This window comes from Solidesulfovibrio magneticus RS-1 (assembly GCF_000010665.1).
Lineage (GTDB): Bacteria > Desulfobacterota > Desulfovibrionia > Desulfovibrionales > Desulfovibrionaceae > Solidesulfovibrio > Solidesulfovibrio magneticus.
In genome coordinates this window covers 3,487,997-3,544,381 of the sequence record NC_012796.1, presented here as the reverse complement: position 1 = coordinate 3,544,381, position 56,385 = coordinate 3,487,997, and the positions used below count along the sequence as shown (strand labels likewise).

The 56,385-nt window shown below is 64.7% G+C and carries 50 protein-coding genes and 5 tRNA genes (1 of these 55 running past the window's edge); 36 read left to right on the top strand and 19 right to left on the bottom strand.

Annotation, left to right across the window (positions count from 1 at the left end):
* Together prfA and prmC are read left to right on the top strand one after the other, a co-directional pair.
* Window positions 1–571, top strand: the 3' portion of a protein-coding gene (gene prfA, locus DMR_RS14965) for a peptide chain release factor 1 (protein ID WP_015861773.1). The gene continues 503 nt to the left of window position 1, outside the view; only the last 571 of its 1,074 coding nucleotides appear in the window; its start codon lies off the left edge, out of view; its stop codon occupies window positions 569–571.
* A gap of 161 nt (window positions 572–732) precedes the next feature.
* Complete coding sequence (gene prmC, locus DMR_RS14960; RefSeq protein ID WP_043600797.1) at window positions 733–1,593, top strand: peptide chain release factor N(5)-glutamine methyltransferase; 861 nt, start codon at window positions 733–735, stop codon at window positions 1,591–1,593.
* 107 nt (window positions 1,594–1,700) lie between these two features.
* On the opposite strand, the gene DMR_RS14955 is transcribed toward prmC, so the two are convergent.
* Both DMR_RS14955 and ftsH read right to left on the bottom strand, forming a co-directional pair.
* Entirely contained in the window at window positions 1,701–2,912 is a 1,212-nt protein-coding gene (locus tag DMR_RS14955) for a TolB family protein (protein WP_015861771.1), read from the bottom strand.
* A 10-nt stretch (window positions 2,913–2,922) separates the two neighbouring features.
* Window positions 2,923–4,752: an ATP-dependent zinc metalloprotease FtsH gene (ftsH, locus tag DMR_RS14950; protein ID WP_043600795.1), complete on the bottom strand. Its 1,830-nt coding sequence runs from the start codon at window positions 4,750–4,752 to the stop codon at window positions 2,923–2,925.
* Window positions 4,753–5,013: 261 nt separating this feature from the next.
* Here ftsH and DMR_RS14945 point away from each other — a divergent pair.
* The 15 genes from DMR_RS14945 to rpoC all read left to right on the top strand — a co-directional run bounded on the left by DMR_RS14945 (window position 5,014) and on the right by rpoC (window position 18,847).
* Window positions 5,014–5,089, top strand: a tRNA-Thr gene (locus DMR_RS14945).
* 6 nt (window positions 5,090–5,095) lie between these two features.
* Window positions 5,096–5,181: transfer RNA gene (locus tag DMR_RS14940), tRNA-Tyr, on the top strand.
* Between the two features lie 60 nt (window positions 5,182–5,241).
* Window positions 5,242–5,318 (top strand) — tRNA-Gly (locus DMR_RS14935).
* Between the two features lie 29 nt (window positions 5,319–5,347).
* A tRNA-Thr gene (locus tag DMR_RS14930) sits at window positions 5,348–5,423 on the top strand.
* A 50-nt stretch (window positions 5,424–5,473) separates the two neighbouring features.
* Window positions 5,474–6,667: an elongation factor Tu gene (tuf, locus tag DMR_RS14925; RefSeq protein WP_015859931.1), complete on the top strand. Its 1,194-nt coding sequence runs from the start codon at window positions 5,474–5,476 to the stop codon at window positions 6,665–6,667.
* Window positions 6,668–6,670: 3 nt separating this feature from the next.
* Entirely contained in the window at window positions 6,671–6,820 is a 150-nt protein-coding gene (gene rpmG, locus DMR_RS14920) for a 50S ribosomal protein L33 (protein ID WP_006919831.1), read from the top strand.
* An 18-nt stretch (window positions 6,821–6,838) separates the two neighbouring features.
* A tRNA-Trp gene (locus DMR_RS14915) sits at window positions 6,839–6,914 on the top strand.
* Between the two features lie 21 nt (window positions 6,915–6,935).
* Window positions 6,936–7,235: a preprotein translocase subunit SecE gene (secE, locus tag DMR_RS14910; protein WP_015861769.1), complete on the top strand. Its 300-nt coding sequence runs from the start codon at window positions 6,936–6,938 to the stop codon at window positions 7,233–7,235.
* A 14-nt stretch (window positions 7,236–7,249) separates the two neighbouring features.
* On the top strand, window positions 7,250–7,813 hold the full coding sequence (gene nusG, locus DMR_RS14905) for a transcription termination/antitermination protein NusG (RefSeq protein WP_015861768.1): 564 nt from the start codon (window positions 7,250–7,252) through the stop codon (window positions 7,811–7,813).
* 30 nt (window positions 7,814–7,843) lie between these two features.
* Window positions 7,844–8,266, top strand: a complete 423-nt coding sequence (gene rplK, locus DMR_RS14900) for a 50S ribosomal protein L11 (RefSeq protein ID WP_006919827.1) — start codon at window positions 7,844–7,846, stop codon at window positions 8,264–8,266.
* 29 nt (window positions 8,267–8,295) lie between these two features.
* The gene (rplA, locus tag DMR_RS14895; RefSeq protein WP_015861767.1) at window positions 8,296–9,003 is read left to right on the top strand and encodes a 50S ribosomal protein L1; all 708 of its coding nucleotides are present in this window, start codon (window positions 8,296–8,298) and stop codon (window positions 9,001–9,003) included.
* 195 nt (window positions 9,004–9,198) lie between these two features.
* A complete protein-coding gene (gene rplJ, locus DMR_RS14890; RefSeq protein WP_043600792.1) occupies window positions 9,199–9,720 on the top strand; it encodes a 50S ribosomal protein L10 in 522 nt (173 codons plus the stop codon).
* 42 nt (window positions 9,721–9,762) lie between these two features.
* Complete coding sequence (rplL, locus tag DMR_RS14885) at window positions 9,763–10,152, top strand: 50S ribosomal protein L7/L12 (protein ID WP_006919824.1); 390 nt, start codon at window positions 9,763–9,765, stop codon at window positions 10,150–10,152.
* 225 nt (window positions 10,153–10,377) lie between these two features.
* On the top strand, window positions 10,378–14,487 hold the full coding sequence (gene rpoB / locus DMR_RS14880) for a DNA-directed RNA polymerase subunit beta (protein ID WP_015861765.1): 4,110 nt from the start codon (window positions 10,378–10,380) through the stop codon (window positions 14,485–14,487).
* A 193-nt stretch (window positions 14,488–14,680) separates the two neighbouring features.
* On the top strand, window positions 14,681–18,847 hold the full coding sequence (gene rpoC / locus DMR_RS14875; RefSeq protein WP_015861764.1) for a DNA-directed RNA polymerase subunit beta': 4,167 nt from the start codon (window positions 14,681–14,683) through the stop codon (window positions 18,845–18,847).
* Between the two features lie 133 nt (window positions 18,848–18,980).
* Here the strand turns inward: rpoC and DMR_RS14870 are convergent, their stop codons facing one another.
* Entirely contained in the window at window positions 18,981–19,844 is an 864-nt protein-coding gene (locus DMR_RS14870) for a GGDEF domain-containing protein (protein WP_148208453.1), read from the bottom strand.
* A 403-nt stretch (window positions 19,845–20,247) separates the two neighbouring features.
* Between DMR_RS14870 and DMR_RS14865 the strand changes: the two genes are divergently transcribed.
* Both DMR_RS14865 and DMR_RS14860 read left to right on the top strand, forming a co-directional pair.
* The gene (locus tag DMR_RS14865; RefSeq protein ID WP_148208452.1) at window positions 20,248–22,137 is read left to right on the top strand and encodes a response regulator; all 1,890 of its coding nucleotides are present in this window, start codon (window positions 20,248–20,250) and stop codon (window positions 22,135–22,137) included.
* Between the two features lie 76 nt (window positions 22,138–22,213).
* A complete protein-coding gene (locus DMR_RS14860; protein WP_015861761.1) occupies window positions 22,214–22,480 on the top strand; it encodes a DksA/TraR family C4-type zinc finger protein in 267 nt (88 codons plus the stop codon).
* 136 nt (window positions 22,481–22,616) lie between these two features.
* Here the strand turns inward: DMR_RS14860 and DMR_RS14855 are convergent, their stop codons facing one another.
* The gene (locus tag DMR_RS14855) at window positions 22,617–23,432 is read right to left on the bottom strand and encodes a hypothetical protein (RefSeq protein ID WP_015861760.1); all 816 of its coding nucleotides are present in this window, start codon (window positions 23,430–23,432) and stop codon (window positions 22,617–22,619) included.
* 311 nt (window positions 23,433–23,743) lie between these two features.
* Entirely contained in the window at window positions 23,744–25,495 is a 1,752-nt protein-coding gene (locus tag DMR_RS14850) for an NAD+ synthase (RefSeq protein WP_015861759.1), read from the bottom strand.
* A gap of 334 nt (window positions 25,496–25,829) precedes the next feature.
* On the opposite strand from DMR_RS14850, the gene DMR_RS14845 reads away from it, so the two are divergent.
* From DMR_RS14845 to DMR_RS14835, 3 genes are all read left to right on the top strand, one after another.
* Window positions 25,830–27,206: a diguanylate cyclase gene (locus tag DMR_RS14845; protein ID WP_015861758.1), complete on the top strand. Its 1,377-nt coding sequence runs from the start codon at window positions 25,830–25,832 to the stop codon at window positions 27,204–27,206.
* 340 nt (window positions 27,207–27,546) lie between these two features.
* Window positions 27,547–29,868: a tetratricopeptide repeat protein gene (locus tag DMR_RS14840; RefSeq protein WP_232502808.1), complete on the top strand. Its 2,322-nt coding sequence runs from the start codon at window positions 27,547–27,549 to the stop codon at window positions 29,866–29,868.
* A gap of 4 nt (window positions 29,869–29,872) precedes the next feature.
* Entirely contained in the window at window positions 29,873–30,439 is a 567-nt protein-coding gene (locus tag DMR_RS14835; RefSeq protein ID WP_015861756.1) for a GNAT family N-acetyltransferase, read from the top strand.
* Window positions 30,440–30,493: 54 nt separating this feature from the next.
* Here DMR_RS14835 and DMR_RS14830 read toward each other — a convergent pair whose 3' ends face one another.
* The 7 genes from DMR_RS14830 to DMR_RS14800 all read right to left on the bottom strand — a co-directional run bounded on the left by DMR_RS14830 (window position 30,494) and on the right by DMR_RS14800 (window position 37,226).
* Window positions 30,494–31,855, bottom strand: coding sequence for an FAD-binding oxidoreductase (locus tag DMR_RS14830; RefSeq protein WP_043600789.1), 1,362 nt, complete (start codon window positions 31,853–31,855; stop codon window positions 30,494–30,496).
* 228 nt (window positions 31,856–32,083) lie between these two features.
* A complete protein-coding gene (locus DMR_RS14825) occupies window positions 32,084–32,776 on the bottom strand; it encodes an amino acid ABC transporter permease (protein WP_015861754.1) in 693 nt (230 codons plus the stop codon).
* A gap of 8 nt (window positions 32,777–32,784) precedes the next feature.
* Entirely contained in the window at window positions 32,785–33,573 is a 789-nt protein-coding gene (locus DMR_RS14820; RefSeq protein WP_015861753.1) for an amino acid ABC transporter ATP-binding protein, read from the bottom strand.
* 1 nt (window position 33,574) lies between these two features.
* Window positions 33,575–34,288, bottom strand: coding sequence for an amino acid ABC transporter permease (locus DMR_RS14815; RefSeq protein WP_015861752.1), 714 nt, complete (start codon window positions 34,286–34,288; stop codon window positions 33,575–33,577).
* 75 nt (window positions 34,289–34,363) lie between these two features.
* Window positions 34,364–35,116 (bottom strand): ABC transporter substrate-binding protein, encoded by a 753-nt coding sequence (locus tag DMR_RS14810; RefSeq protein ID WP_015861751.1) that lies wholly within the window; start codon window positions 35,114–35,116, stop codon window positions 34,364–34,366.
* 234 nt (window positions 35,117–35,350) lie between these two features.
* Complete coding sequence (locus DMR_RS14805) at window positions 35,351–36,268, bottom strand: diguanylate cyclase (protein WP_015861750.1); 918 nt, start codon at window positions 36,266–36,268, stop codon at window positions 35,351–35,353.
* A gap of 67 nt (window positions 36,269–36,335) precedes the next feature.
* Window positions 36,336–37,226, bottom strand: a complete 891-nt coding sequence (locus DMR_RS14800; RefSeq protein ID WP_015861749.1) for a DMT family transporter — start codon at window positions 37,224–37,226, stop codon at window positions 36,336–36,338.
* 119 nt (window positions 37,227–37,345) lie between these two features.
* Here DMR_RS14800 and DMR_RS14795 point away from each other — a divergent pair, with 119 nt between their 5' ends.
* From DMR_RS14795 to DMR_RS23555, 4 genes are all read left to right on the top strand, one after another.
* Entirely contained in the window at window positions 37,346–38,449 is a 1,104-nt protein-coding gene (locus DMR_RS14795; RefSeq protein WP_015861748.1) for an FAD-dependent oxidoreductase, read from the top strand.
* Between the two features lie 89 nt (window positions 38,450–38,538).
* A complete protein-coding gene (locus DMR_RS14790; protein WP_015861747.1) occupies window positions 38,539–39,048 on the top strand; it encodes a 4Fe-4S dicluster domain-containing protein in 510 nt (169 codons plus the stop codon).
* 120 nt (window positions 39,049–39,168) lie between these two features.
* Window positions 39,169–39,783, top strand: a complete 615-nt coding sequence (locus tag DMR_RS14785; RefSeq protein WP_043600787.1) for a tetratricopeptide repeat protein — start codon at window positions 39,169–39,171, stop codon at window positions 39,781–39,783.
* A gap of 58 nt (window positions 39,784–39,841) precedes the next feature.
* Window positions 39,842–40,489, top strand: coding sequence for a DUF4145 domain-containing protein (locus tag DMR_RS23555; RefSeq protein ID WP_081429624.1), 648 nt, complete (start codon window positions 39,842–39,844; stop codon window positions 40,487–40,489).
* Window positions 40,490–40,607: 118 nt separating this feature from the next.
* Here DMR_RS23555 and DMR_RS14775 read toward each other — a convergent pair whose 3' ends face one another.
* The 4 genes from DMR_RS14775 to DMR_RS14760 all read right to left on the bottom strand — a co-directional run bounded on the left by DMR_RS14775 (window position 40,608) and on the right by DMR_RS14760 (window position 44,233).
* Window positions 40,608–41,348 carry an amino acid ABC transporter ATP-binding protein gene (locus DMR_RS14775; RefSeq protein ID WP_015861745.1) on the bottom strand — a complete coding sequence of 247 codons (741 nt, stop codon included), beginning with the start codon at window positions 41,346–41,348 and terminating at the stop codon, window positions 40,608–40,610.
* Window positions 41,335–42,147, bottom strand: coding sequence for an amino acid ABC transporter permease (locus DMR_RS14770; protein ID WP_015861744.1), 813 nt, complete (start codon window positions 42,145–42,147; stop codon window positions 41,335–41,337). Before DMR_RS14770 ends, DMR_RS14775 begins: the two co-directional genes overlap by 14 nt.
* 74 nt (window positions 42,148–42,221) lie before the next feature.
* Window positions 42,222–42,962, bottom strand: coding sequence for a basic amino acid ABC transporter substrate-binding protein (locus tag DMR_RS14765; protein ID WP_006921859.1), 741 nt, complete (start codon window positions 42,960–42,962; stop codon window positions 42,222–42,224).
* A 137-nt stretch (window positions 42,963–43,099) separates the two neighbouring features.
* Complete coding sequence (locus DMR_RS14760) at window positions 43,100–44,233, bottom strand: pyridoxal phosphate-dependent aminotransferase (protein ID WP_015861743.1); 1,134 nt, start codon at window positions 44,231–44,233, stop codon at window positions 43,100–43,102.
* Window positions 44,234–44,414: 181 nt separating this feature from the next.
* Here DMR_RS14760 and DMR_RS14755 point away from each other — a divergent pair, with 181 nt between their 5' ends.
* From DMR_RS14755 to DMR_RS14745, 3 genes are all read left to right on the top strand, one after another.
* Window positions 44,415–45,524 (top strand): AI-2E family transporter, encoded by a 1,110-nt coding sequence (locus DMR_RS14755; RefSeq protein WP_043600785.1) that lies wholly within the window; start codon window positions 44,415–44,417, stop codon window positions 45,522–45,524.
* A complete protein-coding gene (locus tag DMR_RS14750; protein ID WP_015861741.1) occupies window positions 45,517–46,176 on the top strand; it encodes a tetratricopeptide repeat protein in 660 nt (219 codons plus the stop codon). The genes DMR_RS14755 and DMR_RS14750 overlap by 8 nt, the downstream gene beginning before the upstream one ends.
* Window positions 46,177–46,628: 452 nt before the next feature.
* Window positions 46,629–48,053 (top strand): DUF1254 domain-containing protein, encoded by a 1,425-nt coding sequence (locus tag DMR_RS14745; protein WP_043600783.1) that lies wholly within the window; start codon window positions 46,629–46,631, stop codon window positions 48,051–48,053.
* Window positions 48,054–48,222: 169 nt separating this feature from the next.
* Here the strand turns inward: DMR_RS14745 and DMR_RS23550 are convergent, their stop codons facing one another.
* The gene (locus DMR_RS23550) at window positions 48,223–48,387 is read right to left on the bottom strand and encodes a hypothetical protein (RefSeq protein ID WP_232502807.1); all 165 of its coding nucleotides are present in this window, start codon (window positions 48,385–48,387) and stop codon (window positions 48,223–48,225) included.
* Between the two features lie 109 nt (window positions 48,388–48,496).
* Window positions 48,497–48,931: a PilZ domain-containing protein gene (locus DMR_RS14735; RefSeq protein ID WP_015861739.1), complete on the bottom strand. Its 435-nt coding sequence runs from the start codon at window positions 48,929–48,931 to the stop codon at window positions 48,497–48,499.
* A gap of 169 nt (window positions 48,932–49,100) precedes the next feature.
* Here DMR_RS14735 and DMR_RS14730 point away from each other — a divergent pair, with 169 nt between their 5' ends.
* The gene (locus DMR_RS14730; protein ID WP_015861738.1) at window positions 49,101–49,502 is read left to right on the top strand and encodes a hypothetical protein; all 402 of its coding nucleotides are present in this window, start codon (window positions 49,101–49,103) and stop codon (window positions 49,500–49,502) included.
* 128 nt (window positions 49,503–49,630) lie between these two features.
* Here DMR_RS14730 and DMR_RS14725 read toward each other — a convergent pair whose 3' ends face one another.
* The gene (locus DMR_RS14725) at window positions 49,631–51,145 is read right to left on the bottom strand and encodes a glycosyltransferase family protein (protein ID WP_043600779.1); all 1,515 of its coding nucleotides are present in this window, start codon (window positions 51,143–51,145) and stop codon (window positions 49,631–49,633) included.
* 55 nt (window positions 51,146–51,200) lie between these two features.
* On the opposite strand from DMR_RS14725, the gene DMR_RS14720 reads away from it, so the two are divergent.
* The 6 genes from DMR_RS14720 to thyX all read left to right on the top strand — a co-directional run bounded on the left by DMR_RS14720 (window position 51,201) and on the right by thyX (window position 56,059).
* Entirely contained in the window at window positions 51,201–51,842 is a 642-nt protein-coding gene (locus DMR_RS14720) for an RlmE family RNA methyltransferase (protein WP_043600777.1), read from the top strand.
* Window positions 51,843–51,982: 140 nt separating this feature from the next.
* Window positions 51,983–52,717: a YebC/PmpR family DNA-binding transcriptional regulator gene (locus tag DMR_RS14715; protein WP_015861735.1), complete on the top strand. Its 735-nt coding sequence runs from the start codon at window positions 51,983–51,985 to the stop codon at window positions 52,715–52,717.
* 188 nt (window positions 52,718–52,905) lie between these two features.
* Window positions 52,906–53,415 (top strand): crossover junction endodeoxyribonuclease RuvC, encoded by a 510-nt coding sequence (gene ruvC / locus DMR_RS14710; RefSeq protein WP_015861734.1) that lies wholly within the window; start codon window positions 52,906–52,908, stop codon window positions 53,413–53,415.
* Entirely contained in the window at window positions 53,412–54,020 is a 609-nt protein-coding gene (gene ruvA, locus DMR_RS14705; protein WP_015861733.1) for a Holliday junction branch migration protein RuvA, read from the top strand. Before ruvC ends, ruvA begins: the two co-directional genes overlap by 4 nt.
* A gap of 2 nt (window positions 54,021–54,022) precedes the next feature.
* Window positions 54,023–55,024 (top strand): Holliday junction branch migration DNA helicase RuvB, encoded by a 1,002-nt coding sequence (gene ruvB / locus DMR_RS14700; protein WP_015861732.1) that lies wholly within the window; start codon window positions 54,023–54,025, stop codon window positions 55,022–55,024.
* A 288-nt stretch (window positions 55,025–55,312) separates the two neighbouring features.
* Entirely contained in the window at window positions 55,313–56,059 is a 747-nt protein-coding gene (gene thyX / locus DMR_RS14695) for an FAD-dependent thymidylate synthase (RefSeq protein ID WP_015861731.1), read from the top strand.
* The last annotated feature ends 326 nt before the right edge of the window (window positions 56,060–56,385 follow it).

The window sequence follows — 56,385 nt, the reverse complement described above, 5'->3', positions numbered from 1 at the left end:
GGTCTACAGCCGCCTCAAATACGAATCCGGCGCCCACCGTGTCCAGCGCGTGCCGGCCACCGAATCCCAGGGCCGTATCCACACCTCGGCCGTTACCGTGGCCATCATGCCCGAAGCCGAGGAAGTCGATGTCGCCATCGACCCCAACGAGCTGCGCATCGACGTCTACCGCTCCAGCGGTCCCGGCGGCCAGAGCGTCAACACCACCGACTCGGCCGTGCGCGTCACCCACATCCCCTCCGGGCTGGTGGTCATCTGCCAGGACGAAAAGTCCCAGCACAAAAACAAGGCCAAGGCCCTCAAGGTTCTGCGCTCTCGCCTGCTCCAGGTCGAACAGGACAAGCAACGGGCCGAACAGGAAGCCGCCCGCCGCTCCCAGGTCGGCACCGGCGACCGCTCGGAACGCATCCGCACCTACAACTTTCCCCAAGGCCGCGTCACCGACCACCGCATCAACCTGACGCTCTACCGCCTCGACGCCGTCCTGGAAGGCGACCTCGACGAACTGTGCGGCGCGCTCATCGGCCACTACCAGGCCGAGGCCCTGAAGGCGCAGGCGGATGCTGCGTAAAAGGGGAAGAGAGAAGAGTGCCTCCGGCGGCCAAAGGGGCTGAGCCCCTTTGGAAACCCCACCCGGGGAGCTGGGGGCGTAGCCGTGTTCTCAGGGGCGCGCGTACCTGGGCTGTTGTGAGCGGCCCGGGCACGCGCGCCCCGGCGCATTGGAGGGAGAAGATGGCGAAAGCGCCCACGGTTCGCGAGATCCTGGCCAAGAGCGAAGCCTTTTTCGAGGGCCGGGGCCTGGACAGTCCCAGGCTCTCGGCCCAGCTCCTGTTGTCCCAGGCCCTGGGCCTGGACCGCCTCGGCCTCATTCTGGCCATGGACCGGCCCCTGACCCCGGAAGAACTCGACCTCGTGCGTCCCCTGGTCGCCCGCCGGGGCAAGGGCGAACCCGTCGCCTACATCCTGGGCGAGCGCGAATTCTACGGCCTGGATTTCGCCGTCACCCCGGCCACGCTCATCCCGCGCCCGGAGACGGAGCTCATCATCGACCGGTCGCTGGAACTGTTCCCGGCCGGCGAGCTGACGTCGTTTGCCGACCTCGGAACCGGCTCGGGCTGTCTGGCCGTGACCCTGGCCGTGCGTTTTCCCGGCGCGACGGGCCTGGCCCTGGACCTGAGCCCCGAGGCCCTGGCCGTGGCCCGGCAAAACGCCGTCCGGCATCAGGTGGCCCAACGCCTGACCTTTTTTGAAGCCGACTTCGCCGATCTGCCGGCCCATGGCGAGGGCTACGGGCTGGTCGTGTCCAATCCGCCCTACGTCAGCGCCGCTGAATACCGGGAGTGCTCCCGCGAAGTGCGGGAGTTTGAGCCGTCCAGCGCCCTGACCCCGGGCGAGACAGGGCTTGAGGCCGTGCCCACGGTGGCCCGGGCCGCCTTGTCGCGACTGGCCCCGGGCGGGACGCTGCTGGTCGAGATCGGCTGGAAGCAGGGACCGGCCGCCGCCGCCTTCCTGGCCGAGGCAGGATTTACCGACGTCGTCGTGCGCCGCGATCTGGCCGGCCTGGAGCGGGTGGTGGAGGGGCGAAAGCCGTAATTCCGGCCCGTTTGCCTCGGCCTCACCCTGGACATTATTGACGCGCGGCCGCGTAGCGTCCTCGTCGCTCGGCGACGGTCAAGCCCGGCGCGGACAGGGCCGCGACGCTACGGCCGCGTCCCCACGCTCGGCGCGAATCCCTTCCCCAATTCCGTCAGCCCCGTGCCGTCCGCGTTCATGCGGTAGAGGTGGTGCGTCCCGTTGGCGGGCTTTTCCGGCAGGCCCGAAAAATAGATGCGCTGGCCGTCCGGCGTCCAGGTCGGGGTGACCGCGACAAGGTCCCGGGGCGTGAGGCGATAGCTCGTGGCGCTGCCCAGGTCGCACAGAAACAGTGCGCTGCCGGAGTCATTGAGCCAGCGCTCCATGGCCGGCGAGGGGTTGACGTCGCTTGCGGCCAGCACCAGCGTGTCGTTTGTCGGACTTGGCAGATACTTGTCGCCGCTGGAATCCAGGGTTGGGTCGAGAAAGGCCGAAATCGGCGTCTGGCGCAGCACACGGCCGCCCGCATCAACCAGGCGCAACTGGTTGGCCTCGCCCTCGTAGACGAAAAACGCCAACGTCTTGCCGTCTGCGCCGAATCCGTCGAACGCCGTGGTGACGGGCAACCAGGCAACGACCACGGCTGGTTTGGCCTCGGGCGCGGCGAGGTTCACGCTTTCGATGCGGTCGCGCGGGTTTCCAGGGACGCGGCGGTCATCGACACGCCAGGCCAGCATCAGGCCCTGGGGCGAAAAATGGATTTCGCGCACGGCCTGCGGCGTGGTCGGAAACCGACGGGGCTTGGCCTTGCCCGTCAGATCGACCACGGTCACGCCGCCTTCCGCCTCTGGGCAATACGCCAAAAGCGTCCCGTCGGCCGACACGGCCGGGCTGGCCCCCTTGGCCACGCGCCGGGGCTTGGCCGCGCTTGCCCGCACCATGATCCACGGCTCGTCCTCGTAGGCTACGATGTCCCGCTCGGCCAGGGCCGGGTCGCCCGGGGCCGGGGCCCAGGCCGGACGGTGCGCCTGGGTCTTGCCGGGCTGCGCGGCCAGGGCCGCCAGAGGCAGGCGGTACAGGCGGCCCGGGAAATTCGGTTGTCGGGGATCGGGCCGGGCCACCGTCGCCCAGCCGTCCTTGACCTCCAGCACAAAGACCGAATCGCCGACGGCCAGGGCCGGCGCGCGCTGTTTCCGCCCGTCCGCGAGACGCGCTTGGGCGGCGTCGGTCACGGTCATGTACGGATCGCCGTTGACGTGAAGCGACTGGGCCGGCCCCAGGGTCGGCACGAGGAGCAAAGCGGCCAGCAATGCCGCGCACATCGAAGGCGGGACCGTCATGACAGCACTCCTAAGCGGCGGCAGTGGGGGGCGCGTCGCCCAAAAGCGCCTTGAATTCGGTTTCGTCGAGCACTTCACGCTCCAACAATTCGCCGGCCACCCGGTCGAGCACCGCCATGTGGCCGGTGAGGAGCGCCGTCACCCGCTCGTAGGCGGTTTCCAGGATGGTTTTGACCTCGGCGTCCACCCGGGCTGCCGTGGCTTCGGAATATTCCCGCCCGGCCAGGCCGCTCTGGTCGGCCGAGAGAAACACCGGCCGGTTTTGGCGCGGGTAGGTGGCCTGGCCCAGGGTTTGCCCCATGCCGTATTCCGTGACCATGGCCATGGCGATGTCGGTTGCCCGTTGCAGGTCGTTGTGCGCGCCCGTGGACACGTCGCCGAAAACGAGCCGTTCGGCCGCCCGACCGCCGAGAAGTACGTCGATTTTGCCGAGCAGCTCGGTCTGGGTCATGAGGTAGCGGTCCTCGGTGGGCAATTGTTGGGTCCAGCCCAGGGCCCCGATGCCGCGCGGCACGATGGAGATTTTATGGACCGCATCGGCCCCGGGGGTGAAGGTGGCCACGATGGCGTGGCCGGCCTCGTGGTAGGCCACCACCTTTTTTTCCTGGGGATTGATCACCCGGTTCTTTTTTTCCAGCCCGCCCATGATGCGGTCCACGGCTTCTTCCAGGTCGTCCATGCCCACGGCGTCTTTGTCCTTGCGGGCGGCGAGCAGGGCGGCCTCGTTGATGGCGTTGGCCAGATCGGCCCCGGAAAAGCCCGGGGTCTTGCGGGCAATGATGGAAAGATCGACCTCCGGGGCCAGGGCCACCTTTTTGGCGTGGACGCGAAGGATCTGCTCACGGCCGATGACGTCCGGCCGATCCACAAGCACTTGCCGGTCGAAGCGTCCGGCCCGCAACAGGGCCGGATCCAGGGTCTCGGGCCGGTTGGTGGCTGCCATGATGATGACCCCGACCCGGGGATCGAAGCCGTCCATCTCGACAAGCAGCTGATTGAGGGTCTGTTCCCGCTCGTCGTGGCCGCCGACGATGGCCCCGGAGCGGGATTTGCCGATGGCGTCGAGCTCGTCGATGAAGATGATGCACGGGGCCTTCTCCTTGGCCTGGACAAAGAGTTCGCGCACCCGGGCCGCCCCCACGCCCACGAACATCTCCACGAATTCCGAGCCGGAGATGGAAAAAAACGGGACTTGCGCCTCGCCAGCCACGGCCCGGGCCAGCAACGTTTTGCCCGTGCCCGGCGGGCCGACCAAGAGCACTCCCTTGGGCATCTGGCCGCCCAGTCGCTGGAAGCGCTCCGGGGTTTTGAGATAATCGACGATCTCTTCCAGTTCGGTCTTGGCCTCGTCGCAGCCGGCTACGTCGGAAAACCGCGTCTCGATGTCCTTTTCGGCGTAGACCCGGGCCTTGTTCTTGCCAAAAGCCATGACGCCCTGGCCGGGGTTGAGGCGTTGCATCATGAAGTACCAGATGCCGAAAAAGAGCAGGATGGGAACGATCCAGGACAGGATGTCGCGCAGGAAGGTGGATTCGGGTTGGGCCCGGAAGACCACGTTGTGCTTGGCCAGTTCGTTGGAGAGGTCGGTGTCCACCCGGCGGGTGACGAATTCCTGGGTGGCGTCGTTTTCGCCGTCCTTGCCCGTGGCCTTCATGGCCCCGGCGATGACGTCGCCGGTGATGGAAACCTCGGTGATGTCGCCGGCTTGCAAACGAGTGAGGAATTCTGAGTAGGGCAGATTCTTGGGGCCGTAGCTGGTGACGATGAGGTTGTTAAGCAGCAGCACGCCCCAGATGGCGATGAGCACGTACCACAGGGAGAATCGATGGTGTTTTTCCATATTTTTCATGAAGCGCTCGAAGGTGAGAGGTGGGAATGGGCGGTATTTGGTCTGAATATAGGGGAGGAGGGTGCTTGTGACAATGTTGGCGTGGGGGAGGGAAAAGAAAAATGTGGGAAATGCAAAAAAAGCCTTGCCAAGGGTCCGGGTTGGGTCTAATAACTCTGCTTCGCGTCTGGGTGAAACCACACGCGGCGATCTGGTGACAAAAAAAGGCTTGACCGCAACGACGAGTTTCGCTAGTTACCCGCTTCTCGGTTGGCTGGCGTAGCTCAACTGGCAGAGCAGCTGATTTGTAATCAGCAGGTTGCGGGTTCGAGTCCCATCGCCAGCTCCAAGGTTCGGAGGGGTTCCCGAGTGGCCAAAGGGAACAGACTGTAAATCTGTCGGCGTATGCCTTCGGAGGTTCAAATCCTCCCCCCTCCACCATATAGCGCGAATGCAGTAGGAGACAGGTAGAGCCTGTCGCATGAACTACATGTGACATACGCGGGAATAGCTCAATTGGCTAGAGCATCAGCCTTCCAAGCTGAGGGTTGCGAGTTCGAGTCTCGTTTCCCGCTCCAAAGCCGCCCGTGTCCTACCGCTAGACGAAGCCCACGTAGCTCAGTCGGCAGAGCACTTCCTTGGTAAGGAAGAGGTCGCCGGTTCGAATCCGGCCGTGGGCTCCATATCTTCGACCACTAAAAATCCTGAAGAGCACCAGCTGCAGGGGGATGACATGGGCAAGGCGAAATTTGAACGCAACAAGCCGCACGTCAATATCGGCACCATCGGTCACATCGACCACGGCAAGACCACGCTGACCGCCGCCATCACGCGCCTGGCCAGCCTCAAGGGCAATGGCGAGTACATTCCCTTCGACCAGATCGACAAGGCCCCCGAAGAAAAAGAGCGCGGCATCACCATCGCCACGGCCCACGTCGAATACCAGACCGACAAGCGCCACTACGCCCACGTCGACTGCCCCGGTCACGCCGACTACATCAAGAACATGATCACCGGCGCGGCCCAGATGGACGGCGGCATTCTCGTCGTCGCCGCCACCGACGGCCCCATGCCCCAGACCCGTGAGCACATCCTGCTCGCCCGTCAGGTTGGCGTGCCCCAGCTGGTCGTGTTTATGAACAAGGTCGACCTCGTTGACGACCCCGAACTTCTTGAGCTGGTCGAACTGGAAGTGCGCGAACTCCTCTCCAAGTACGGCTTCCCCGGCGACGACATCCCGGTCATCAAGGGCTCGGCCCTCAAAGCCCTGGAAGCCGCCGATGTGAACAGCCCCGAGGCCGCGCCCATCTTCGAGCTGCTCGACGCCTGCGACTCGTTTATCCCCGAGCCCAAGCGCGACATCGACAAGCCGTTCCTCATGCCCATCGAAGACGTGTTCTCCATCTCCGGCCGCGGTACCGTCGTGACCGGTCGTGTCGAGCGCGGCATCGTCACCGTGGGCGACGAAGTGGCCATCATCGGCATCAAGGACACGGTCAAGACGACCTGCACCGGCGTCGAGATGTTCCGCAAGATTCTCGATCAGGGCCAGGCTGGCGACAACGTCGGCGTGCTCCTGCGCGGTATCAAGCGCGACGACGTCGAGCGCGGCCAGGTTCTGGCCAAGCCCGGCTCCATCACGCCGCACCGCAAGTTCAAGGCTGAAGTCTACGTCCTGAACAAGGAAGAAGGCGGCCGCCACACCCCGTTCTTCACCGGCTATCGTCCCCAGTTCTACTTCCGCACCACGGACATCACCGGTGTGGTTACCCTGAACGAGGGCGTTGAAATGGTCATGCCGGGCGACAACGCCACCTTTAACGTGGAACTGATCGCCCCCATCGCCATGGAAAAGGGTCTGCGCTTCGCCATTCGCGAAGGCGGCCGTACCGTTGGCGCGGGCGTCGTTTCCGAGATCGTGGAGTAAGCGATGCGGATCAACGTCCAGCTGCAGTGCACCGAGTGCAAGCGCAAGAACTACGCCACGGAAAAGAACAAGAAGAACACGACCGGCCGTATGGAACTGAAGAAGTATTGTCCTTTCGACCGTAAGCACACGGTCCACAAGGAAACGAAGTAGGTTCCGGTCGTTAAACGCAGGGCAGTAGCTCTAACGGTAGAGCATCGGACTCCAAATCCGAGGGCTGGGGGTTCGAATCCCTCCTGCCCTGCCATTTTCAAGCAAGGCGTAGGTCATGGCCAAAGACAAGACCCAGGCGGCCGACGGCGCGGAAAAGCCCGCCAAGGCCAAGGCCTCTTCCGGCAAGGTCCGGGAAGAGGCCGGCAAGGACGGGGTTTCCCTGACCGGCCGCGTTGATCAGGCCAAGGAATTCTTCGAACAGGCCAAGGGCGAGCTGCGCAAGGTCACTTGGCCCACCCGCGAAGAAACGGTGAAGACCGGGATCGCGGTCCTGGTTTTCAGCGTCGTCATGGCCATCTACCTGGGCGTCGTCGATATGGCCCTTTCCCGGCTCGTCGCGCTCATCCTTTCGTAACGGACACCACTATCATGGCTGAAAACGACGGCGTCGTCGACGAGCAATCCAACGCTCGCTGGTATATCGTCCACACCTACTCGGGCTTCGAGAACCGGGTGGAGCTGACGCTGCGGGAAATGATGCGCACCGGCCAGGATGGCGGCAGCATCAAGGAAGTGGTCGTCCCGACCGAGAAGATCATCGAACTGGTCAAGGGCGAGAAGAAAACGTCCACGCGCAAGTTCTATCCCGGCTACGTCATGGTCAAGATGGCCATGGACGACAATTCCTGGCACCTGGTCCAGTCCATTCCTCGGGTGACCGGCTTTATCGGGGGCAAAAACCAGCCGACCCCCATGCGCGACAGCGAGGCCCAGAAGATCCTCAGCCTGATGGTCAGCCGTCAGGAGCAGCCCCGGCCCAAGTACCACTTTGAGCGGGGAGATGATGTCCGGGTCATCGACGGCCCCTTCGGCGGGTTCAACGGCGTTGTCGAAGACGTCAACTACGACAAGGGCAAGCTTCGCGTTTCGGTCTCCATCTTCGGCCGTCAGACCCCGGTGGAACTCGATTTCGTGCAGGTAAGCAAAAATTAGGGCCTGGCCCTTTTTGTAAGGATAATCGCAATGGCCAAGAAGATCACCGCCAAAGTCAAGCTGCAGCTCCCCGCCGGTTCGGCCAACCCGTCTCCGCCGGTCGGTCCGGCCCTGGGCCAGCATGGCGTCAACATCATGGAGTTCTGCAAGGCGTTCAACGCCAAGACCATGGAGCAGAAGGGCACCATCATTCCGGCGCTGATCACCATCTACGCCGACCGCTCCTTCACCTTCATCACCAAGACTCCCCCGGCGTCCGTGCTTCTGGTCAAGGCCGCCAAGATCGACAAGGGTTCGGGAGAGCCGAACAAGAACAAGGTCGGAAAGGTCACCGCCGCGCAGATCGAAGAGATCGCCAAGCTCAAGATGGTGGACATGACGGCCAAGGATCTGGAAGCCGCTTGCCGCACCATCTCCGGCACCGCCCGCAGCATGGGCATTGAGATCGTCTAACCGGCACGACCGCAAAAGGAATTTCCGCAATGGCCAAGCACGGGAAGAATTATCGCGAGGCGATCAAGGACATCGACCTCACGGCGAAATATGAAGTGAGCGAAGCCATGGCCCTGACCGTTCAGACGGGCAAGGCCAAGTTCGACGAAACCGTCGACGTGGCGCTCAACCTCGGCGTCAACCCCAAGTACTCCGACCAGATGGTGCGCGGCGCGGTGTCGCTGCCCCATGGCCTGGGCAAGACCATCCGCGTGGCCGCTTTCTGCAAAGGCGACAAGGAAACCGAAGCCCGCGAGGCCGGAGCCGACTTCGTCGGCGGCGACGACCTCATTGAAAAGGTGAAAAACGGCTTCCTGGATTTCGACAGCGCCGTGGCCACCCCGGACATGATGGCTTCCGTGGGCAAGATCGGCAAGATCCTCGGCCCCCGCGGCCTCATGCCCAACGCCAAGACCGGCACCGTCTCCTTTGACATCGGCAAGGCCGTGTCCGAACTCAAGGCCGGCAAGGTCGAGTTCAAGGTCGACAAGGCCGGCGTGCTTCATGTGCCCCTGGGCAAGCGGTCCTTTGGCCCCGAGAAGCTGCTCGACAACTTCCGCGCCGTCATCGACGCCGTCATGCGCCTGAAGCCCTCGGCCGCCAAGGGCACCTATCTCCAGGCCATGGCCCTGGCCACCACCATGGGTCCCGGCATCAAGGTGGACACCCAGTCGGTGCGCAAGCTGCTTGAGGGCTAACCGCTTCCGATCCGATAAAGCATGATCCGTCCCGTGCCAGAGGTGCGTCCTCTGGCCGGGACGATTTTTCGATATACAACAGGGCATCGAAGGCGAGTCAAAGACAGCGGGTGGGGACGTTCCCCTTAATTTCCCGCCGAGACCCCGCTTTGGCTCACTTGAAGGCCCGCCAACCCGCATGTGGAGGTAGGTACCGTGCAACGTGCGCAAAAAAACGAGATTATCGAAAAACTGCGCGCAAGGGCGGACCGGGCCGGCATCGTGGTGGTCACCGACTTTCGTGGCATGACGGTGGAGGAGCTGACGGAACTGCGCAGCAAGCTCCGCGCCGCAGGGATCGACTATCAGGTCGTGAAAAACACCCTGGCCCGGCTGGCGGTGAAAAATGGCGTCCATGACGCCCTCAAGGACCATCTCATCGAGAACAACGGCATCGCCTTCGGGTACGAAGACCCCGTCGTCGCCGCCAAGGTCCTTGTGGATTACGCCAAGACCAGCAAGAAGTTCTCTGTCAAGCTCGCCTGTCTCTCCGGAAAGATCATCGACGCCGCCGGCGTCGCCGAGCTTTCCAAGCTGCCGAGCAAGCCGGAACTCCTTGCCATGACCCTTGGCACCATGAACGCCGTGCCCACGAACTTCGTCAGCCTGTTCGCGAACGTCATTCGCGGCGCGCTGTACGCCCTTACGGCCATCAAGGAAAAAAAGGAAGCGGCCTAAAGCCTGCTTCCGCCAAAGCGAACCTTTTAGGAGGAACATTCCATGTCCGAGATCACCAAAGAGCAAGTTGTCGATTTCATTGCCAATATGACCGTCCTTGAGCTCTCCCAGTTCATCAAGGAGCTCGAAGAGAAGTTCGGCGTTTCCGCCGCCGCCCCGGCCATGGGCATGATGATGGCCGCTCCGGCCGCTGGCGAAGCCGCTCCGGCCGAGGAAGAGAAGACCGAGTTCGACGTCATCCTGACCAATGCCGGCGGCAACAAGATCGCCGTCATCAAGGTCGTGCGCGCCCTGACCGGTCTGGGCCTCAAGGAAGCCAAGGCCAAGGTCGACGAGCTGCCTTCCTCCATCAAGGAAGCCGTCTCCAAGGCCGAAGCCGAGGACGCCAAGAAGCAGCTCGAAGAGTCCGGAGCCACCTGCGAAATCAAGTAGCTTGCCGTTTTCGGCCGCTTGTGACTACAAAGAGCGCCCCCTCCGCGAGGGGCGGGGCGCTCTTTTTCCCTTTTTGTGATTTTTCGCTTTCCGCTTCCCCCCTCGGTGGGGTAGACCCGAGGTTCAGGGACAAACCAGGCGCGACGCGCGCTCCGCAAGGCCAATGACAGGCGTCCCGCACGCCACGCATCTTTCCAACGTCGTAGCCCTGCAACAGAGGACACAATGGCCCAGCTGACCAAAAATTTCGGCAAGATCGTCAAAACGCTGACCATTCCCCATCTGCTCAATCTGCAGATCGACTCCTACGAGCTGTTTCTGCAAAAAGATATTCCTCCCACCAGCCGGGAGGACGCGGGACTTGAAGGCGTCTTCCGTTCGGTCTTTCCCATCGAGGACTTCAATCGCACCGCCTCGCTGGAATACGTCAGCTACGAAATCGGCGAACCGAAATACGACGTGCCCGAGTGTATCGCCAAAGGCCTGACCTTCGAGGCGCCCCTGCGCATCAAGGTCCGCCTGGTCGTGTACGACGTGGATGAAGAGACGGAAAACCGCACCATCCGGGACATCAAGGAACAGATCATCTATTTCGGTACCGTGCCGCTTATGACCGAGAAAGGCACGTTTATCATCAACGGCACCGAGCGCGTCATCGTCAACCAGCTCCAGCGCTCCCCGGGCATCATCTTCGAGCACGACTCCGGTAAAAGCCACACCAGCCGCAAGGTCCTCTATTCCTGCCGCATCATCCCCATGCGCGGCTCCTGGCTCGACTTCGACTACGACCACAAGGACATCCTGTACGTGCGCATCGACCGCCGCCGCAAGATGCCCGCCACCATCCTGTTCAAGGCCATGGGCATGTCGCGCGCCGACATCCTGCGCTATTTCTACGAGGTCGAACACTTCACCTTCGAGCCGCATCACGTCTTCCGCCAGGTCCTTCCCGATTTCTACCGCAAGGAGAAGGCCTATTCCGAGATTCGCGACAGCGAGGGCAAGGTCATTGTCGCTGTGGACAAGCCCATCACCAAACGGGCTTGGCGGCTCATGCTCGAAGCCGGCATCGAGAAGGTCGAGGTCGATCCGGCCACGCTGCTGGGGCTGTTCCTGGCCGAGGACCTGGCCGATCCGGCCACCGGCGAAGTGATGGCCGAGGCCGGAGACGAACTCAACGCCGACCTCATCGAGAAGCTCAAGGACGCCGGCATCGTCGAGCTCTCGCTGCTGCACACCCGGGGCGTGGACACCTCGTCGTCCATTCGCGACACGTTGGCCCTCGACAAGACCATCGACACCATCACGGCCCAGGTGGAAATCTACCGCCGCCTGCGTCCGTCCTCGCCGCCGACTCCGGAAATCGCGGCCAACTTCTTTGAGAACCTGTTCCGCAATCCGGACTACTACGACCTGTCCCCGGTGGGCCGCTACAAGATCAATGCGCGCCTCAAGGTGGATCAGCCGCTGGATTTCCGCACCCTGGCCAACGACGACATCCTCAAGGCCGTCAAGCACCTGACATTCCTCAAGGATTCCCACGGTCCGGCCGACGACATCGACCACCTGGGCAACCGCCGGGTGCGTCCCGTGGGCGAGCTGGTCGAGAACCAGTACCGCATCGGGCTTGTGCGCATGGAGCGTGCCATCAAGGAGCGCATGAGCCTTCAGGAAGTGGCCACCCTCATGCCCCACGACCTCATCAACCCCAAGCCCGTGGCCGCGGTCCTCAAGGAATTCTTCGGCACCTCCCAGCTGTCGCAGTTCATGGACCAGACCAACCCGCTCTCGGAAGTCACCCACAAGCGCCGCCTGTCGGCCCTTGGACCGGGCGGCCTCACCCGCGAGCGCGCCGGCTTCGAGGTCCGCGACGTCCACACCTCGCACTACGGCCGCATCTGCCCCATCGAAACGCCGGAAGGCCCGAACATCGGTCTTATCGTGTCCTTGACCACCCACTCCAAGGTCAACGACTTCGGCTTCATCGAGACGCCCTATAAGGTCGTCAAGGACGGCCAGCTCACCGGCGAGACCATCTACCTCGACGCCACCCGCGAAATCGACGAGGTCATCGCCGGCGCCAACGCGCCCCTGGACGAGAACAAGGCCTTCATCAACTCCATGGTCGGCGCGCGCATTCGCGGCGACCAGGTGGTGATCCCGCGCGAGCAGGTCACCTTGATGGATATTTCGCCGAGCCAAATCGTGTCCGTTTCGGCCGCGCTCATCCCGTTCCTTGAACACGACGACGCCAACCGCGCCCTCATGGGTTCGAACATGCAGCGCCAGGCCGTGCCGCTTTTGCGCTGCGAGCAGCCGCTGGTCGGCACCGGCATGGAAGGCGCGGTGGCCAAGGATTCCGGCTCCTGCATCCTGGCCGAGGGCGAGGGCTTCGTCCACTACGCCGACGCCGAGCGCATCATCGTGTGCTACGACGATCCGGCCGTGGGCACGGACACCGGTTCGGCCAAGACCTACGAACTGCTCAAACACCACAAGTCCAACCAGAACACTTGCTTCGGCCAGGTGCCGCGCGTGCTGGTCGGGCAGCGGGTGGTCAAGGGCGACGTCCTGGCCGACGGCCCGGGCATCCGCGACGGCGAACTGGCCCTGGGCAAGAACCTGCTGGTCGCGTTCATGCCCTGGTGCGGCTACAACTACGAAGACTCCATCCTCATTTCCGAAAATGCGGTCAAGGACGACACCTTCACCTCGGTGCACATCGAGGAGTTCGAGGTCGTGGCCCGCGACACCAAGCTCGGACCTGAGGAAATCACCCGCGATATTCCCAACGTCGGCGAGGAGATGCTCAAAGACCTCGACGACTGCGGCATCATCCGCATTGGCGCCCGTGTGGCCCCGGACGACATCCTGGTCGGCAAGATCACGCCCAAGGGCGAGACCCAGCTGACCCCCGAAGAAAAGCTCCTGCGGGCCATCTTCGGCGACAAGGCCCGGGACGTCAAAAACACCTCGCTGAAGGTTCCGCCCGGAATCGAGGGCACGGTCATCGACGTGCGCGTGTTCAACCGCCGCTCCGGCGAGAAGGACGACCGCACCCGCCAGATCGAGGACTTCGAGCTGGCCCGCCTGGACACCAAGGAAGGCCAGCACGCCGCCGCCATCGCCGCCAACGTGCGTCGCCGGCTGTGGCCGGTGGTCTCGGGCAAGACCGTGTTCCAGACCATAAAGGGCGTGAAGAAAGGCGAAGTGCTTCTCGAAGCCAACCACCCCATGACCCAGGAGGTCCTGGAGGCGCTGCCGGTCAAGAAATTGTCCGGGCTTTTTACCTCCAAGGAGACCAACGAGGCCGTGGCCGAGGTGCTGGACGAGTACGACCGCCACATCCAGTTCATCAAGGGCCTCTACGACCAGAAGCGCGAGAAGACCACCGAGGGCGACGATCTGCCGCCTGGCGTCATCAAGATGGTCAAGGTCTACGTGGCGGTGAAGCGCAAGCTCAACGTCGGCGATAAAATGGCCGGCCGCCACGGCAACAAGGGCGTCGTGTCCTGCATCCTGCCCATCGAGGACATGCCCTTTTTCTCCCACGGCCGTCCCGTGGACATCGTGCTCAACCCCCTGGGCGTGCCTTCGCGTATGAACATCGGCCAGATCCTCGAAACCCACCTGGGCTGGGCCGGCATGGAGCTTGGCCGCCAGTTGGCCGAGATGGTCGATTCCGGCAAGGCCATGGAAGGCGTGCGCGACCGGGCCAAGGCGGTCTTCGACACCGAAGAGACCACGGCCCTTATCGACGGCATGTCCGACGACGACCTGCGTGATGCCCTGCGCGCGCTCAAAAACGGCATCGTGGCCAAGACCCCGGTCTTTGACGGCGCCACCGAAGACGAGCTGTGGAGCTGGCTCAAGCTGGCCGGCCTGCCCGAGGACGGCAAGGTCACCCTCTACGACGGCCGCACCGGCGAGGCTTTCCACCGGCCGGTCACCGTGGGGTGCATGTACATCTTAAAGCTCCACCACTTGGTCGACGAGAAGATCCACGCCCGTTCCACTGGCCCGTACTCCCTGGTCACCCAGCAGCCGCTGGGCGGCAAGGCCCAGTTCGGCGGCCAGCGTCTGGGTGAAATGGAAGTCTGGGCCCTGGAAGCCTACGGCGCGTCGTACCTCCTGCAGGAGTTCTTGACCGTCAAGTCCGACGACGTCGGCGGCCGCGTCAAGATGTACGAGAAGATCGTCAAGGGCGACAATTTCCTGGAAGCCGGGTTGCCCGAGTCCTTCAACGTCTTGGTCAAGGAACTCATGTCCCTGGGCCTCGACGTGGACCTCATCCAGGACGAAAAAAAGATCGCTAAGGCTCCGCCGCGGCGCTAGCGGCGCACCCGGGACCCCTGCGCCGGCCGCCTTTGGGATGATCTCCCGAAAGCGGCCTGGCGCGGGGCCGCCCCCTGGTCCGCTCGCCCTCAAACGCCCCGGGCCTTCGACATAAGCTTCACGTCCCAACCAGCCCGCCGGCCATCCGGCGGCGCAGCCGCGGGGAAGTCCTCCCGCCATACGAGGTGACCGTATGTCCCTGGACGAATTGTTCAGCATGCGCGGCATCGGCCAGACCGCCGTGTCCAGCCGTACGCTCAAATCCATTCGCATTTCCATCGCCTCTCCCGAAAAGATCCGGGAATGGTCGTTTGGCGAAGTCAAAAAGCCCGAGACCATCAACTACCGGACCTTCAAACCCGAGCGCGACGGCCTGTTTTGCGCCAAGATCTTCGGACCGGTCAAAGACTACGAGTGCAACTGCGGCAAGTACAAGCGCATGAAGCACCGCGGCATCGTGTGCGAAAAGTGCGGCGTTGAAGTCATCGCCTCCAAGGTCCGCCGCGAGCGCATGGGCCACATCGAACTGGCCGCCCCGGTGGCCCATATCTGGTTTTTGAAGACCCTGCCGTCCAAGATCGGCACCCTGCTCGACATGACCATGGTGGACCTGGAAAAGGTTCTCTATTTCGACTCCTATCTGGTGCTCGACCCTAAGGACACCAACCTCACCAAGTTCCAGGTCATTTCCGAGGAGCAGTACATCCAGGTCATCGACCACTACGGCGGCGAGGACGCTCTGGTCGTGGGCATGGGCGCGGAAGCCGTGCGCGGCCTGCTTGAGGAGATCGATCTGCTGACCCTTCGCGCCGAGCTGCGCGAAGAGTCCATGACCACCAAGTCGCAGACGAAAAAGAAAAAGATCATCAAGCGCCTCAAGGTCGTCGAGGCCTTCATCGAATCGGCCAACAAGCCCGAGTGGATGATCATGGAAGTCATTCCGGTCATCCCGCCCGAGCTGCGCCCCCTGGTCCCCCTGGACGGCGGCCGCTTCGCCACCTCCGATCTCAACGACCTCTACCGCCGCGTGATCAACCGCAACAACCGCCTCAAGCGGCTCATTGAGCTTGGCGCGCCGGACATCATCATCCGCAACGAAAAGCGCATGCTCCAGGAAGCCGTGGACGCGCTTTTTGACAACGGCCGTCGCGGCCGGGCCATCACCGGCACCAACGGCCGGCCGCTCAAGTCCCTGTCCGACATGATCAAGGGCAAGCAGGGCCGTTTCCGTCAGAACCTGCTTGGCAAGCGCGTCGACTACTCCGGCCGTTCGGTCATCGTCGTCGGCCCCCGGCTCAAGCTCCATCAGTGCGGCCTGCCCAAGAAGATGGCCCTGGAGCTTTTCAAGCCCTTCATCTATTCCAAGCTGGAAGAGAAGGGCCTGGCCACCACGATCAAGACGGCCAAGAAGATGGTCGAGCGCGAAGAGCTGGTGGTCTGGGACATCCTCGAAGACGTGGTGCGCGAGTATCCGATTCTTTTAAACCGCGCCCCGACGCTGCACCGCCTGGGCATCCAGGCCTTTGAGCCGACGCTGGTTGAAGGCAAGGCCATCCAGCTGCATCCGCTCGTCTGCTCGGCCTACAACGCCGACTTCGACGGCGACCAGATGGCCGTCCACGTGCCCCTGTCCGTGGAAGCCCAGATCGAATGCCGCGTGCTCATGATGTCCACCAACAACATCCTGTCGCCGGCCAACGGCACGCCCATCATCGTGCCGTCCCAGGACATCGTCCTGGGGCTGTACTACCTCACCATCGAGCGCAGCTTCGCCAAGGGCGAGGGCAAGATCTTCGCCGACACCGGCGAGGTCATCTGCGCCGTGGACGCCGGGGTGGTGAGCCTGCACGCCCGCATCACCTGCCGCATAAACGGCGAGCGGGTCAAAACCACGCCGGGCCGCATCATCGTCGGCGAACTCATGCCCGAGGGCGTGCCCTTCGAGCTGGTCAACACCGTGCTCAACAAGCGCAGCATCGGCAAGCTCGTGGGCGACACCTACCGCATGGCCGGCACCAAGGCCACGGTCATCCTGTGCGACCGCTTAAAAGACCTCGGCTACGAGTACGCCACCCGAGCCGGCGTCTCCATCGGCGTCAAGGATCTGGCCATCCCGTCCACCAAGGCCAAGCTCCTGACCGCCGCCCAGAACGAAGTGGACGACATCGAAGTCCAGTACGGCGAGGGCATCATCACCCGTACCGAGAAATACAACAAGGTCGTCGACGTCTGGACCAAGGCCACCAACGACGTGGCCACGGAAATGATGAAGGAGATCTCCTGGGATACGCTCACCGATGAAGCCTCGGGACGGGTGGAGAAAAACACCTCCAGCAACCCGATCTTCATGATGATCCACTCCGGATCGCGAGGCAACCAGGACCAGATGCGCCAGCTGGCCGGCATGCGCGGCCTCATGGCCAAGCCGTCGGGCGAAATCATCGAGACGCCCATTACCTCGAACTTCCGCGAGGGCCTCTCGGTCGCCCAGTACTTCAACTCCACCCACGGCGCTCGTAAAGGTCTGGCCGACACGGCGCTCAAGACCGCCAACTCCGGTTACCTGACCCGCCGTCTGGTCGACGTCGTCCAGGACGTCATCATCACCGAGATCGATTGCGGCACCGTCGACGGCCTGGAGATCACCCACTACGTCAAGGCCGGCGACATCAAGCAGCGCGTTCACGAGCGCGCCCTGGGCCGGACCTGCATGTTCGACGTCTACGATCCGGTCACCGACGAGGTCATCATCCCGACCAACGCGCTCATTGACGAGCACTACGCCCAGGTCATCGAAGACAAGGGCTTCAGCTCGCTGATGATCCGCTCGACCCTGACCTGCCAGTCCAAACACGGCGTGTGCGCCATGTGCTACGGCCGCGACCTGGCCCGGGGACACCTGGTCAACGTCGGCGAGACCGTGGGCATCATCGCCGCCCAGTCCATCGGCGAGCCGGGCACCCAGCTCACCATGCGCACCTTCCACATCGGCGGCACGGCGGCGCGCGAAATCGCCCAGTCGTCGGTGACGGCCCAGCACAGCGGTCGCATCGTGCTCTCGCGTGTCAAGTCCATCGTCAACCAGCAGGGCCACACCATCATGATGGGCAAGTCCGGCCAGGTGTCGGTGGTCGACGACCAGGGCCGCGAGCGCGAGCGCTACAGCCTGCCGTCCGGCGCGAAACTCTACGCCGTGGCCGGTCAGGAAGTGAAAAAGGACCAGCTGCTGGCCGAATGGGACCCGTTCAACGAACCGTTTGTCACCGACGTCGCCGGCGTGATCAAGTTCACCGACATCGTGGAAGGCAAGACCTACCAGGAGAAGGTGGACGACGCCACCAAGCGCGCCACGCAGACCATCATCGAATACCGCACCACTTCGTACCGTCCGTCGGTCTCCATCGTGGACGAGCGCGGCAATCCCAAGTTCCGACCCGGCACCAACACCCCGGCCATCTTCTCCATGCCCGTGGGCGCGATTCTCATGCTGCGCGACGGCCAGGAGGTCTTCGAAGGCGACATCATCGCCCGTAAGCCCCGCGAATCGTCCAAGACCAAGGACATCGTCGGCGGTCTCCCGCGCGTCGCCGAGCTCTTCGAAGTCCGCAAGCCCAAGGAAATGGCGGTCGTCTCGGAAATTGACGGCCTGGTCTCCTTTGGCCCGGAAACCAAGGGCAAGCGCAAGATCATCGTCACCCCCGAGGCTGGCGATCCCAAGGAATACCTCATCCCGCGCGGCAAGCACGTCACGGTCCAGGAAGGCGACTTCGTGGAGGCCGGCGAACTGCTGACCGAAGGCTACCCGGAATTGCACGATATCCTGAAGATCAAGGGCGAGAAGTTCCTGGCCAAGTACCTTGTGGACGAAATCCAGGACGTGTACCGGTTCCAGGGCGTGGGCATCAACGACAAGCACATCGAAATCATCGTGCGCCAGATGCTGAAAAAGGTCTCCATCCTCGATTCTGGCGAGACCAACTTCCTCATCGGCGAGCAGGTCGACAAGATCCGCTTCATGGAAGAGAACCTCCGGGTCATGGAAGAGGGCCTCAAGCCCGCCATGGCCGAACCGCTGGTGCTCGGCATCACCCAGGCCTCGCTGTCCACGGATTCGTTCATCTCGGCGGCCTCCTTCCAGGAGACCACCAAGGTGCTCACCGAAGCCTCGCTCATGGGCAAGGACGACTCCCTGCGGGGACTTAAGGAAAACGTCATCGTGGGCCGGCTCATCCCGGCCGGCACCGGCTACCGTCGCTACATGGACAGCGAAATCGCCGTGCCGCGCCAGCCCGAGCGCCCCGACCGGTTCCTGGAAGAGCTGGAAGAAAGCCCCATCGTCGGCAGCATCGATCTCGACTAGCCGTTCAGGGCGTCAAACGACAAGCCAGGGGACTCCGAAAGGGGTCCCCTTTTTTACGTTGTCGGCGTCGGTTGTGCCAGGGCGAGAGGAGGAGTCCGCCAGCCAAGTCCGGCGGCCGGCTCGGGCGACGAGGTCAGGCGGCCGGAGCAGGCGGGTAGGTGTGCAGCACGAGGCGGTCCCGGCCGGCCGCCTTTGCCTCGTACATGACGGCGTCGGCGGCGCTCACCATGTCCTCGATGCCGCCTTCGACCACGACGAAAGAGACCGCGCCGATGCTCAGCGTGACCGGCCAACGCCGCTGGTCCATGGCTTCCCGGATCTTGTCGCGCAAGGATTCCAGACGAGTCTGGGCGTCCTGCGCCGTCATACCCGGCATGATGGCCGCGAACTCGTCGCCGCCAAGCCGCGCCAGCAGGTCCTCGTACCGGAAATGGGCCCGCATGGCGGCGGCCACGGTCCGCAGCAGGTCGTCGCCCACGGCGTGGCCCAAGGTGTCGTTGACCTCCTTGAAGCGGTCGAGGTCCATGAAGGCCATGGTGACGGGCAGGTCATGGCGTTTGGCAAAGGTCAGGATGGTCGCGCCCAATTCCAAAAAATAGCGTCGGTTCCACAGCCCGCTGAGCAGGTCCTGGCGCGAGTTGTCCCATTCCTGCTGCAAGGCCCGGCGCAGCCGTTTCATGAGTACGATGACGCAGCCGATGGTCACGGCCCGGGTCGTGGTGTTGCAGACAAGGGGCAAAAGCCCCGACTGGCCGCCGTCCAGGCGGATGTCCGTATACGCCCACTCGGCCAGGCAAAATACGGTGGTGCAAACGCAGGCGATGTTGCCCAGACACCAGGCCGAGACCAGCAAGGGCAATGTATAGAGGCTGTTGAACTCGTAGGCGAAGCCGGTGACGTAGTGGAGGCGGGCGATGAGGTCGATCAGCACGAAGCAGGCGGCGGTCAAAAAACACTTTTGCGTCGTGCTCGGCTGCCAAAGGATATTGGGTGACATACGCATCCAGGGTGTCGCCAGTTTGGGGATTTTTGTTTACGAAGAGCCGATGTCGCCCCAAAGATTGTCCTGTCCGGCATTATGCAATATCCCGATGTTCTCGACAATTGCCATGGAGCTTCACCGGACAAAAAAAATGTATTTTGACCGTCGGTCTGGTAAAGTGGCTTTCCGGTTGCGAAAGGGGCGAGATTGGCGCACAGTAGTGGTGGAAAAGATAGACAGTTGAATCATAAGTATGGTTACGTGATCTTTTCAGGATGCGGTCAGGCTGAGGCCAGACGGCAGCTTCCGGTCAACGTCAACCCGATGGCAACGGCCTTGGATTTTGGCCGGAAATTTTTCAGTTTTGCAACATGCATAGTCTGGTATGCTGCAGAGACAAGAAAACGGATTGACGGCCATGCTGCGAACCTGGACCGGAATACTCTTGACCGTGCTGACCGTCGTTGTGCTCAGCCTGTGCAAGGTCTATGGCCTCACGATTCCCAATCCGGTCCTCATTTTTGCCCTATCTATCGCCCTGTCGGCCTTTCTCGGCGGTTGTCTGGCCGGTTTTTGCAGCGTGGCCATTGCTTTGGGCTATGTGCTGGTGGACTGGTCCCAGCCAGAAGCGCTTTTTCGCTACAGCCCGGTCAATGTCCAGCGACTGATCGTTTTTCTGGCCACCATGCCGTTGCTGGCCCTTCTCGTGTGCCGGCTTCACCGAAGCAATCACGAGCGCCTGGCCGCCCTCTCAGCCCGGACCGAGGAGCTGGAAGCCAGTCGCAAGCGCCTCCAGCGGGCCGAACTCGTGGCCATGACCGGCAACTGGGAAGTGGATGTGGCCACCGGCGCGCTCTCCACCTCCGAAGGGGCGCGGCGCATCTATGGGCTTGGCGACAAAGAGATGACCCTGGACGAGGCCAAGGACCGGCCCTTGCCCCAGTATCGCCAGATGCTCAACGCCAGTTGGACGGCGTTGCTCGCACACGGCGAACCCTATGCTGTGGATTTCCAGATACGGCGGCCAACCGACGGGGCGCTCATCGACATCCACTCACGGGCCACCTACGACCCCGCCGCCGGCACGGTGTTCGGCATCATCCAGGACGTCACCGCCGCCAAGCAGGCGGAAGCGGCGCTCATTGCCGCCCGGCGTCGGGCCGATGAAGCCAATGCGGCCAAGAGCCTGTTTTTGGCCACCATGAGCCATGAGGTGCGCACGCCCTTAAATGGCCTGCTCGGCATGTTGCAGGTGCTGGAAGAAGCCGAGCTCACCCCTGCGGACCGGGATTGCCTGGGGGCTGCCCTGGCGTCGGCGCGCCATCTTGGCGCGCTGGTCTCGGACCTTTTGGACCTCTCCCGCATCGAATCCGGCCGTCTGGAAACCGTCCAGGAGGCGTTTTCGTTGCCGGCCGTCATCAAGGAAGCCTGCGCCCCCCTGGCCGCCCTGGCCCTGGCCAAGGGGCTGGCCTGGAGCCTCTTCCTGGACGAAGCCTTGCCGGAACAGGTGACCGGCGATTCCCAGAAATTGCGCCGGGTGCTCAACAACATCATCGGCAATGCCGTCAAGTTCACCACCAAGGGCGGGGTGCGGATCGAGTTCCGGCTTGTCCGTGCACGGGGTGATAAGGCCCTGGTGCGTTGTCTGGTTTCCGACGACGGCCCGGGCGTTTCCGAAGGCTTCCTGCCGCGTCTGTGCACGGTGTTTTCCCAGGAGCAAGGCCAGCAGGTCGCGGCGGGGCCGTCCGGTGTCGGCCTGGGATTGTCCATTGTCCGGGAATTGATGCGTCTTTTGGGCGGCGAGGTGACCATCGACAGCCGAGAGGGGGAGGGGGCCGACGTCTATCTGACCTTCGAATACCGGCTGGCCGCGTCCTGTCCGTTGCCGGACCGTGATGCCGCAGCACTCGCGCCGACTGGACTGCGGGTGCTGGTGGCCGAGGACGACGCCATCAGCCGTCTGGCCTGTCGCCAGTTGCTGCGGCGTCTGGGGCATGTCGTCACGGACGTGGCCAACGGCGCGCTGGCCCTGGCCGCCCTGGTCGAGGCGGATTTCGATCTGGTGGTCATGGACCTGCAAATGCCCGAGATGGACGGCCTGACGGCCATCCGGGCCATTCGCGGCGAACCTCGCTTCGCGGCCAAGGCCGGGGTTCCCATCGTCGTCATGACGGCCTGCGCCTTTACCGAGGACCGTGACCGTTGTCTGGCCGCCGGAGCCGACGTCTACCTGTCCAAGCCCGTGGAAAAGGCCGCGCTGGGTCGTGCCATCGAGGCCGCCCTGGCCGTGGGGCGGGGCAGGGGATAGACCGTTTCCCTCTGGTCTGGCCGGGCTTGTCAGGGGCTTTGTTTCGCGGCATGGATGGCGCGGGGGAGGAGTGAACATGGCCGGTGGTTGGACAGCGGACGGCGCGGTGCAGGACCAGATCGCCCATTCCGTGGAAGACGAGGCGGCCCGGGCGCGCAGCCGGTTGCCGCGCGGCGAAAGTTTGCTTGTCTGCGAGGCATGCGGCGAGGCCATCCCCGAGGCCCGGCGCAAGGCCCTGCCCGGGGTGCGGCTGTGCGTGGCCTGCCAGGAGGAACGCGACGCCGACGACGGCGCGGCCAGCCTCTACAACCGGCGCGGCAACAAGGACAGCCAGCTGCGCTGAGGCCCCGAGCCCTCTTGGACTTCTCGGCCGACAGAGAGCCATCCCACGCCGAAACCCCCTTAAACCTTTCTCCATATGGGGGGGGGCTGGGGGCCTCAGGCCCCCAGCCGCCGGAGGCATCCCTTCCGGTTTCTTCCTAACTCGACGTGTCGAGCAGCGAGCCGGTGTCGCGCAGCAGCAGGTTGAGCAGGATGTCTTCGGTGGAGGTGGTGGGCTGTTGGCGCCGGGCTTCCACGGCCTGTTCCAGCAGTTCGGACTGTCCCTTGAGGTTTTCGGCCTGGTATTCCAGCCCGCTTTGGCGGTTGGTGTAGATGTCGTTGATGATGGTGGTGCTGGTGAGCTTGTTGGTGACTCTTGACAGTTCCGTGGCCCGGTTGGCGGCGTTATTTAGATTGGCGCTGGTGAGCTGCGTGAAGTTCAGGGCGTTGAAGTCCTGGAAATTGACGTTGAAACCGCCGTTTTTGTAGGCCTGTATGTAGACGTTGCCGTTTGAATCGATCTGGTCCGTGTTCCACTTCGTGCCGTCAAGCAGCGATATGCCGTTATACTCCGTTTGCGGAATGAGGCTTAATATCTCACTGCGCAGGGAATTGTAGGTGCTGGTCTGGGCGGCTGTTGGCGTGGTGCTGATGGATTCGATGATGGCCTTCATCTCCTCCAGGTTGCTCTTGATGGTGGATACGCTCTCGTTGGCGATGCCGACCATGGCGGCTGCTTCCGAGACGTTGGCGGCATTTTGCAGCGTGGTGCGCACGTCGGCCCGCAGGGTGCCGGTGATGGCCTCGTCAAAGGGGTTGGTGCGCGGCACGACGTTGCGCGGGGCGAGCATCATATCGCGCAGGCTTTGCCCCACCGGTCCCGACTGGAACAGGAAGTTGCTCAACAGGCTTTGCTGCATCATCTGCATCGAGGTGTCGATGAGCAGGCTGCGTTCGTAATCGCTCAGCGCCATGGCTGTCCGCCCCGTTAAATTATCCCTTTACGTCGTCATCGGCCGTAACCGGGGGGAACTTTAGGCGTCATAAGGAAATTCCCGGCCGGGGCCGGGAACGTGGGGAAACGCGATATCGGGTGAGTCAGGCAGGGGCGGCAGGCAAGGCCGGCGAAACCGCCTGGCCCTGGCCGCAGGGCGTGTACGAGTCCGGGAACCGGGGCGAAACGGTCCCGCCGCCGCCGCTTGCGGTAGCCGTGCCGGCACGTGAGCAAACTTCGGCGCGCTGGCACGGCCATCAGGTGGCGACGTCGTCGGAAGCGGCCGATGCCTTACGAGGTTGGGCAGGGGCCGCAATCCGGGGCGTAGCGGTTGACGATGGGCAGCCGCCAGTCCTTGCCGAAGGCTCGGGAGGTGATCTTGGGGCCGGGCGGGCTTTGGCGGCGCTTGTATTCATTGCGGTCCACCAGCCGTGTCACCCGGTCCACCACGGCCGGGTCCAGGCCGCGCTCCAGCATGGCCGCCGGGGACAACCCCAGCTCCACGTAGGCCTGCAGGGTCGGGTCCAGCACGTCATATTCGGGCAGGGAGTCGGAATCCTTCTGGTTGGGCCGCAGCTCGGCCGTGGGCGGCTTGACCAGCACCCGCTCGGGGATGACGTCGAGGCCCGCCTGTTCGTTGCGCCAGCGCGACAGGGCGTAGACCAGGGTCTTGGGCACGTCCTTTATGACGGCGTAGCCGCCGGCCGTGTCGCCGTAGAGGGTGGAGTAGCCCACGCCCACCTCGGACTTGTTGCCCGTGGTCAGCACCAGCCGGCCGAACTTGTTGGACAGGGCCATGAGCAGCGTGCCGCGAACCCGCGGCTGGAGGTTTTCCTCGGTGACGTCAAAGGGCCGGTCGCCGAAGATGGGACCCAGGGCGTCGAGGAAGGCCTGGAAGATCGGCTCGATGACCACGGTCTTGAGCTCAATGCCCAGGCGCTCGGCCAGGGCCTGGGCGTCCTCAAGGCTGTCGTCCGAGGAAAATCGGGTGGGCATGGCTACGCCCAGCACGTTTTCCGGCCCCAGGGCGTCGGCGGCGATGATGGCTGTCAGCGACGAATCGATGCCGCCGGAAAGTCCCAGCGCCACGCCGCAAAAGCCGGACTTGCGGACGTAATCCCGAGTGGCCGTGACCAGGGCGCGATAGACTTCGGCCACCGGCTCCAGGGGAGCGGCCATGGTCGCCTGGGCCAGGGCCGGCCGGGCCGGCGCGGCCAGGGGAGAAAGGGCCGTGCGGACCGGGCGGCAGGCCGGGGCCGGCTCCCATTTGCGGCAACGCGGATCAAGCAAGCGCTGGCGGGTGGGCAGATCGACGTCAAGATCACACCAGACCATGTCCTCGTCGAATTGCCGTCCCCGGGCCAGGAGCGCGCCGTCCGGGGCGAAGACCAGGCTGTGGCCGTCGAAGACCAGCTCGTCCTGGCCGCCGACCAGGTTGGCGTAGGCCACAAAGGCCCCGTTGTCCGCCGCTCGGGTGGCCAGCATCCGCTCCCGGGACGTCCCCTTGCCCATGTGGTAGGGCGAGGCGGAAATGTTGATCAAAAGCCGCGCCCCGCCATGTTTGGCCTGCTCGGTGGGCGGACCGTCGGGATACCAGATGTCCTCGCACACGGACACGCCGAAAATAAGGCCCCCCCGGTCGAAGACCGTGGTTCCCTGGCCGGCGGCGAAATAGCGGTTCTCGTCGAACACGCCGTAATTGGGCAAAAACCGCTTGGCAACGATCCCGGCCACGGCCCCGTCATGGGCGACAATGGCGGCGTTTACGAGGTCGCCCTCAAACCAGGGGCAGCCAAATATCGCCGTCAGCCCCTGGCTCTCCCGGGCGATGTCCCTGGCGGCGGCCATGCAGGCGGCCACGAAATCGGGCTTGAGCAGCAAATCCTCGGGCGGATAGCCGGCCACGACCATCTCCGGGAAAACGACGATGTCGGCCCCGCCGTCCCGGGCCGCCGTCAAGCGGGAGACGACGTCGGCGGCGTTGGCGGCCACGTCGCCGACGGTGGGATTGAGCTGGCACAGGGCCAGGCGAAGGGCGGGCATGGCGGCCTCCTTGGCGGTCAGGTTCCGGGAATCTCTAGCTCTTCTTGCCCCGGCCGGCAACCGTGGCGGGACGGGCCAGGGGGCTTTGGCGGCATTTGGTCTTGCCGCCCATCTCCCTACCGGGTATGTCTGAAACCATGCATAGTCCTGTATCGCCGTTTGGCGGCGGAGCAATCGCTTTCGATACGGCTGCCGGCAGACGGCCAGCCCTGGCGGCTCGAAGTCGGAGCGGAGGTGGTTCTTGAAGGGTTTTCGCGCCCCTGGCGTTGCGCGCCCAGGTCTGGCGCGGCGTCCGGGGCCTTTTCCTCCGAGATGCGGCCTCCTGGCTTTCGTCTTGCTGACGTGTCTGGCCTGGCTGGGCTTTCTGGCCTGTCTGGCCGGTCCGGCCCGGGCCGAACTGGCGAATTTCACCCCCGAGGAGCGGGCCTATATCCGCGATCTCGGGCCGGTGACGGTCTGCGTGGACCCGGACTGGCCGCCTTTCGAGCGTTTAAACGCCCGGGGGCAGTATGAGGGCGTGGGGGCCGACCTGTTCCGGCTGGCGGCCGAGGTGGCCGGGCTGCGTTACCGCATCGTGCCCACGGCCAATTGGGACGAGTCCGTGGCCGCCTCCAAGGACGGCCGCTGCCGGCTTTTGGCTTTTCTCAACCAGACCCCGGCCCGGGACGAGTGGCTGCTTTTCACCCCGCCGCTTTTCACCGACGCCAATGTCTTCATCACCCGCGAGGAGCATTTCTTCATCGCCGATCCGGCCGAGCTGACCGGAGAGACCATCGTCTTTCCCTCCGGCACCTCCATGGAAGAGCGGGTGCGCCGGGACTATCCCAACCTGCGCATCTTAAACAGCGCCTCGGAGCGCGAGGCCCTGGACATGGTGTCCGAGCGCAAGGCCGACATGACCCTGCGTTCCCTGGTGGTGGCCGCCTACACCATCAAGAAGGAAGGGCTTTTCAACCTCAAGATCGCCGGCAAGCTGCCGGGCTACGACAACGCCCTGCGCATCGGCGTCTCCAAGGACATGCCGCGCCTTCGCGACATCCTCAGCAAGGCCGTGCGTACCATCACCCCGGCCGAGCGCGAGGAGATCGTCAACCGCCACGTGTCCATCAACGTCGAGACCATGACCGATTACGGGCTCATCGGCCGCATTGCGGCAGGCTTTGCCCTCATCGTGGCCATCGTCGTGGCCTGGAACCTGCGCATCAACAAGCTTTACGCCGAGCTGGAGCGCCGCTCCCGCACCGATCCCCTGACCGGTCTGGCCAACCGCACCCATCTCGACGCCGTGCTGCGTCAGGAGGCCGACCGGGCCGAGCGCTACAACCGGCCCTTTGCCGTCATCCTGTTCGATGTGGACCTCTTCAAGGCCGTCAACGACGCCCACGGCCATCTGGTCGGGGACAAGGTGCTGAAAACCCTGGCCGAAGCGGCCCAGGCGACCGTGCGGGCCAGCGACATGGTGGGCCGCTGGGGCGGCGAGGAATTTCTCGTCCTGTGCCCGGAAACCGACGCCGCCTCGGCCCTGGTCCTGGCCGAGCGCCTGCGCTTGGCCGTACGGGGTGAGCGCTTCGAGACAGGCACGGTCCAGACCGTGAGCCTGGGCGTGGCCGCTTTTGCCCCGGGCGACTGCGTGGACAGCCTGCTGATCCGGGCCGACGACGCCCTGTACAAGGCCAAGAACGCCGGCCGCGACCGGGCCATGGCCGCCTGATCGCCGGCCGCCTCCGGCCTTCTCCTGCCTCCTGCAGCCCGCCCGATTGCCACGCAACCCGCCCTTGCCGCGCGGCCCGCCCCGGCGGCGCGGCAAGGGGCTGCTCAAGGCCGCCGCAGGCAAGTCTTTTGCTTCGCCTTCGCCGCTGTAGGCGGCCCGGCCCCTTGGTGGCGGCGCAAAACCGTGTTAGGCTCACGGGAATCCCGGACCAGCCTGCGTTTGTCCTTTGCCTGCGCGTGGCCGGACCGGCGGCGCGTGTGGGCGGACGGAGAGCGGCGGCAACGGCAACCGGGCGGGGTGGCGGATGCGGACCGAGGGGACACGAGCGGCGGCGCAGGGCGTGGAGCAGGCGGAAAAACAGGCCGTGGCCCTCCTTTTTCAGGAAGGGCGGTTGGGCGAAATCGTCGAGCGGGCAACGAAACTCACCGTGCTGCACCCAGGCGACGCCTACGGCTGGACCGTCCTGAGCGCCGCCATGCTGCGCCAGGGGCGAAACGAGCAGGCCATTTCCCCGCTACGGCGCGCCTTGACCATCGCCCCGCAGCAGGCGGGGCTGCACAGCAATCTCGGGCTGGCGCTTTTCGGCCTGGGGCGAACGGAGGAAGCCATGGCGTGTTTCGACCGGGCCCTGGACATCGATCCCGAGGCCGTGGGGGCCAGGAACAACCGGGGCAACGCCCTGGAATCCCAAGGCCAACTGGAAGAAGCGTGCCAGGAATACGAGGCCTCCCTGGCCATCGCTCCGGACCAGCCGCGCACCCTCTACAATCTCGCCAATACCCTTTACGCCCTGGGCCGGCCGGCCGAGGCCGTGCCGCGTTACCAGGCGGCCCTGGCCCTGTGCCCGGACTACGCCTACGCCCTGGCCAACTGCGGCGTGGCCTTGACGGCCCTGGGGCGCGCCGCCGAGGCCGAGGACTACGCCCGGCGGGCGCTGCGCCTGGAACCCGGACTGGTCGAGGCCCGTATCCTGCTGGCCAATACGCTCATCGCGCGCGGCTACCCGGCCGACGCCCTGACCGTGGTCGAGGCCGGCCTGGACCTGACGCCGGGGCCGGAACTGCGCCGGCTCTTTGTTGCCTGTTTGCGCGGCCAGCCGGCCCCGGCTGCCGGCACGCCTCGGCGCGAGCGGCTTCTGGCCGCCCTGACCGACCCTTGGACCCGGAGCGTCGAGGTGGCGGGCGTGGTCTCGCCCATGCTGGAAGCCGATCCGGTCATCGCCGGCTGTCTGGAGCGGGCGCTGGCCGCCTGGCCCGGACGGCTCACACCCCAGGATCTCTACGGACCGGCCAGGCCCGGGGCCGTGGCCGGGGACACGCTGCTGCGCGCCTGGCTCGACGCCGGCCCGGCTTCTTCCCCGGCCCTGGAGCGATTCCTGACCCTGGCCCGGTCCTGCCTGCTGGCCCAGGCCGCCGCCGACGAACCCCACGTCCGCGACGTCACGCCCGCCGATGAGCGGGTGACGGCCTTCCACGCCGCCCTGGCCCGGCAGTGCCGGGTCAACGAATATGTGTTTCATGTGTCAGCCGAGGAGGAAGTGGCCGTGGCCGTGCTGCGGGACTGCCTGGCCGACGCCCTGGCCGGCTGCGGACTCATTGCGCCGTCCTGGGTGCTGGCCGCCGCCGCCTACGGGCCGCTTCGGGCCGTGCCCGGCCATGCCGGGCTGCTGGATCGCCCCTGGCCCGAGGCCGTGGGCCGCGTCCTGACGCAGCAGCTTGTCGAGCCGGCGGCCGAGCAGGAGCTGCGCGGCCGCATTCCGGCGCTGACCCCCATCGAGGACGACGTGTCCCGGCTGGTACGGCGGCAGTACGAGGAAAATCCTTATCCCCGCTGGGTGTTGCCGGCCCCGGCCGAAGCGCCGGTGACACTGGCCGCCAATTTACGCGAACGCTTCCCCCAGGCCGATCTGGCCGGCGTGCCCGACGGGCCGTTTCTTGATGTGCTGGTGGCCGGCTGCGGTACGGGGCAGCATTCCCTGGAAACAGCCCGGGCCTATCTCGGCGCGCGGGTGCTGGCCGTGGACCTGAGCCTCACCAGTCTGTGCTACGCCCGGCGCAAGGCCCTGGAACAGGGCGTGGGCAACATCGAATACGCCCAGGCCGACCTGCTGCGTCTGGGCGGGCTGGGGCGCGACTTCGATCTGGTGGAGTCTTCCGGCGTGCTGCACCATCTGGCCGATCCGGCCGGGGGCTGGCGGACGCTTGTCCCCCTAGTGCGCCCGGGCGGGGTCATGCGCATCGGGCTTTACAGTCGCCTGGCCCGGCGCGGCATCACCAAGGTGCGCCAGATGATCGCCGACCGGGGCCTGTCCGCCACGCCCGAGACCATCCGGGCCTTTCGCCAGGAACTGTTGGACATGCCTTGGGAACCGAGCTGGGGCCGCTTTCTGCTGGGGGATTTTTTCAGCGCCAGCGGCTGCCGCGACCTCCTGTTTCATGTCCAGGAACATTGCCTGGACCTGCTGGAGATCAAGACCTTCTGTCTGGAAAACGGCCTTCGCGTCATTGGCCTGGAAGCCGAGCCGGAAGTGGTCGCGGCCTACCACTCCCGCTTCCCGGATGATCCGGCCGCCGTCAATCTTAGCAATTGGCACGCCTTTGAGGCCGACAACCCGGACACGTTTCTCAATATGTACCAGTTCTGGGTGCAAAGGACGGGCTGATCGCATGGATGAGCGGGCAAGCCCGCCGCCGGAGGCGCGGGATGCGGCCATGGGAGGCGGCGAGGGCAAGCCGTGGATGGTGCGCCAGGCCGACATGGGCGAGGCCGGGGACATCGCGGCGCTGATTGTCCTGGCCTTCGGCGACGTGGCCCGGCGTTTCGACCTCAATGCCGGCAACTGCCCGACCCATCCCTCGCTCATGACCCGGGAGCGCATTGAGCGCGGCATGGAGCTTGGCACGACCATGTTGCTGGCCTTTGACGGGGGAACGCTTTGCGGCTGCGTGGGCCTGCGCCGGCCGGTCGAGGGGGTCAGCATCCTGGAACGACTGGCCGTGGCCCCCGCCTGCCGCCGCCTGGGGCTGGGTCGGCTGCTGGTCGGCCGGGCCTGCTCCCTGGCCGGGCAGGTCGGCGCGGAGCAGGTCGAAATCGGCATCATCGCCAAACAGCACGAGCTGCGGCAGTGGTACGAAACCCTGGGCTTTCGGGCCGTTCGCGCGGCGCGTTTCGAGTCTCTCCCCTTTGAGGTCTGCTATCTGCGAAAGGCCGTCGGGGCCGAGGCCTTGGGCTAGCGCGCCGCTTCGTGGCCCGACCGGCCGGCGTGTTTCTGATGCGCCGAACGCCGCTTAGGGCAGCACTTTCCCCGGGTTCATGATCCCGGCCGGATCGAACGCGGCCTTGATGCCGCGTTGCAGTGACAGGCTTCGCGCCGACAGCTCCATGTCGATAAACGGCCGTTTGGCGATGCCGATGCCGTGCTCGCCGGACATGGTGCCGCCAAGGGCCAGCACCTCGGCGATAAGGTCCCTGGCCAGGGCCAGGGCCCGGTCGCGGCTGCCGGCTTCGCCCGTGATGTTGACATGGATGTTGCCGTCGCCGGCATGGCCGAAGGCGTAGACCGCCAGCCCATGACGCTGGCCCAGGGCCGGCAAGGCGTCGATGAGGTCCGGGATGCGGGCGATGGGCACGGCCACGTCCTCGGACAGATAAAAAGGCGCGCTCTCGTGGATGCGGGTGGAAATCTGGCGACGAATGCCCCACAGCTCCTCGCGCTTGGCGCTATTCTCCGCCGGCAGCACGGCCAGCGCTCCGCCATCGCGGCACACGGCCTCCATGCGCCCGATGTCCCGCGCCGCCTGATCCGGATCGCCGTCAGCCTCGAAAAGCAGCAGGGCCGCTTCCGGGCCGGGCAGATCAAAGGGCAACAGCTCGGCCACGATGCCCAGGCAAGCCCGGTCCATGAGCTCCAGGGCGCAAGGCGAAACACCGGCGGCCATCACCGCCGCCACGGCCGCCACGGCCGCACGCGCGTCAGGGAAAAGCGCCGCCGCCGCGCGGACCTGGCGCGGATGCGGAATAAGCTTCACCGTCAGCTCGGTGATGATCCCCAGCGTCCCCTCCGAGCCGACCATAAGCCCGGTCAGGTCGTAGCCCACCACGCCCTTGCGCGTGGCCGTGCCGCAACGGACCACCTCGCCGTCGGGCAAGACGGCCGTCAGCCCCAGCACGTAATCGCGGGTGACGCCGTATTTCACGCAGGCCGGACCGCCGGCGTTGGTGGCGGCGTTGCCGCCAAGGGTGCAGGTGGTCAGGCTCGCCGGATCGGGCGGATAAAAAAGCCCCGCGTCCTTGGCCGCCTGGCGCAAGGTCTGGGTCACCACCCCGGCCTGGACCACGGCGCACAAATTGGCCGTGTCCAACCGCTCAATGCGGGCCATGCGCGACAAATCGACCACCACGCCGCCCGCAACCGCCAGACAACCGCCCGCCAGCCCCGTGCCGGCCCCGCGCGGCGTCACGGCAAAACCGTGCTGGCCGGCCAGCACCATCAGCCGGCTCACGTCCCCGGCATCGGCCGGAAAAAACACCGCCTCGGGCGGGATGACCAAACCGGCGTCGTCCTTGGCGGCGGCGTCCCTGGCCGCGGCGTCATAAACAAAGCCCGGCCCCAGTTCGCGCCCCAGCGCGCCCAGCAATGCGGCGTCCATGGTGTGTGTCCTTTTTGGAGAGGAGAGGGGAAAACGGAGAGGAAGATGCCTCCGGCGGCTGGGGGCCTGAGGCCCCCAACCCCCCCGACTGAAGAAATTTTTCAAGGGGGTTCGACGGCGATTACATCACCCACGAGGGCCGACATATTCTCGCCCATCCCCCTTAAACCATTTGGGGGGTCCGGGGGCCTCAGGCCCCCGGCCGCCGGAGGCATCTTCGTCTTCCTCCTACTCGCGTTTGCTTTCGAAGCCTGGGATCTCCAGTTTCTTTTCGGCGATTTTGAGAAGGAAAGAGGCGATGGTGACCAGGGCCAGGTAGTACAGCCCCACGACGATGAAGACTTCGGTATTGCGGAAGCTGGACTTGGCCAGGCTGCGTCCCATGCCGGTCAGGTCGCTGACGGTGATGATGGAGGCCAGGGACGAGTATTTGATGAGGTAGATGATTTCGTTGCCGCAGCCCGGCAGCGCCCGGCGGAAGGCCTGGGGCAGCACCACGGAGGTGACGGACTGGAAGGGCGTCATGCCCAGGGCCTGGGCGGCGCGCAGCTGGCCGCGTTTGATGGAAAGCAGCCCCCCCCGGATGTATTCGGACTGGTAGGCGCCGCTGCACAGGGCGAAACCGACAATGGCGGCCCACATGGGCGACAACACCAGGGCGAAATCGCCGATGCGCACATAGGGCAGGGCGAAGTACCAGAAATAGAGCTGCACGACCAGCGGCGTGCCGCGAAACAGCGACACATAGGCGTCCAGGGTTTTGACCACCGGGCGCGGGCCGTAGACCCGTAGCGCGCCCACGGACACGCCGATGGCCACGCCAAAAAGCGAGGCCGGCACGATGAGCAGGATGCTGGTCCACAGTCCGGCGTCCAGGGCCGGGATGATGCGCTCCCAGGCGAAGGCGAAAAAATCGTCCATGGGCGTCCTTAGGCCCGGGGAGCCGGGGCGATTTCGCAGTGGCCGTCGCCGGCCAGTTCGCTGAGCTTGGCGCAAAATGACTGGGTGCGGCTGCCGGAGTCGCGGGCGAGCAGTTGGGAGGGCGCGCCGCGTTCCACGATGCGTCCGCGTTCCATGAACAGGAATTCGTCGGCCAGGGAGGCGGAAAAGCTGATCTGGTGGGTGGCCATGACCATGGTCATGCCGAGGTCGGCCAGATCGCGGATGACGGTGAGCACTTCGCCGATGAGTTCCGGGTCCAGCGCCGAGGTGGGTTCGTCGAGCAGCAGCACCTTGGGGTCCATGGCCAGGGCCCGGGCCACGGACACGCGCTGTTTCTGGCCGCCGGAGAGCTGGGCCGGGTAGAGGGTGGACTTGTCGGCCAGCCCGACCCGGGCAAGTTCTTCCATGGCCCGGTTGGTGGCGGCCCGCTTGTCCAGGCCCTTGACCTTCACAAGCGCCACCCGGACGTTTTCCAGGGCCGAGAGGTGGTCAAACAGGTTGAAGTCCTGAAAGATCATGCCCACTTGCTGGCGCAGGGCCAGCAGTTCTTTCCTGCTTTTGCCGTCCACGGCCTTGCCGTCCAGGGAGATGGTCCCGGAGTCCGGGGGCGACAGGAAATTGATGCAGGATAAAAGCGTGGACTTGCCGGCTCCGGAGGGGCCGATGAGGACTTTTAAGTGCCCCTTTTTGACGGAAAACGAGACATCGTCCAGGATGCGTTGGCCGCCGATGGTCTTGACGATGTTTTCCACGCGCAAAATGACCGGATCGTCCATGCTACAGGCTTCCCTGGTGCGCGTATCCGGGGATGCGCACCTTGGCTTCGAGGCGTTTGAGGGTTTTGATGCCGGCCCAGGTGAGGAAGAAAAAGAGCGCTCCGGCCAGGATGGAAAGCGGCAGCGGCTGGTGTGTGGTGGCGGCCACGGAGCGGGTGCGGGCCATGACTTCCAGGACGCCGATGGTAAAGGCCAGGGCGGAGTCCTTGAGCAGGATCGAGTATTCGTTGGACCAGGCCGGGATGGCCAGGCGCAGGGCCTGGGGCAGGATGATGGAGCGGATGGCCACGGCGTCGCTCATGCCCAGAGCCCGGGCGGCCTTGAGCTGGCCGGCGGGCAGGCTGGCCATGGCTCCGCGGAAAATTTGTGACTGGTAGGCGGCGCTGGTCAGCCCCAGCACGATGACCGCCGAGAGGAATCCCGAGGACAGCGGCAGAAACGACAGGGCCGGGATTTCGCTCAGGTAAGCCATGATGCCGAAGTAAAAGAGGTAGAGCTGCACGAGGATGGGCACGCCGCGAAACAGCCAAACGTAGCCGGCCACGGCCTTGCGGGTGAGCGGATGGCCATAGACATGGAGCACGGCCAGGGGCACGCCGAGGACAAAGCCCACGAGCATGGCTCCGAGAATAAGCCCTGCCGTCCACCACAGCCCGCCGAGAATGTAGGGCATGGCCTCCCAGCTGGCCTGCGCGGCGGTGATAAATCCTTCCATGAAATACGTCCGGGGGAGCGCCCCGGGCCGCGCGTATGGCGCGCGGCCCGGGAGCGTTGCGGGAAAGCGGGCTTGCTAGATGCCGTACTTGGCCTTGAGTTCCTTCCAGTAGGGGTCGGCCATGAGGAGCTTGAGGCCCTCGTTGACCTTGGCCTGGAACTCCTTGTCTTCCTTGCGCATGGCGTAGCCGTACTTTTCGGGAGCGGCGTCGAAGGTGCCGGCGATTTTGAAGCCGGGGGCCTTCATGACTTCGGCGGCGATGGTGCTGTCCATGCCGGAGCCGGCGATGCGGCCGATCTTCACGTCTTCCATGGACAGGTCGGTGGAGTCGTAGGGCACGAGCTCGAACTTGTAGCCGGGCTGGCCGACGAAGCCTTCGAGGAGCTTGGCGGTGACGGTGCCGCGCTGGACGCCGATCTTTTTGCCGGACTTGAGGATCTCGGCAAAGGGCGTGGCTTCCTTGTCGCCGACGACCAGGACCTGGGTGACTTCGTAGTAGGGGATGGAGAAATCGACTTTCTGGGCGCGTTCGGCGGTGGCGCTCATGCCGGAAGCGATGATGTCGATCTTTTTGGCCAAAAGGGCGGGGATGATGCCGTCCCAATCCATGGGCTGGTGTTTGACCTTGAAGCCCATCTTTTTGGCGATCCAGTCCAGGGATTCGACGTCGAAGCCGGTGGGTTTGCCGGCCTTGTCGACGAAGCCGAAGGGCGGAAAGCCGAAATCGATGCCGTTGACGTAGACTTTTTCCTCGGCCTGGGCCAGGCCGCCGAAGCACAGGACAAAGGCGGCCAGGGCGGCCAGAAGAAGGCCAAAACGTTTGCGCATGGTTCGCTCCCGGGGGTTGAAGGTGGCGGACGTGGTGACAAAAGCCATATCCTGGCGTCGCCGGCGGGCCGGCGCGACTGGCGAAACGGCAATTCGCAAGCAAAAAAAGTAACAGACAAGCCCCTGTCGATCAAGGCCGGCGTCCGGGCAATGGAAGGGAGGAACAGGGACGGTCGTGTCCCAGCGCGCCGGGAGACCGGCGTCAGCGGGAAGGCGGGGACGGGGCTTTGCCGGCTAAACGAGCTGCGTGCCAAGCACCCGGTTGCGGCCGGCCATCTTGGCTTCGTAGAGCTTGCGGTCGGCCAGGCACAGCAGATTCTCGGCGCTGCCTCCGGCCTTGGGCACGCAGCAGGCCGCGCCCAGGGTGATGGTGACCACCTTGGAAATGCACGAGCCGTCGTGGGTCAGGCCCAGGTCGGACACGGCCAGACGCATGGCCTCGGCCAGATGCATGGCCCCGGCCAGGTCGGTCTCTTCCAGGATGACGACGAACTCCTCGCCGCCAAACCGCGCCGCCAGATCCCCCGGGCGCTTGAGCACTCCGGCCAGGGTGGCGGCCACGGCCTTGAGGCATTCGTCGCCGGCCATGTGGCCGTAGGTGTCGTTGTAGGCCTTGAAACAATCGATGTCGGCCATGAGCAGACTCAGCGGCGTCGCCCCACGCATGGCCTGCCGCCAGGCCCGGTTGAGGCAGTCGTTGAAGCGGCGGCGGTTGGCGATGCCGGTCAGGCCGTCGCGCATGGACAGCGTCTCCAGCAGATCGCCCCGGCGCTTGAGTTCCACATGGGTGCGCACCCGGGCCTGGACGATGGGGACGCTCACCGGTTTGACGATGTAGTCCACGGCCCCCAACGCCAGCCCCAGCGTCTCGTCGGCCACGTCGCCCTTGGCCGTCAGGAAAATGATGGGGATGTTGCGGGTGGCCGCCCGGGCCTTGAAGCGGCGGCAGACTTCGTAGCCGTCCATGTCGGGCATGAGGATGTCGAGCAAAATAAGGTCCGGCGCACTCTCTTCCACCAGACGCAGGGCCTGGGAGCCGCTGGAAGCGATGCGTACTTCGTATTCGCTGCGCAGGGCTTCGGTCAAAACAGCCAGATTGGAAGGGGCGTCGTCAACGATGAGGATCGTTGCCGGGGCAGTGGGCAATTCCATGCAGTAGGCTCCGCAACTTGAGGCGAGTAATGCTCTCTAGCCTCTCGTTGTGGGGAAGGCAAGGCCGTTATCGGTTGGCCAAAGCCGGATGTCTGTTGGTGAGCCATACCCCGGCCAGCACCAGTGCGCCACCCACGGCCAGGGCCGGGGACAGCGGCTCGTCCAAGAGCGCATGGCCAAGCACCACCGCCACCACCGGCACGAGGTTGATAAACACCCCGGCCTTGGTCGGGCCGATGGCCTTGACCCCTTCGTAATACCAGGAAAACCCGTAGCCCGTGGCCAGGATGCCAAAAAAGGCCACACAGCCCCAGGCCACCGGTCCGGCCACCGCCACGTCGCGCCACAGGCCCGAGGCCAACGCCGGCGGCAAGAGCATGGCCGCGCCCAGGATGCATGACCAGGCCACGGCGCTGTACGGGCCCACCCGCTCCATGGCTTTCTTGCCGGCCAGGGTGTAGGCGGCCCAGGCAGCCACACAGCCGAAAATGCACAAATCGCCCGTCGAAAGCCCCTTGGCCAAAAGCGACGCCGGATCGCCGCCGGAAACGATGCAGCCCACCCCGGCAAACGACGTGGCGATGCCGGCGATCTTGAGCTTCGTGAAACGCTCACGAAAAAGGACGCCCGAGAAAAGCGCCACCACCGATGGGATGCAAGCCACGATGAGCGCCGCCCGGCCGGCCGGCACGGTGCGAAGCCCGGCGAAAAACAGCGCGTTGTAGGCAAAGATGCCCGTGGCGGCCAAGGTCAGCAGCCAGGGCAGGTCGCGCCGGGCCAGCCTTGGGAACTTCCCCTCCATGCGGGCAGTCAGGAAATAGAGGAACACCGAGGCCAGGGCGAAACGCAAAAACGCCGCCGAAAACGGTCCCATGTAGGTGGCCAGCACCCGGCCGGCTACCCAGGTGCCGCCCCACAGCACGGCCGAACCGACGAGCTTGCAGTAGATTCGCGTCATGGCCAGGCTCCTTTCCCCTTCGGGGGGAGCTTGTTCGCATAATCACTTGCAAAAGTCATGCGTTACGGCGTTTACCCGGCCGATTTTCCGGGGTAGGCTGCCCCAAAACCGGAGCAGCCATGGAACCCATGAACTTCAATTTCCAGTGCGGCGACCCGCCGCCGCCAAGCGGCCTGTCCATCGGCATCGTCGGGGCCGGCCCGTCGGGCCTGGCCGCCGCCGGCTACCTGTCGTGCCTGGGACATGCCGTCGAGGTCTACGACAAGATGCCCAAACCCGGCGGGCTCATGCTTTTCGGCATCCCCGGCCACCGCATCCCGCGCCAGCGCATCGAGGCCGGCACTCTGCGCATGGCCCGTCAATACGGCGTGGTTTTTTACACCCATACCAAGATCTGCTGCAGCGCGCCGCTGTTCGAGGAAGAGGGCGACCACTTCTGCACCGAGGTCAAGGGCCTGGGTGAGATGATCACCAAGCACGAGGCCATCATGATCGCCACCGGCTCCTGGCGCTCGCGCAAGCTCGGCATCCCCGGCGAGGACCTGCCCGGGGTGTGCTCGGGCCTGGAGTTCCTCTTTCCCATCCGGGCCGCCCACTACTGCGCCCCCGGGGTCAAGGCCCCGGACGTGGCCGGCAAGAAGGTCGTGGTCATCGGGGCCGGCCACTCGGCCGTGGACGTGGCCCACGGAGCGGCCGCCCTGGGCGCGGCCTCGGTGGACATGCTCTACCGCCGTACCCGGGCCGAAGCCCCCTGTGGCCGGTTGGAGATCGAACGCCTGGAAGCCGCCGGCGTGGTCTGGCACGAAGGCTGCCTGCCCGAGGCCGTCCTGGGCGAAACCGCTGCCACGGGCATCGTCTGCAAGCAAGGCGGCCTGGAGCGCGGCTTCGAGGCCGATCTTGTCGTCGCCGCCATCGGCGAGGTGGCCACGCCGCCTTTCGCCAAGGAACTTGGTCTTGAATCCGTGCGCAAGGGCGAAGTGCGCTGGCTCAACATGACCGCCATCGAAAACGTGTTCGTGGCCGGCGATGCCCTCACCGGCCCAAGCAAGATCGGCAAGGCCATCTATTCCGGGCTGCGCGCCGCCCGCTCCCTGGCCCAGTGGCTCGACCTCAAGGCCCAGAACCGCCAGACCGAATTCACTGGCGACGAACTCATCAGCCGCGAAGCCGAACGCTTCCCCGGCGGCGATTTCCGCGACGCACCCAGGGTAAGGGGAAGATAATTAAAGACGAAGATGCCTCCGGCGGCCGGGGGCCTGAGGCCCCCGGACCCCCCATATGGGAAAGGGGGACGATTGCAGCGGGAGTGACAATGGAAGAACAGAAGACGTTGTATATTGATTACGGCAAGTGCATCGGCTGCGAGACGTGCGAATACGTCTGCCGCTTCGTCCACGACATGCCGCGCATCCACATGATCCGCACGACCACCGGCTTCATGGCCCCGCTGTATTGCCGGCACTGCGCCGAACCCAACTGCGCCAAGGTCTGCAAGCGCGGAGCCATCGTGCGCGACCGCGACGGGGCCATGGTGCTGGACCCCATGCTCTGCCGGGGCTGCCAGTCGCGCCAGTGCATGCTGGCCTGCCCCTATATGGCGATTTTCGAGACCGACAAGGGTGTGACCGTGGTCAAGTGCGACCTGTGCGCCGCCCGCCGCCAGCGCGGCCTGGAGCCGGCCTGCGCCGCCATGTGCCCCTGCGGAGCCATCGAATACGTGGACCGGGCCACGGCCGAAACGCTGCCCGACGAGGCAGCCAGGGCGGCCGAGCAAAGGGTGCTCGACTTTGTCAAACCCCCGAAAAACAAGCCCGACGAGTGAGTTGCCTCATAAAAAAAGCTTGACCCGGCGCGCCAGGACGCGGCACCTCTTCGGTCAAAATCGACATGACCGACAATCCGGCCGGTGATCACACGGACCCCGGCCGACAAGGAGCACGCCATGACCACCGCCGACACGGACCTGTCCCCGGAGGCCGCCAAGGCCGAGGCCCTGCACCAGAGCGCCCTGGAAGCCCTGTCCCGCAAGGAAATCGAGACCGCCCGGGAAGGCTTCGCCAAGGCCCTGGAACAGTTCGAGGTCCTTGGCGACGACATCGGCGTGGCCATGACCAGCCACAACCTGGGCCTGACCTGCCAGGAAGCCGGCGAACTCGACGAAGCCCGGGCCTGGCTGGAAAAATCCCTGGCCATCAGCGAACGCGAGGACCTCGACGGCGGCATGACCGTCACCTGCCACCAGCTCGGCGTGGTGGCCCAGCTGGCCGAGGACAACGACACGGCCATGGAATGGTACATCCGCGCCCTGGCCCTGGAAGAAAAGAGCGGCAACGTGGCCGGCGAAGCCAAGACCAGCCACCAGCTCGGCATCGTCAGCCACCTGCGCGGCGACCTGGAAGCGGCCAAGGCCTGGTACGCCCGTTCCATCGACTGCTTCGCCAAGGTCGGCGACGAGCACAGCGTGGCCAATACCCAAAAGCTCCTCGACTTCGTCACCGACTACCAGCGCCAGGGCAGCCACGAAGGGCACGCCGGACCGTGCGGCCGGCCGCAGTAGGGGGGAGGCGTTTTGGGTTCTCTTTGCTGCCTGTAATTTGTAAAGTTTGGAGTATGTCATGTCGCATACAGTGGCCCTTGTTTGTCCTCATTGTTGCACAAAAAATGTAGCTTTTCAGCTTGTCTCTAGTGTTATTCTTTCAAAAAATTCTCAGGATAATCGAGTATACTACTTGTCTTTTTTCCAATGCGCGTATTGTAAAGAAGGTGTTCTTATTAGGTTTAGTAATGTAATAAGTGCGCCACCTCCAGAGAACGTAACCGACATAGGCCGTTATAAGGTGGAGAGAATTTATCCAGAGATAAGCCAAGTAAAGGCCCCGAAGTATGTCTCTGAGAATATTAAGCGGTTTTTTGTTCAGGGAGTCGATAATTTGAAAAGGAGTAATTATGATGCAGCAGGAATGATGTTTAGAAAAGTTCTTGATGTTTCGTTGAAAGAACAAAGTGAAGACGGCAGCGGGACTTTATATCAAAGAATTAAGCGTCTAGCTGATGGGAATAAATTGACACCATCAATGGCAGAATGGGCACACCAGATTAGGATCGATGGCAATGAGGCTGCTCACGATGAAGCTCCGCTCTCTCGTGAAGTTGCTGAATCACTTCGGGATTTCACAGAACTTATGTTAATGTATTTGTATACACTGCCTGGAATGTTGGAGGAGAGAAGGGCTGCGCATGGTGTTGCTATAGTGAGTTCTTGATGAGTTGCCTCCATCGTCGCGCTAGTCTTCTAAATCTAAGGATAGCTGATACATGCCACAAAAAAAGCCGCCCGGCGTCTGCCTGGGCGGCTTTTTCGCGTCCGGCGGGCGCGGTAAGCTACAAAATCTGCTCCAGGAACTTCTGGGTGCGCGGGTGCTGCGGATTATTGTAGAACTGCTCGGGCGTGGCGATCTCCAGAATCTGGCCGCCGTCCATGAAGACGATGCGGTCGGCCACTTCCCGGGCGAAACCCATTTCGTGGGTCACGCAGACCATGGTCATGCCTTCCCGGGCCAGCTTCACCATGACGTCGAGCACCTCGCCGATCATCTCCGGGTCCAGGGCCGAGGTCGGCTCGTCAAAGAGCATGATCTTCGGGCTCATGGCCAGCGCCCGGGCGATGGCCACGCGCTGCTGCTGGCCGCCCGAGAGCTTGGCCGGGTAGACGTCGGCCTTCTCCAGGATGCCGACCTTTTCCAGCAGCCGGCTGGCCATGGCGTCGGCGTCGGCTTTGTCCATGCCCTTGAGCTTGATGGGAGCCAGCGTGATGTTTTCCAGAACCGTCTTGTGCGGGAAGAGGTTGAAGCTCTGGAACACCATGCCCACTTCCATGCGCACCTTGTTGATGTCCACGGACTTGTCGTCGAGATCAAAGCCGTCCACCACGATCTTGCCCGAGCTGATGTCTTCCAGGCGGTTGATGGTGCGCAGCAAGGTGGATTTGCCTGAGCCGCTGGGGCCGATGATGACGACCTTTTCGCCGGGGGCCACGTCCAGGCTCACGTGGGACAGCGCGGCCACGTCGTCGAAGTACTTGCTGACGTCCGATATGCGGATGATGGGGCTATCGTTTGACATGGTGCGACAGACGCTCCTCCATGAAACTCACCAGTTTGGAGAGAATCAAGGTGATGATCAGGTAGACCACGGCCACCATGGTGAACGTCTCGAAATACAGAAACGATTCCGAGGCGAACTCGCGGCCCCGGCGCAGCAGGTCGGCCACGCCCAGGATGGAGACCAGGGAGGTGTCCTTTAACAGCGCGATGAATTCGTTGCCGACCGGCGGCAAAATGGTGCGCCAGGCCTGGGGCAGGATCACGTAGTACATGGTCTGGGACCGGGTGAAGCCAAGCGACCGGGCGGCCTCGGTCTGGCCCACGGCGATGGCCGTGATGCCGGCCCGGAACACCTCGCCCATGTAGGCCCCGTAGCATACGCTCATGGAGATGACCGCGGCCAGGAGGTCCGGCACGTGCACCACACGCCCAAGGGCGTAGTAGATGTAGAAAAGCTGCACCAGAAGCGGCACCCCGCGCACCACCTCGACATAGGTGGAGGCCACGAGGTTGATGTACTTGTTGCGCGAGATGCGCCCCAAGCCGGTGATGAGTCCGATGACCAGGGCCAGGGCGATGGCGCTGACGGTGACCTGGAAGGTGACCAGGATGCCGTCCGGGATGAACTTGAAAATCCGCAAATACGGATCGGGCTTGAAATAGAGCAGGCAGCCCAGCGTGATGAGCGCGCCGATAAACGACAGCCACCAAGCCGAGACCAGCCCTTTGTCGGATGGTTTGGGGATGGCGGCCCCGTCGCCGACGTCAATGACGATGGGCTGGGTTTCTTCGACGACGCACTTGCCTTGGTGTTTCATGCGGCACTTCCACGCGGCGCGTCCGCCGGCCCCGCGTGGGCGGCCGGCGGACGGAGACGGTTAACCGGTCGGGCCTAGTCGGCCGTGCCGAGCCATTTCTTGAGGATTTCCTTGTCCAGACCCTTGGCGGTGACGGCGGCCAGACCCTTGTTGATGAGCTCCAGGGTCTCCTTGTTGCCCTTCTGCACGGCCACGCCGTACAGTTCGTCGTCGGCCGGGATGATGCAGGCGATCTTCAGCGCGTCCTTGTAGTTGTCCTTTTTCAGGGCATACAGCTTGGCGACCGGATCATCGCAGACCACGCCGTCGATGCGGCCGTTGTACAGGTCTTCGAAGGCCAGGCCGACTTCGTCGTAGGACTTATCCTTCACGCCTTCGGTCTTTTTGACGGCAAAGTGGCCGGTGGTGCTGATCTGGGCGCCCAGGGTCTTGCCCTTGAGGTCCTCAATGCACTTGGCGGCGGACTTCTTGGGGATGACCAGGGCCTGGCGCACCTTCATGTACGGGGTGGAGAAGTCCATGGTGTTCTTGCGCTCATCGGTGATGGTGACCGAGGAGCAGATGGCGTCGTACTTGCCGGCGGCCAGACCGGCGAAGATGCCGTCCCAGGCCACGGCCTTGAATTCCGGGGTGAATCCGGCTTCCTTGCCGGCGGCTTCCATAAGATCGACGGCAAGGCCGGTGATCTTCTTGTCGGCGTTCACGAACTCCATGGGCGGCCAGGTGGCGTCGGTGGCGAAAACGATGGTTTTGGCCAGGGTCGGGGAGGCCGTCATGGCGACAAGCGCGAGGGTCAGGACGAGTTTTTTGACCATGGAAAACTCCTGTGGCTGCGGTTAATAGGAAAAAGGGAACGTACCCTTAACGCCGGGAAAGTTTGTCACGCTCTTGTGGCCGAATCTTCAACAAAATTCAAGACTCGGCCGCTCGAAAACCGGGAGCTTGGCCCCTGTCAGGAACCCTGGGCGGGGTTCCAATTTTGGCAAAACCCGGCCAGGCGTTCGCAATTTTGCCGGAAATCGACCCGGCCAAAACCGATGCGAAAATGTTTGGCCCAGGCGTCGCCGTAGAGGCTGCCGGGCAGGAGCAGCACGCCGGTCGCTTCGAGCAGCGCCTGGCAGAAGGCGTCGGTCGATCCCTGGCGCAGGGCCGGGAAAGCGGTCAGGCCGCCGCGCGGGGGCGTGAAATCGAACAGATCGGCCCGGGACGTGAAGAACTCCGTGAGGGCGCGCCGATTCGGCTCCAGGATGCCGGCCATGCGGGCAAGGAGCTTGCCCCCGGCGGCCAGGGCGCAGGTCGCCAGGTATTCCGACGGGGCCGAACCGCAGATGGACAGGTAGTCCTTGACCGAGGCCATGCGGGCAAGCAGTTCCCGGTCGCGGCAGGCTGCCCAACCCACCCGAAGCCCGGCCAAGCCGTAGGATTTGGACAGCACCCCCAGCGACACCGCCCGGGGATCAAGGTCGCAGGCGGCGGGCAGGGGAGCGACCCCCTCGGCTTCGGAGCAGCGGTAGACCTCGTCGGAAAAAACACGCACCCCGCGCGCGGCCGCCGCCGCCAGGATGGCCGCGAAATCCTCGGGCGCGGGCATATAGCCCGTCGGATTGTGGGGGAAATTGACCACCAAGGCCTTGACCGTCGGCTCGGCCAGCAGGGCCTGCAGTTCGCCCAGGTCCGGGGCGAAACCCCGGGCCGGGTCCAGCCGCCAGGGCAGGACGCGCGCGCCAAGGCTTTGGGCCACGTCGGAAAGCGACTGGTAGCGGGGATCGACCACCACCACCGTGTCGCCGGGGGTAAGGGTGGCGGCCATGAAGGTGAAGATGGCCTCTTCGGCCCCGACGTGGACCAGCACGTCGTCGGGTTGCGTGGACTCGTAGAGGTCGGCCACGGCCTGGCGCAGGGCTGGCGCGCCCTTGGATTCGGTGTAGCCCAGGTGAACCCGGGACAGTCCGTCGGCCGCGCCGGGCACGAGGTCGAGAAGCTCCCCAACGGACAGCGACTCGCCGTCGGAGCAGCACAAAAGATGCGGGGCGGTGAACTCGTGGCGGGCGAAAAAACGCTCCAGGCGAAAGGGAGGGAGTTGCACGGCGTTGCGGTCCTTTTGCAGTGAGGATAGGGTCCCTGGGAAAAAAGGGACAAGGGGTCATACGCAGGATCGGAGCGACCGGCAAGATGCTTGGGGCGTCCGTGGCGTCACGCCTTTGCCGTGCCGCCGCCGCCCGCCCGCGATTGTCGCCGGCTTCCGATTGTGCTACCGGGACGAACCTATGGCATTCGACATTGCCCAGCTCCTGCGCACCAACAAGACCCTGGCCATTTGGGCGGCCTTTTTCGGTCTGGTGTGGCTGACGAGTTACTACGGCCTTTTCGGGCTGGTTTTCACCACCTACATCCTGTGCTTCCTGTTCAGCGGCCCCATCGAGCAGCTGGCCGCCAGGACGCGCTGGCCAAGATCGCTTTGGACCACGGCGATCTATCTCATCTTTCTGGCCGTGGTGCTGACCATCATCAGTTCGGTGGTGCCCAAGATCGGGACCGAATCCGCCGCTTTCCTCAAAAAGCTCCCCGACACCCTGGAGACCCTGCGCAAGCACCTCGACCAATGGGCCTGGCTGGCCCCGGACATGGCCGCGCCCATCTCCAAGGTCAAAGATTACCTGGCCCTGGAAGCCCTGGTCGGGGTCAAGGCCGAAACGCTTTTCGCCCTGGCCGTCAATTCGCTCAATCAGGTCACCACCTACGTCTCGACCTTTCTGCTGGGTACGCTTTTCAGCTTCCTCATCATGCTCGACTTCCCCAAGCTGCGGGCCAAGACCATCTCGCTTCGCGATTCGCGGCTGCGCGACATCTACGACGTCACGGCCCGCAGCGTGGTGCGCTTTGCCATCGTGGTGGGCATGGGCTTTCGGGCCCAGATGATGATCGCCGGGGTCAACACGGTGCTGACCGCCCTGGGCATGTATCTGCTCGGCATCCAGCCGGTGGGGCTGCTCTCCACGGTGGTCTTTTTCTGCGGCCTCATACCGGTCCTCGGAACGTTTATCTCCTCGGCCCCCATCGTGCTCGTGGCCGTCAATACCGTGGGCCCCAGCCACGCCCTGTGGGCCATCGTCATGATCATCGTGGTCCACACCATCGAGACCTATATTTTAAATCCCCGCATTGTGGCCGCCATGTTCAAGATCAGCCCCTTGGTCACGCTGATCATTCTCTATGTGGGTCATAAGCTTTTTGGCTTGTGGGGCATGGTGCTTGGCGTGCCGGTGTCGGTGTTTATTTTCCGCTATGTCATCCTCGGGCAGGACCTGGAAACCGGCAAGGCCGCGCCGTGTCCGCCGTGTTCCACGGAGGCGGTCAAGGAGGGCGGGCGTGGCTGATCGTTGCCGCAGGCTGGCGTTGGTGCTTGGCTGCCTTGTCGGGGTGGCCTTGGGACAGGCCGCCATGGCCCGGGCCGGACTGGAGGAAGGGCGCGCCGCCTGGCGCGACGGCGACCATACCCGGGCTTTCGAGGAGTTTTTGCCCCTGGCCACAGCCGGCGACGTGACCCTGCAAAACCAGATCGCGGCCATGTACTACATGGGCCAGGGCGTGGCCCAGGATTACGCCAAGGCGGCGGAGTGGTTCCGCAAGGCGGCCTCCGCCGGCAGCCCCGAGGCCCAGTACTGTCTGGGCAAGCTCTATTACTACGGCCAGGGCGTGCCCCAGAATTTCGAGGAAGCGGTCAAACAGCTCACCGAGGCGGCCCAGGGCGGCAAGGGCGGGGCGCAATATCTGCTGGCCACCTTGCAGCTTTACGGCAAGGGCGTGGAGGCCAATCCGGTTAAGGCCTACTTCTGGACGCTCTTGGCCGTGGCCGCGCCGGACACGCCGGCCGAGGACAAGAGCGCGGCCCAGGCCCTGCGGGACCAGATCGGGGCCACCCTGAGCAAGCGCCAGATCGATTCCATGCAGGCCATGGTCAACGCCTGGACGCCGCGTAAGACGCCGCCCGCGCCCGCGCCGGCCGCCGCCCCGCGCCGGGGCGGCTGAAAACGGCCGCCTGAATCAACGCCGCCGCCCGCCCCGGGCGGCGGCTTACGCCAGACGATCCCATCCGCCGCCGGCTTCGCCCCGGGCGGGCGCCGCCAACGCCGGACGAGGGCTTCGGGGTTTTTATTCCCTTGGCCCGTCTGAGCCCTGCCCGCAGCGCACCTGCCTTTTGACAGCGCTCCGCATCGCCATCTTCCCTGCGTTTCCAGACAAACGCTTTCGGTTTCCGGCAAGACCGTTCGGGCCGTCCCGGACATGTTCCGGCCCGGCTTGGCCGCCTTGTCGCCGGCGACCGTCCCTGGCGTCATCCCGGACCGTGGCGCGGGGGCAGCAATCTCGCAAAGTTCTGGAAGTCGGAGACGGCTCCGTGCTATGTGGATGATGGTCAAAAGGCATATCCGGCGGATAGCGCCGTCTTTTCGAGTCATTCCAACCGCAAGGAGCGTAACAACATGAAGTGCCGACTGTTTAAACGGATGCTGCCCCTGTGGGCCGTGTTGTCCCTCCTGGCCGCAACATCCGTCCAGGCCAAGGAAAATGTCATCGAGGCTCTGCCTCTTGCCGTCGAAGCGTATGTCTACGGCTATCCGCTGGTCACCATGGAAATGACGAAGCGCGTGCTCACCAATGTGGCCAAACCGGAGGCCATGGCTGCGCCCATGGGCCAGTTCCTGCGGCTGCGGGCCTATCCCGCCGTGGAAGACCGGCAGGTGACGGCCCCCAACGCCGACACCCTCTACACCACCACCTGGCTCGACGTTTCCAAGGAGCCCTGGGTGATCAGCCTGCCGGAGGCCAGCGGCCGGTACTATCTCTTCCCCATGCTTGACGCCTGGACCAACGTCTTTGCCTCGCCGGGCAAGCGCACCACCGGAACGGGGCCGCAGCAGTATGCCATTACCGGGCCGGGCTGGAAGGGCAAACTTCCGGCCGGAGTGAAAGAGTACAAGTCGCCGACGGCCCTGGTCTGGGTGCTTGGCCGCATCTATTGCACCGGAACGCCCGAGGATTACGACCTCGTGCATAAGATGCAGGACGCCATTACGGCGGTGCCGCTTGGTTCCTACGGCAAGCCCTACACGCCGCCGCCGGTCACGGTCGATCCCGCCATCGACATGCGCACCCCGGTCCGGGAGCAGGTCAACGCCTTAAGCGCCGTGGACTACTTCAATCTGCTGGCCAAGCTTCTCAAGGACAATCCGCCCGCGCCGGCCGACAAGGCCATGGTCGCCAAATTGGCCAAGCTCGGCATCGAACCGGGCAAGCCGTTTGACGCCGCCAAGCTCGGTCCCCTGGCCAAGAACGCCCTGGCCATCGTGCCGACGGTGGCCCAGGAGCGCATCAAGCTGTGGATGAAGGAAGGCATTTTGACCGGTGAAAACCGCTTTGAAAACGGCTGGCTGATCCTGGGCAAGTGCGGTTCGTACGGCACGGACTACGTCCAGCGGGCCATGGTCACCTATTACGGCCTGGGGGCCAACCTGTCCCAGGACGCCGTGTATCCGACGTCGGAAGGCCCGAGCCTGGTTGGAACCTATTCCGGAGAAAAAAAGTACGTCATGCGTTTTCCCAAGGGCCAACTGCCGCCGGTGGACGGCTTCTGGTCGCTGACGATGTATGACAAGGATTATTTTTTCGTCAAAAATCCCATCAACCGGCAGAGCATCAGCGCTCGCGACAACCTCAAGGCCAATGCGGACGGTTCGGTCGATCTGTATATCCAAAACGAGAATCCCGGCCCGGACAAGGAGTCGAACTGGCTGCCCGCGCCCAAGGACACCTTCGTGCTCATGCTGCGGATGTACTGGCCCAAGGAAAAAACGCCGTCGATCTTGAACAACACCTGGAAGGTCCCCGAGGTCAAGGCCATTAACTAAGCCTTGTCCCGGAATGCAAAGGGGCCTCTCCAGATGGAGAGGCCCCTTTTGCAGACATTTTGCCTATGCGTAGGCTCGCTGTTGTCCCCCTGGCTGATGGGCCAGAGGCAACGGTCTCTTAAATCCCCCGGCCGCCGGAGGCATCTTTTCTTTGTTTCCCTCTCCATACTTATTTACACGGCGCGTCCGCGCCGCTTTCGGCCAGGGCCTGGGCCAGCAGCCGGTCGGCCAGTTCCTGGATGGTGTGGCGGGCCGGATCGAGGCCGATGGAGACGGCCAGTTCGAGGATCTTGTCGCCGGTCTTTGCCGCGTGCCGAATCTTTTCGTAGTCCATCGCTAACCGCGCCGCGCCTGGGTTGAGGGAAGGCCGGAGGATTCCGGTCTGATCCAGCATACGCCCTTGGTGGGGCGGAGGCAACGGCCGAAGGGTGGGCGGGGCGGGCCTAATTCTTGACGATGCGCCGGATGTCACCGGACGAGATGGCCAGGGGGCGGGTGAAGAGCAGGCCGAATTCCTGGCCCTTGATCCAGCGCACGACGCTGGGGATGTATTGGGCCAGTTCGCCGAAGGGCTGGAGCTGCGGATTAAAGGCCACGGTCTGGTCCACGGCAAGTGCGACGGGCATGTCTTCGTCCAGGCAAAGCCGCGCGCCGTCGCGACTTAAGTCGCGGATGAGCACGTCGGCGCAGCTCGTGGCGGTTTGCAGCCGTCCCCGGTGGAGCAGGGCGGTTTCTTCGATGCGCACGCGCTTGGCGGCGCGCCGGTCGCCGCAGTCGCGGCAGCGCCAGTAGGAGCTGTCGGCGTCGGCCAGGGGCGTGAATTCCTGCCAGGTCGAATGGCCGCAGCGGGGGCAGTTTCGGTATTCGAGGAGCGCCATGGTCGGGCCTTGGGTACGTCTGGCCGTTTACGGGACAAGCAATTGCCTGAAAATGGTTATCATGCCATCGTTGGCGGCACAAGCATCGCCCCTGGCCGCCCGCGTCTTGACGGCCCGGATGCAAGGCTTATCCATGGAAGGTCGGCCCCGTGCCGGCAAAGGAGCGCCTATGGCAGGCCTACTGGCCAGGCTCATGGAAATGGCCGGCAAACGCGTCGACCTCGTGGTCACCGAGGTCGACGACATTGATAGCTGGGGTTTTTTGCTGTTTCGCGACGGCCGCTACCACATTTACGTCAACCGCTCGATTCGGGATTTTCGCAAGACCATGATCCTGGTCGATGAGTTGGGGCACTACGCCCTGCGGCGGCGCATCGCCAAGCGCGAGCGCCTGCCCGGCGGGGCCGAGAATCTGGTCGAGCGCATCCGCCAGGACAAGGCCTGCGACGCCTGGGCGGCCAAATTCAGCAAACGGCTGCTCTATTTCGTGCGCCGGGGGCTGCACGGCGGCACCTCGCGCCGGCCCCGGCAGGGGCGCTACGATCCATCCTGGCGGCTGCCGGTCAAATAAGCGGGATACGCCTTGGGTCGGGAACCGCCCCTGGACGGAGAAGGCGTGTTGCGTTCGCGATTTAGGGGACATGGCTTCACGGGAGGAGAACGCGGGTGAAGGCGGACGCCGGTAGTGGCGTCAGGCTGTCAGAAGTCGTCTGACAACCGTGCAAACAGGGCGGCCAGCCGGTGTTCGTAGCGATGGCCGGCGGCGATGGCCTCCCGCCAGGACGCGGCCAGATCGGCCCGGCGTTGGGGCTGGGCCAGCAGGTTGGCGGCAAGCTTTCCGGCCTGCCCCGGTGCAGCGTAGCTTACGGGCGCGGTCAGAGCGGCCGGGAACAGGTCCAGGCCCGGGGTCGCGTCGGTGACAAGACAGCCGCCAGCCGCCCAGACGTCGAAATGGCGCTGGGTGAGCCCCCGGGGAAGCAGCAGGCTGGTGGCGTTGAGCGTCACCCCGCCCCCGGCGTAGAGGCCCGGCAGCGTGCCGTAGTAATCTACCGGCGGGAACAGGGACACGCCTTCGGGCAAAAGCTCGCGCCAGCCTTCGTCGCCGTAAACGACCAGCGGCATAGCCTCGGCCACGGCGGCAAGCGCCCCGGCCCGCAGGGCCAGGGAGGCTGTCTCGGCCCCCAGCCCGGCGGCGCGGCCGGCCTTGCCGGGCCAAAGCGCGCCCAAGCCGAGTTTTTCCGCCCACCAGAAGTAGTCCGGCCGGCCGCCGGCCGCGACCATGGCCCGGGCCGTGTCCGTCAGCCCGTCCGGCAGCCGGCAGCCGGCGAAAAAAGCATCGCGCCCGGCAAAGGCGCTGCGCCCGACAAAGACCGCCCCGTCGGCCAGCTCCGGCGTCGGCGCGGCCGCGAAGAAATGGGCGCTTGCCCCAAGCGGCAGATGCAGGGTCCGGGCGGCCCCAAGACGGCGCAACGGTTCGATAAAGCTGTCGTCGGTGACGGCCAGCAGCGCCCGCTTCCAGAAGCCGCCGCGAAACCGGCCCAGTACATGGAACGGGTTGTCCACGAACCAGATGGCCAGGGGCACGCCGGCCTCGGCCAAAAGGGCGGCGGAAATTCCCTCGTCATCCAGGCCGGCCCCGTTTATGGAGAGCAGAGCGGACGGCGTCTGCCGGGAGAGCAGGGCGGCCAGGGCGGCCGGGCAGGCTTCGGGGGCGATGTCGAGGGCCGGTCGGCCAAGCACCGTCAGCGCCCGGGCGATTTCCGGCTCAAGCAGGCCCTTGGCCGGGCGCGGCAGGATGACCCCGGGGCTGCGCGCGGCCCGGTCCGGCCCGGGGAGCAGAGCCAGTTGGAGGCGGGCCAGGACCGGCCCCCAAAATGACGGGAAGAGCCGGCTGTTTTGACGATAGAAAATCACGCGGGCGGCCCGGACGCGCCCGGGCGTCAGATCGCCTGGGGTCAGGCGTTTCCAGCCGGCCGGCAGGCGCGCAAGCCAATCCGGCCCCATGGCCGCCTCGAAGGCCGGGCATTCGAGCCAGTCGGCCGGCTGCCCGCCGGCCAGGGCCACGGCGACGCCCGGATCGGGTCCCAGGCCCAAAAAAAGCGGCCGCCCGCCCGCTGCCAGGGCCTCAAAGGCGGCTTCCCCGGCGGCCAGTGTGCGGCGTGCGCCGGTCTCGTCGATGACCACGGCGCGGTTTGGGCGGTCCATGTGGGCCATGGCGGCGTCTTTTCCTTGAAAGCTTGTCCGGTAAACGGTATCCGGGTTGCCCGTCATGAAAACGTACCGCGACCACTATTTCAACAAGGCCAAGCAGGATAACTATCCGGCGCGCTCCGTCTATAAACTCGAGGAGATCGAAAAACAATCGCGCCTGCTTACCCCCGGCGCGGCCGTCCTCGATCTTGGAGCCTGCCCCGGCTCCTGGTCCCTCTACGCCGCCAAGCGGGTGGGGCCGTCCGGCCGGGTGCTCGCCGTCGACCTCAACCCCGCCGCCACGGCCTTTCCGGGCAACGTCACCTACCTTATCGGCGACATGCTCGAACCCGGGCCGGACATCGCCGAGGCCTTCGAGCGCTTCGGCCCCTTTGACGTCGTTCTAAGCGACATGGCCCCCAAGACCATCGGCCACAAGTTCACCGACCAGGCCAGATCGTTGGAGCTGTGCGAGGCGGCCCTGTCCGTGGCTGTCACGCGGCTTAAGCCCGGCGGCGCGTTCGTGGTCAAGATTTTTCAGGGGCCGGATTCGCCGGCCTTCCAGAAGGGGCTGCGCCAGTATTTTTCCGCCGTGCGGGTGGCCAAGCCCAAAAGCTCCCGGGCCGAGAGCAAGGAAATCTTCTTCGTGGCCACGGGCTTCACTGCCCCCGTGGGCCAGCCCGACGATCCCGCCCCCTCGCCCTTGCCGCCAAACGACTAGCCGCGACGCTTCATTTAATAGGCGCGACCAAGGGGCCAACCCTCGCCCCTTGCGGCGGCAGCGGGCCGGGACCACCCGGACCGTCGACATGACCCAGCAAACTACACGGGTAACCCCCGAGACTTTTTCCAGGAGGAACCATGGCCGGACATAGCAAATGGCATAACATCCAGGCCCGCAAGTCGGTGCAGGACGCCAAGAAGAGCAAGTTTTTCACCAAGGTGACCAAGGAACTCATGCTGGCCGCCCGGGCTGGCGGGGCCGACACGGCGCTCAACCAGCGCCTCAAATCCGCCATCGCCGCCGCCAAGGCCGTCAACCTGCCCAAGGACAAGATCGATCAGGCCATCAAGAAAGGCACTGGCGAGCTTGCCGGCGAAAACCTGGAAGAAGTCCTCTACGAAGGCTACGGCCCGGGCGGCGTCGCCATCCTGGTCGAAGCGGCCACCGACAACCGCAACCGTACCGTGGCCGAAGTGCGCCACCTGCTGTCCAAGGGCGGCGGAGCCATGGGCGAATCCGGCTGCGTGTCCTGGATGTTCTCCCAAAAGGGCGTCTTCTCCTTCCCCAAGACCTTCACCGAGGACCAGCTCATGGAAGTGGGCCTGGAACACGGGGCCGAGGAAATCATGGATGAAGGCGAGGTCTGGGAAGTGCATTGCGCCCCGGCCGACTTCGAACCCCTGCGCGCCGCCTTCGAAGCCGCCGGCATGGTCTCCGAGGACGCCGAAGTGGCCATGGTGCCGGCCAACATGGTGGCCCTGGACCTGGAAGCCGGTCAGAAGCTGCTCAAACTTATCGACATGCTCGAAGACAACGAAGACGTCCAGAAAGTCCACTCCAACGCCGATCTGCCCGACGAGATGTTTGGGTAAGAGAAGAGCGAAGAGGCCTCCGGCGGCCGGGGGCCTGAGGCCCCCGGACCCCCCGATTGGGAAAAAGGGTAAAGGGTGCTGGCGGTACTGTGACGGAGATTGTTCAGGAACCGGGAGGGTTAGCCTCCCGGTTCCTGTTTGAGGCCCTGGGGGCTTTCTTCTCTTTGGCGAAAACGGTAGACCACGGCATGGCAAACACCGGCGACGGCATCATCCTGGGACTCGATCCCGGCTCGCGGGCCACGGGCTATGGCCTGGTGCGCGAACGCTCGGGCGTGCTCGAACTCGTGGATGCCGGCGTGGTGCGAACGACCAGCCAGCCCGATTTCCCCAGCCGCCTGGGCGTCATCTTTACCGCCGTGGCCGAACTCATCCAACGCCACGGCCCGGCCGAGGTCTCGGTGGAAAACGTCTTTGTCTCCAAAAACGCCGCCACGGCCCTCAAGCTCGGCCAGGCCCGGGGCGCGGCCCTGGCCGCCTGCGCCGTGGCCGGCCTTAGCGTCCATTCCTACGAACCGACCGTAATCAAGCAAAGCCTGGTGGGCACGGGACGGGCCGAGAAGTCCCAGGTGGCCTTCATGGTGGCGCGGGTGCTGGCATGTCGGGAAACTTTCGCCGTGGACGCCACCGACGCCCTGGCTGCGGCCGTGTGCCACCTCAATCAACGGCGGCTAACCCGCCTGTGCGGGGCCAGATGATCGGCTATCTCGAAGGCCGGGTCGTGGCCCGGCGCGACCGGTTTGCCATCGTGCTCACCCCGGGCGGCGTGGGCTACGAACTGGAACTGCCCACCCCGGTGGCCGCCGCGTTGCCGGCCCCGGGCGGCCAGGTTTCGCTTTTTGTCCATACCGTGGTGCGCGAGGACGCCCTGGAACTCTTCGGCTTCGCCAGCCTCGACGACCGCGAGACCTTCCGTACGCTCATCGGCATCTCCAAGCTCGGCCCGCGCACGGCCCTGGCCATCCTGTCGCATTTCACCGCCGACGATCTGCTGCGGGTGGTGGCCTCCGGCGACGCCGAGGCCCTGGTGCGGGTGCCGGGTATCGGCAAGAAAAGCGCCCAGCGCATCTTTATCGAGCTTTCCTACAAGCTCGAAGGCCGCGCCCCGGCGGCCGGGCTGGCCCCGTCGGTTCCGATCCCCGGCGGCGTGGCCGGCGACGTCGTGGCCGGGCTGACCAACCTCGGCTATCCCGAACCCGAGGCCCGGCAGGTCGCGGCCGAGGTCCTGGAGGCCGAACCCGACCTTGACGTGGCCGCCGCCCTGCGCCAGGCCCTCAAACGGCTGGCCTCGGCCAAGAAGTGAGCATGGACGACAAGGATTTCTGTCCGCCAGAAGGGCTCATCCCGGCCGCGCCCTCGCCCGACGACACCATCCGGCCGTCGCGGCTGGCCGATTTCATCGGCCAGGATGACCTGCGCGCCAACCTCAAGGTCTTTTTGCGCGCCGCCCTGGAGCAGGGCCGCACCCTGGACCACAGCCTGCTCTACGGCCCGCCGGGCCTGGGCAAAACCACGCTGGCCCAGATCATGGCCTCGGAACTGGGCGTCAATCTGGTCCAGACCACCGGGCCGGTGCTGGAGCGCTGCGGCGACCTGGCCGCCATCGTCACCAACCTGCGCCGGGGCGACATCCTGTTTATTGATGAAATCCACCGGATGCCGGCGGCGGTGGAGGAAATCCTCTACCCGGCCATGGAGGATTTCAAGCTCGACCTCATCATCGGCCAGGGGCCGGGGGCGCGCACCGTGCGCATCGACCTCGAACCCTTCACCCTGGTCGGGGCCACCACCCGGCTTGGGCTTCTCACCTCGCCGCTGCGCGACCGCTTCGGCGTCATTTTTCGCCTGGAATTCTACGGCCCCGACGAGCTGGCCCGCATCGTCACCCGGGCGGCCGGGATTTTAGGCATCGCCATCACCCCGGACGGAGCCCTGGCCATCGGCCAGCGCTCGCGGGGCACGCCGCGCATCGCCGGCCGGCTGCTGCGCCGGGTGCGCGATTTCGCGGTGGTGGCCGGAGCGCAAACCCTGGACGGCGAACTGGCCGCCAAGGCCCTGGCTCGCCTGGACGTCGATCCCCACGGCCTGGACATGATGGACCGCAAGATCTTGGAGACCCTCATCCACCATTATGAAGGCGGGCCGGTGGGGGTCAAAACCCTGGCTGTGGCCCTAAGCGAAGAGGTGCGCACCCTGGAGGAGATCTACGAGCCGTATCTCATCCAGTGCGGGCTTATAAAGCGCACCCCGCGCGGCCGGGTGGCCACGGCCAAGGCCTATGCCCATATCAAGGGGAAATTGGGCTAGTGTCGCGTCTCATAAAAAATACCATAGTATTTTTAAAATATTAATGGTTTAGACTGTTGTCTTCGAAAAGCTCTGTGTGGTTTTCGTGGACGCGACACGAGCGCCGGGCCGTCGGCCAACGCAGGAAGCGAAGCAGGCAATGGTCTTTCACGCGACGACATTGATGGGACCACTATCCCGCCAAGGCCAGCCCCGATGCGGGATTCCAAAGGGCGGCAGCCCTTTGGCCGCCGGAGGCTTTTTTTCTGACGAATCTCTAGCACGACGAATCTCTACCAAGGACGCAACATGCCGCCGACTCGGCTTGCCGTGACGTTACTGGCCCATACCCCCGACGCGTTGGCCCTCATTTATGCCGCTTTTCGGCAGTGCTACCATGCCGGCGACGTGGCCGATCTGTGGCCGCGCCTGCTGTCCGGCGACATCGCCCCGGACAAGCAGGCCGCTTTTGTGGCACGGATACTGGAGTCCGGCCACGAATCGCCCATCGAGCACGTGTCGTTCACCTTTGCGATTTCCGGCGTGTCCCGGGCGCTGTCCCATCAGCTCGTGCGCCACCGCATCGCCAGCTATTCCCAGCAGTCCCAGCGTTACGTGGACGCCCTGGGCTTTGATTACGTGCTGCCGCCCCAGATCGCGGCCATTCCCGAGGCCAGGGCGCGGTACGAATCGGCCATGGAGCAGGCCGGGACGGCGTATGCCGAGCTGCAGGAGATCCTGGCCCGCCACGGGCGCGGGGACAAGGCCAACGAGGACGCCCGGTTCATGTTGCCCAACGCCTGCGAGACCAAGGTGGTCGTGACCATGAACTGCCGCTCGCTGTTGCATTTCTTCGAGCTGCGTTGCTGCACCCGGGCCCAGTGGGAGATCCGGGCCATGGCCCTGGCCATGCTGGACCAGTGTCGGCAGGCCCTGCCCGTGATCTTTGCCGGGGCCGGGGCGCGCTGCGAGCGGCTTGGCTACTGTCCCGAGGCCGAGCGCTTCACCTGCGGCCGCTATCCCAGACTCGGGCAAATCGGTCCCCATTCCGCCTAATTCCCGAAATCCGGCTTTCTTTGTCTGATTTTCAAGCCCGCCACGCCAGTGGCGGGCTTTTTCGTTGTGGCGTCCGAAGAGCCGGGAAATGCGGGATAAAGTTTTTTTATGAATGAAATTGTGTGGTTGTTCGTGTCGTGTGCATGTTGCCGAAACCTGTTGACGGCCGGCAAAGGTAAGGGCCGAGCGGGTTTTGGCGGTGGTCAACCAAAAAGTGGCCTGTTGGAAGACGAAATATTTTGACTTCAAGTGACATGGATTGAGATAATGACGAGAATACCTGTGGAAAACGCTTTCACAGGTGTGCATAATATGGCCCGCTGCCG

Excerpts from the sequence above, each read along its gene's own strand:
- DMR_RS14810 (WP_015861751.1), bottom strand. The coding sequence starts at position 35,116 with ATGCGCAAACGTTTTGGCCTTCTTCTGGCCGCCCTGGCCGCCTTTGTC.
- DMR_RS14825 (WP_015861754.1), bottom strand. The coding sequence starts at position 32,776 with ATGGACGATTTTTTCGCCTTCGCCTGGGAGCGCATCATCCCGGCCCTG.
- DMR_RS14720 (WP_043600777.1), top strand. The coding sequence starts at position 51,201 with ATGAAAACGTACCGCGACCACTATTTCAACAAGGCCAAGCAGGATAAC.
- DMR_RS23555 (WP_081429624.1), top strand. The coding sequence starts at position 39,842 with ATGTCGCATACAGTGGCCCTTGTTTGTCCTCATTGTTGCACAAAAAAT.
- ruvA (WP_015861733.1), top strand. The coding sequence starts at position 53,412 with ATGATCGGCTATCTCGAAGGCCGGGTCGTGGCCCGGCGCGACCGGTTT.
- DMR_RS14745 (WP_043600783.1), top strand. The coding sequence starts at position 46,629 with ATGAAGTGCCGACTGTTTAAACGGATGCTGCCCCTGTGGGCCGTGTTG.
- thyX (WP_015861731.1), top strand. The coding sequence starts at position 55,313 with ATGCCGCCGACTCGGCTTGCCGTGACGTTACTGGCCCATACCCCCGAC.
- DMR_RS14870 (WP_148208453.1), bottom strand. The coding sequence starts at position 19,844 with ATGTCACCCAATATCCTTTGGCAGCCGAGCACGACGCAAAAGTGTTTT.
- DMR_RS14735 (WP_015861739.1), bottom strand. The coding sequence starts at position 48,931 with ATGGCGCTCCTCGAATACCGAAACTGCCCCCGCTGCGGCCATTCGACC.
- rplA (WP_015861767.1), top strand. The coding sequence starts at position 8,296 with ATGGCCAAGCACGGGAAGAATTATCGCGAGGCGATCAAGGACATCGAC.
- DMR_RS14815 (WP_015861752.1), bottom strand. The coding sequence starts at position 34,288 with ATGGAAGGATTTATCACCGCCGCGCAGGCCAGCTGGGAGGCCATGCCC.
- DMR_RS14800 (WP_015861749.1), bottom strand. The coding sequence starts at position 37,226 with ATGACGCGAATCTACTGCAAGCTCGTCGGTTCGGCCGTGCTGTGGGGC.
- DMR_RS14820 (WP_015861753.1), bottom strand. The coding sequence starts at position 33,573 with ATGGACGATCCGGTCATTTTGCGCGTGGAAAACATCGTCAAGACCATC.
- nusG (WP_015861768.1), top strand. The coding sequence starts at position 7,250 with ATGGCTGAAAACGACGGCGTCGTCGACGAGCAATCCAACGCTCGCTGG.
- rplL (WP_006919824.1), top strand. The coding sequence starts at position 9,763 with ATGTCCGAGATCACCAAAGAGCAAGTTGTCGATTTCATTGCCAATATG.
- DMR_RS14790 (WP_015861747.1), top strand. The coding sequence starts at position 38,539 with ATGGAAGAACAGAAGACGTTGTATATTGATTACGGCAAGTGCATCGGC.
- ruvC (WP_015861734.1), top strand. The coding sequence starts at position 52,906 with ATGGCAAACACCGGCGACGGCATCATCCTGGGACTCGATCCCGGCTCG.
- DMR_RS14730 (WP_015861738.1), top strand. The coding sequence starts at position 49,101 with ATGGCAGGCCTACTGGCCAGGCTCATGGAAATGGCCGGCAAACGCGTC.
- ftsH (WP_043600795.1), bottom strand. The coding sequence starts at position 4,752 with ATGGAAAAACACCATCGATTCTCCCTGTGGTACGTGCTCATCGCCATC.
- DMR_RS14765 (WP_006921859.1), bottom strand. The coding sequence starts at position 42,962 with ATGGTCAAAAAACTCGTCCTGACCCTCGCGCTTGTCGCCATGACGGCC.
- rplK (WP_006919827.1), top strand. The coding sequence starts at position 7,844 with ATGGCCAAGAAGATCACCGCCAAAGTCAAGCTGCAGCTCCCCGCCGGT.
- DMR_RS14715 (WP_015861735.1), top strand. The coding sequence starts at position 51,983 with ATGGCCGGACATAGCAAATGGCATAACATCCAGGCCCGCAAGTCGGTG.
- ruvB (WP_015861732.1), top strand. The coding sequence starts at position 54,023 with ATGGACGACAAGGATTTCTGTCCGCCAGAAGGGCTCATCCCGGCCGCG.
- DMR_RS14835 (WP_015861756.1), top strand. The coding sequence starts at position 29,873 with ATGGATGAGCGGGCAAGCCCGCCGCCGGAGGCGCGGGATGCGGCCATG.
- secE (WP_015861769.1), top strand. The coding sequence starts at position 6,936 with ATGGCCAAAGACAAGACCCAGGCGGCCGACGGCGCGGAAAAGCCCGCC.
- rpmG (WP_006919831.1), top strand. The coding sequence starts at position 6,671 with ATGCGGATCAACGTCCAGCTGCAGTGCACCGAGTGCAAGCGCAAGAAC.
- DMR_RS14830 (WP_043600789.1), bottom strand. The coding sequence starts at position 31,855 with ATGGACGCCGCATTGCTGGGCGCGCTGGGGCGCGAACTGGGGCCGGGC.
- DMR_RS14860 (WP_015861761.1), top strand. The coding sequence starts at position 22,214 with ATGGCCGGTGGTTGGACAGCGGACGGCGCGGTGCAGGACCAGATCGCC.
- DMR_RS14805 (WP_015861750.1), bottom strand. The coding sequence starts at position 36,268 with ATGGAATTGCCCACTGCCCCGGCAACGATCCTCATCGTTGACGACGCC.
- tuf (WP_015859931.1), top strand. The coding sequence starts at position 5,474 with ATGGGCAAGGCGAAATTTGAACGCAACAAGCCGCACGTCAATATCGGC.
- rpoC (WP_015861764.1), top strand. The coding sequence starts at position 14,681 with ATGTCCCTGGACGAATTGTTCAGCATGCGCGGCATCGGCCAGACCGCC.
- DMR_RS14770 (WP_015861744.1), bottom strand. The coding sequence starts at position 42,147 with ATGAAACACCAAGGCAAGTGCGTCGTCGAAGAAACCCAGCCCATCGTC.
- DMR_RS23550 (WP_232502807.1), bottom strand. The coding sequence starts at position 48,387 with ATGGACTACGAAAAGATTCGGCACGCGGCAAAGACCGGCGACAAGATC.
- DMR_RS14775 (WP_015861745.1), bottom strand. The coding sequence starts at position 41,348 with ATGTCAAACGATAGCCCCATCATCCGCATATCGGACGTCAGCAAGTAC.
- DMR_RS14955 (WP_015861771.1), bottom strand. The coding sequence starts at position 2,912 with ATGACGGTCCCGCCTTCGATGTGCGCGGCATTGCTGGCCGCTTTGCTC.
- DMR_RS14725 (WP_043600779.1), bottom strand. The coding sequence starts at position 51,145 with ATGGCCCACATGGACCGCCCAAACCGCGCCGTGGTCATCGACGAGACC.
- DMR_RS14865 (WP_148208452.1), top strand. The coding sequence starts at position 20,248 with ATGCTGCGAACCTGGACCGGAATACTCTTGACCGTGCTGACCGTCGTT.
- DMR_RS14785 (WP_043600787.1), top strand. The coding sequence starts at position 39,169 with ATGACCACCGCCGACACGGACCTGTCCCCGGAGGCCGCCAAGGCCGAG.
- DMR_RS14755 (WP_043600785.1), top strand. The coding sequence starts at position 44,415 with ATGGCATTCGACATTGCCCAGCTCCTGCGCACCAACAAGACCCTGGCC.
- DMR_RS14850 (WP_015861759.1), bottom strand. The coding sequence starts at position 25,495 with ATGCCCGCCCTTCGCCTGGCCCTGTGCCAGCTCAATCCCACCGTCGGC.
- rpoB (WP_015861765.1), top strand. The coding sequence starts at position 10,378 with ATGGCCCAGCTGACCAAAAATTTCGGCAAGATCGTCAAAACGCTGACC.
- DMR_RS14795 (WP_015861748.1), top strand. The coding sequence starts at position 37,346 with ATGGAACCCATGAACTTCAATTTCCAGTGCGGCGACCCGCCGCCGCCA.
- prmC (WP_043600797.1), top strand. The coding sequence starts at position 733 with ATGGCGAAAGCGCCCACGGTTCGCGAGATCCTGGCCAAGAGCGAAGCC.
- DMR_RS14855 (WP_015861760.1), bottom strand. The coding sequence starts at position 23,432 with ATGGCGCTGAGCGATTACGAACGCAGCCTGCTCATCGACACCTCGATG.